Annotated in this window: 48 protein-coding genes and 1 pseudogene (1 of these 49 cut by a window edge); 30 read left to right on the top strand and 19 right to left on the bottom strand. The window is 68.2% G+C overall.

Translation table 11 applies throughout. From position 1 onward, the window contains the following. Positions 1–166: 166 nt before the first annotated feature. The 8 genes from KHC24_RS17835 (at position 167) to KHC24_RS17870 (ending at position 8,854) form a co-directional block, all read left to right on the top strand. Positions 167–787: a helix-turn-helix domain-containing protein gene (locus KHC24_RS17835; protein ID WP_213364665.1), complete on the top strand. Its 621-nt coding sequence runs from the start codon at positions 167–169 to the stop codon at positions 785–787. Between the two features lie 134 nt (positions 788–921). After that, positions 922–1,779, top strand: coding sequence for an ABC transporter permease (locus KHC24_RS17840; RefSeq protein WP_246547109.1), 858 nt, complete (start codon positions 922–924; stop codon positions 1,777–1,779). Continuing rightward, complete coding sequence (locus tag KHC24_RS17845) at positions 1,776–2,582, top strand: ABC transporter permease (RefSeq protein WP_213364666.1); 807 nt, start codon at positions 1,776–1,778, stop codon at positions 2,580–2,582. Before KHC24_RS17840 ends, KHC24_RS17845 begins: the two co-directional genes overlap by 4 nt. Then, complete coding sequence (locus KHC24_RS17850) at positions 2,579–3,676, top strand: ABC transporter ATP-binding protein (protein WP_213364667.1); 1,098 nt, start codon at positions 2,579–2,581, stop codon at positions 3,674–3,676. Before KHC24_RS17845 ends, KHC24_RS17850 begins: the two co-directional genes overlap by 4 nt. 39 nt (positions 3,677–3,715) lie before the next feature. Beyond that, positions 3,716–4,780, top strand: coding sequence for a polyamine ABC transporter substrate-binding protein (locus KHC24_RS17855; protein ID WP_213364668.1), 1,065 nt, complete (start codon positions 3,716–3,718; stop codon positions 4,778–4,780). Positions 4,781–4,873: 93 nt separating this feature from the next. Further along, complete coding sequence (locus KHC24_RS17860) at positions 4,874–6,331, top strand: FAD-binding oxidoreductase (protein ID WP_213364669.1); 1,458 nt, start codon at positions 4,874–4,876, stop codon at positions 6,329–6,331. A 23-nt stretch (positions 6,332–6,354) separates the two neighbouring features. Beyond that, a complete protein-coding gene (locus KHC24_RS17865; protein WP_213364670.1) occupies positions 6,355–7,539 on the top strand; it encodes an alpha-hydroxy acid oxidase in 1,185 nt (394 codons plus the stop codon). A gap of 4 nt (positions 7,540–7,543) precedes the next feature. Beyond that, the gene (locus KHC24_RS17870) at positions 7,544–8,854 is read left to right on the top strand and encodes an NAD(P)/FAD-dependent oxidoreductase (RefSeq protein WP_213364671.1); all 1,311 of its coding nucleotides are present in this window, start codon (positions 7,544–7,546) and stop codon (positions 8,852–8,854) included. A gap of 14 nt (positions 8,855–8,868) precedes the next feature. On the opposite strand, the gene KHC24_RS17875 is transcribed toward KHC24_RS17870, so the two are convergent. Continuing rightward, positions 8,869–9,420, bottom strand: a complete 552-nt coding sequence (locus KHC24_RS17875) for a cupin domain-containing protein (protein WP_213364672.1) — start codon at positions 9,418–9,420, stop codon at positions 8,869–8,871. 183 nt (positions 9,421–9,603) lie between these two features. On the opposite strand from KHC24_RS17875, the gene aptA reads away from it, so the two are divergent. Then, positions 9,604–10,884, top strand: a complete 1,281-nt coding sequence (aptA, locus tag KHC24_RS17880) for an omega-aminotransferase AptA (RefSeq protein ID WP_246547246.1) — start codon at positions 9,604–9,606, stop codon at positions 10,882–10,884. A gap of 24 nt (positions 10,885–10,908) precedes the next feature. Here the strand turns inward: aptA and KHC24_RS17885 are convergent, their stop codons facing one another. The 3 genes from KHC24_RS17885 to KHC24_RS17895 all read right to left on the bottom strand — a co-directional run bounded on the left by KHC24_RS17885 (position 10,909) and on the right by KHC24_RS17895 (position 16,254). Further along, entirely contained in the window at positions 10,909–14,013 is a 3,105-nt protein-coding gene (locus KHC24_RS17885) for a multidrug efflux RND transporter permease subunit (protein WP_213364674.1), read from the bottom strand. After that, positions 14,010–15,212: an efflux RND transporter periplasmic adaptor subunit gene (locus KHC24_RS17890; protein ID WP_213364675.1), complete on the bottom strand. Its 1,203-nt coding sequence runs from the start codon at positions 15,210–15,212 to the stop codon at positions 14,010–14,012. The genes KHC24_RS17885 and KHC24_RS17890 overlap by 4 nt, the downstream gene beginning before the upstream one ends. 223 nt (positions 15,213–15,435) lie before the next feature. Further along, positions 15,436–16,254, bottom strand: coding sequence for a MetQ/NlpA family ABC transporter substrate-binding protein (locus KHC24_RS17895; protein WP_213364676.1), 819 nt, complete (start codon positions 16,252–16,254; stop codon positions 15,436–15,438). A gap of 442 nt (positions 16,255–16,696) precedes the next feature. Between KHC24_RS17895 and KHC24_RS17900 the strand changes: the two genes are divergently transcribed. The 7 genes and pseudogenes from KHC24_RS17900 to KHC24_RS17930 all read left to right on the top strand — a co-directional run. Further along, positions 16,697–16,897 (top strand): hypothetical protein, encoded by a 201-nt coding sequence (locus KHC24_RS17900; RefSeq protein ID WP_213364677.1) that lies wholly within the window; start codon positions 16,697–16,699, stop codon positions 16,895–16,897. A 23-nt stretch (positions 16,898–16,920) separates the two neighbouring features. Continuing rightward, positions 16,921–18,105 (top strand): methionine ABC transporter ATP-binding protein, encoded by a 1,185-nt coding sequence (locus tag KHC24_RS17905; RefSeq protein WP_213364678.1) that lies wholly within the window; start codon positions 16,921–16,923, stop codon positions 18,103–18,105. Then, positions 18,095–18,775 carry a methionine ABC transporter permease gene (locus tag KHC24_RS17910; RefSeq protein WP_246547111.1) on the top strand — a complete coding sequence of 227 codons (681 nt, stop codon included), beginning with the start codon at positions 18,095–18,097 and terminating at the stop codon, positions 18,773–18,775. Before KHC24_RS17905 ends, KHC24_RS17910 begins: the two co-directional genes overlap by 11 nt. 27 nt (positions 18,776–18,802) lie before the next feature. Beyond that, positions 18,803–19,597: a MetQ/NlpA family ABC transporter substrate-binding protein gene (locus tag KHC24_RS17915; protein WP_213364679.1), complete on the top strand. Its 795-nt coding sequence runs from the start codon at positions 18,803–18,805 to the stop codon at positions 19,595–19,597. A 182-nt stretch (positions 19,598–19,779) separates the two neighbouring features. Continuing rightward, the gene (locus KHC24_RS17920; RefSeq protein WP_213365177.1) at positions 19,780–20,907 is read left to right on the top strand and encodes a metallophosphoesterase family protein; all 1,128 of its coding nucleotides are present in this window, start codon (positions 19,780–19,782) and stop codon (positions 20,905–20,907) included. Then, positions 20,904–23,528: an AAA family ATPase gene (locus KHC24_RS17925; RefSeq protein WP_213364680.1), complete on the top strand. Its 2,625-nt coding sequence runs from the start codon at positions 20,904–20,906 to the stop codon at positions 23,526–23,528. The genes KHC24_RS17920 and KHC24_RS17925 overlap by 4 nt, the downstream gene beginning before the upstream one ends. Before the next feature lie 88 nt (positions 23,529–23,616). Continuing rightward, a pseudogene (locus KHC24_RS17930) lies at positions 23,617–23,934 on the top strand (TerC family protein); the annotation flags it as partial. Between the two features lie 321 nt (positions 23,935–24,255). Here KHC24_RS17930 and KHC24_RS17935 read toward each other — a convergent pair. From KHC24_RS17935 to KHC24_RS17980, 10 genes are all read right to left on the bottom strand, one after another. Further along, entirely contained in the window at positions 24,256–25,344 is a 1,089-nt protein-coding gene (locus KHC24_RS17935; protein WP_213364681.1) for an MBL fold metallo-hydrolase, read from the bottom strand. Then, positions 25,344–27,041, bottom strand: coding sequence for an ABC transporter permease (locus KHC24_RS17940; RefSeq protein ID WP_213364682.1), 1,698 nt, complete (start codon positions 27,039–27,041; stop codon positions 25,344–25,346). Before KHC24_RS17940 ends, KHC24_RS17935 begins: the two co-directional genes overlap by 1 nt. 10 nt (positions 27,042–27,051) lie before the next feature. Beyond that, positions 27,052–27,999, bottom strand: a complete 948-nt coding sequence (locus KHC24_RS17945; RefSeq protein WP_213364683.1) for an ABC transporter substrate-binding protein — start codon at positions 27,997–27,999, stop codon at positions 27,052–27,054. Between the two features lie 15 nt (positions 28,000–28,014). Further along, the gene (locus KHC24_RS17950) at positions 28,015–29,115 is read right to left on the bottom strand and encodes an ABC transporter ATP-binding protein (protein WP_213364684.1); all 1,101 of its coding nucleotides are present in this window, start codon (positions 29,113–29,115) and stop codon (positions 28,015–28,017) included. Positions 29,116–29,257: 142 nt separating this feature from the next. Next, positions 29,258–30,013, bottom strand: coding sequence for an amino acid ABC transporter ATP-binding protein (locus KHC24_RS17955; RefSeq protein ID WP_213364685.1), 756 nt, complete (start codon positions 30,011–30,013; stop codon positions 29,258–29,260). Next, positions 30,013–30,693, bottom strand: a complete 681-nt coding sequence (locus tag KHC24_RS17960) for an amino acid ABC transporter permease (protein WP_213364686.1) — start codon at positions 30,691–30,693, stop codon at positions 30,013–30,015. Before KHC24_RS17960 ends, KHC24_RS17955 begins: the two co-directional genes overlap by 1 nt. A gap of 72 nt (positions 30,694–30,765) precedes the next feature. Further along, positions 30,766–31,545 carry an amino acid ABC transporter substrate-binding protein gene (locus KHC24_RS17965; protein WP_213364687.1) on the bottom strand — a complete coding sequence of 260 codons (780 nt, stop codon included), beginning with the start codon at positions 31,543–31,545 and terminating at the stop codon, positions 30,766–30,768. 185 nt (positions 31,546–31,730) lie between these two features. Further along, positions 31,731–34,409 carry a bifunctional diguanylate cyclase/phosphodiesterase gene (locus KHC24_RS17970; RefSeq protein ID WP_213364688.1) on the bottom strand — a complete coding sequence of 893 codons (2,679 nt, stop codon included), beginning with the start codon at positions 34,407–34,409 and terminating at the stop codon, positions 31,731–31,733. A gap of 28 nt (positions 34,410–34,437) precedes the next feature. Further along, positions 34,438–35,508, bottom strand: coding sequence for a TRAP transporter substrate-binding protein (locus KHC24_RS17975; protein WP_213364689.1), 1,071 nt, complete (start codon positions 35,506–35,508; stop codon positions 34,438–34,440). A 242-nt stretch (positions 35,509–35,750) separates the two neighbouring features. Continuing rightward, positions 35,751–36,971, bottom strand: coding sequence for a threonine ammonia-lyase (locus KHC24_RS17980; protein ID WP_213364690.1), 1,221 nt, complete (start codon positions 36,969–36,971; stop codon positions 35,751–35,753). Between the two features lie 186 nt (positions 36,972–37,157). On the opposite strand from KHC24_RS17980, the gene KHC24_RS17985 reads away from it, so the two are divergent. The 8 genes from KHC24_RS17985 (at position 37,158) to gabD (ending at position 46,077) form a co-directional block, all read left to right on the top strand. After that, positions 37,158–38,069: a LysR family transcriptional regulator gene (locus KHC24_RS17985; protein WP_213364691.1), complete on the top strand. Its 912-nt coding sequence runs from the start codon at positions 37,158–37,160 to the stop codon at positions 38,067–38,069. Positions 38,070–38,180: 111 nt separating this feature from the next. After that, a complete protein-coding gene (locus tag KHC24_RS17990) occupies positions 38,181–38,591 on the top strand; it encodes a DoxX family protein (RefSeq protein WP_213364692.1) in 411 nt (136 codons plus the stop codon). 87 nt (positions 38,592–38,678) lie between these two features. Continuing rightward, positions 38,679–39,659: a glutathione S-transferase family protein gene (locus KHC24_RS17995; protein WP_213364693.1), complete on the top strand. Its 981-nt coding sequence runs from the start codon at positions 38,679–38,681 to the stop codon at positions 39,657–39,659. Between the two features lie 153 nt (positions 39,660–39,812). Continuing rightward, a complete protein-coding gene (locus KHC24_RS18000) occupies positions 39,813–41,552 on the top strand; it encodes a SulP family inorganic anion transporter (RefSeq protein WP_213364694.1) in 1,740 nt (579 codons plus the stop codon). Between the two features lie 188 nt (positions 41,553–41,740). Continuing rightward, complete coding sequence (ppk2, locus tag KHC24_RS18005) at positions 41,741–42,550, top strand: polyphosphate kinase 2 (protein WP_213364695.1); 810 nt, start codon at positions 41,741–41,743, stop codon at positions 42,548–42,550. A gap of 283 nt (positions 42,551–42,833) precedes the next feature. Continuing rightward, the gene (locus KHC24_RS18010; RefSeq protein WP_213364696.1) at positions 42,834–44,081 is read left to right on the top strand and encodes a cupin domain-containing protein; all 1,248 of its coding nucleotides are present in this window, start codon (positions 42,834–42,836) and stop codon (positions 44,079–44,081) included. Between the two features lie 36 nt (positions 44,082–44,117). Continuing rightward, entirely contained in the window at positions 44,118–44,510 is a 393-nt protein-coding gene (gene crcB, locus KHC24_RS18015) for a fluoride efflux transporter CrcB (protein WP_213364697.1), read from the top strand. A 118-nt stretch (positions 44,511–44,628) separates the two neighbouring features. Further along, the gene (gene gabD, locus KHC24_RS18020; RefSeq protein ID WP_271180607.1) at positions 44,629–46,077 is read left to right on the top strand and encodes an NADP-dependent succinate-semialdehyde dehydrogenase; all 1,449 of its coding nucleotides are present in this window, start codon (positions 44,629–44,631) and stop codon (positions 46,075–46,077) included. Between the two features lie 92 nt (positions 46,078–46,169). Here gabD and KHC24_RS18025 read toward each other — a convergent pair whose 3' ends face one another. Both KHC24_RS18025 and KHC24_RS18030 read right to left on the bottom strand, forming a co-directional pair. Continuing rightward, the gene (locus KHC24_RS18025; RefSeq protein WP_213364699.1) at positions 46,170–46,952 is read right to left on the bottom strand and encodes an NAD(P)-binding domain-containing protein; all 783 of its coding nucleotides are present in this window, start codon (positions 46,950–46,952) and stop codon (positions 46,170–46,172) included. Between the two features lie 65 nt (positions 46,953–47,017). Further along, entirely contained in the window at positions 47,018–47,473 is a 456-nt protein-coding gene (locus KHC24_RS18030) for an Lrp/AsnC family transcriptional regulator (RefSeq protein WP_213364700.1), read from the bottom strand. A gap of 127 nt (positions 47,474–47,600) precedes the next feature. On the opposite strand from KHC24_RS18030, the gene alr reads away from it, so the two are divergent. From alr to KHC24_RS18045, 3 genes are all read left to right on the top strand, one after another. Next, positions 47,601–48,719: an alanine racemase gene (gene alr, locus KHC24_RS18035; RefSeq protein WP_213364701.1), complete on the top strand. Its 1,119-nt coding sequence runs from the start codon at positions 47,601–47,603 to the stop codon at positions 48,717–48,719. Further along, positions 48,716–50,011, top strand: coding sequence for a D-amino acid dehydrogenase (locus KHC24_RS18040; RefSeq protein WP_271180628.1), 1,296 nt, complete (start codon positions 48,716–48,718; stop codon positions 50,009–50,011). The genes alr and KHC24_RS18040 overlap by 4 nt, the downstream gene beginning before the upstream one ends. A 232-nt stretch (positions 50,012–50,243) precedes the next feature. Continuing rightward, on the top strand, positions 50,244–51,524 hold the full coding sequence (locus KHC24_RS18045) for a Bcr/CflA family efflux MFS transporter (RefSeq protein ID WP_213364703.1): 1,281 nt from the start codon (positions 50,244–50,246) through the stop codon (positions 51,522–51,524). An 83-nt stretch (positions 51,525–51,607) separates the two neighbouring features. Here KHC24_RS18045 and KHC24_RS18050 read toward each other — a convergent pair whose 3' ends face one another. Both KHC24_RS18050 and KHC24_RS18055 read right to left on the bottom strand, forming a co-directional pair. Then, on the bottom strand, positions 51,608–52,000 hold the full coding sequence (locus KHC24_RS18050) for an acyl-CoA thioesterase (protein ID WP_213364704.1): 393 nt from the start codon (positions 51,998–52,000) through the stop codon (positions 51,608–51,610). Between the two features lie 319 nt (positions 52,001–52,319). After that, entirely contained in the window at positions 52,320–52,520 is a 201-nt protein-coding gene (locus KHC24_RS18055) for a DUF2735 domain-containing protein (RefSeq protein ID WP_213364705.1), read from the bottom strand. Positions 52,521–53,015: 495 nt separating this feature from the next. Between KHC24_RS18055 and KHC24_RS18060 the strand changes: the two genes are divergently transcribed. Then, positions 53,016–54,050, top strand: coding sequence for a glutamine synthetase beta-grasp domain-containing protein (locus KHC24_RS18060; RefSeq protein WP_213365178.1), 1,035 nt, complete (start codon positions 53,016–53,018; stop codon positions 54,048–54,050). A 151-nt stretch (positions 54,051–54,201) separates the two neighbouring features. Here the strand turns inward: KHC24_RS18060 and KHC24_RS18065 are convergent, their stop codons facing one another. Then, a complete protein-coding gene (locus tag KHC24_RS18065; RefSeq protein WP_246547118.1) occupies positions 54,202–54,843 on the bottom strand; it encodes a nitroreductase family protein in 642 nt (213 codons plus the stop codon). A gap of 282 nt (positions 54,844–55,125) precedes the next feature. Between KHC24_RS18065 and KHC24_RS18070 the strand changes: the two genes are divergently transcribed. After that, positions 55,126–55,446: a GNAT family N-acetyltransferase gene (locus tag KHC24_RS18070; protein ID WP_213364706.1), complete on the top strand. Its 321-nt coding sequence runs from the start codon at positions 55,126–55,128 to the stop codon at positions 55,444–55,446. Positions 55,447–55,606: 160 nt separating this feature from the next. Then, a protein-coding gene (locus KHC24_RS18075) for a DNA translocase FtsK (RefSeq protein ID WP_246547120.1) crosses the window boundary here: on the top strand, positions 55,607–57,671 show its 5' portion. The gene runs 845 nt beyond the window's last position; the window shows 2,065 of its 2,910 coding nt (coding positions 1–2,065); it begins with the start codon at positions 55,607–55,609; its stop codon lies beyond the right edge, outside the window.

The raw sequence follows: 57,671 nt of genomic DNA on the forward strand, positions 1-57,671 counted from the left end.
AAAAGACGGCGCTCATGATAGGCAGCGCTTTCATTCTCCTCTACATCTTTTTTGGTTTTCTGAAAAATGAATTGGCTTATTCGCCATATCGGGCTATCGCTATAGACTGTGAGAGCCTGCCTCTTGGGCGGGACCATCGGTCGGATGAAACGGATTTTTCCCCTCCATGTCGCCCATGAAGATCGCTGACGACGCCACACGCATGCCGGCCGGCATGAGCAATCCTGACGACGAAACCCAGAAGCTCGGCCAGCGAATCCGCGATCTGCGGCTCAAGGCGGGGATGACATTGTCGGATCTCGCCAAGGGCACCGGCGTGTCGATCGGCACGCTGTCGCAGCTGGAGCGCGGTCTGGTTTCGCCGACCGTACGCACCGTCTATACCGTCGCCAATGCGCTCGGCGTCATGCCGGCCTGGCTGATCGACCCGTCGCAGAGCCCGATCCAGACCTCGGAAAGCCGTTATATCGTAAGGGCCGGCCAACGCTCGCGCCTGCTCGACATCGATGGCATCCGCAAGGACATCGCGTCGCCATCGGCGAGCGAGCGGCTGCGCGGCTTCTTCATGGTGATCCAGCCCGGCTGCAATTCCGGCTCCCAGCCCTATTCGCACAAAGGCGAGGAGATCGGTTTCCTGCTGTCGGGCTCGCTCGAGTTGCAGATCGACGGCGAGACCTTCAGCCTCAACGAGGGCGATTGCTTCGCCTTCTCCAGCGACAAGCCGCATCATTTCGCGAATCTCGGCTCGCGCGCGGCTTCGGTATTCTGGGTGAACGCCGATATTTAGCGCGTTTAGTTTTCAGAATTTTGAAATTGCACATTGCAGTTCTGAAAATCGGCTGTCATAGTCCGGCCATGCCCTGCGGGGCGACGGCGCGCGGTCCTCAGGAGGCCGCCCGGCAACCGAAGGACGTGCCGCCCTTGGCCCAATCATCCTCCGCATCGGATCTCAGCCCGTGGACGGCCGTGCTGCTGCTGGCCCCGCTGACGGCCGTGATGCTGCTGATCCTCATCTACCCGCTCGGGCTCACCCTCTGGACCAGCCTGTATAACGGGCGTTTCTCGTTCGACGCCTATGCCGAGCTCGCCTCCAGCACGCTGTTCCTGCGGGTGCTGCGCAACACCTTCGAGATCGCCGTCGGCGGCACGCTGGTGAGCCTTCTCTTCGGCTACCCGGTCGCCCTGCACCTCGCCGCCCAGCCGCCGCGCAAGCGCACCGCCTATCTCATCATGGTCATGCTGCCGTTCTGGACCAGCATTCTGGTGAAAAGCTTCGCGCTGGTGGCGGTGTTCGGCAATCAGGGCCTGATCAACCAGTTTCTCGGCTTCGTCAGCGGCGGCACGGTCAACCTGCCGATGATGTTCAACCGCGTCGGCGTGATCCTCGGCATGATCAACTTCCTCCTGCCCTTCATGATCCTGTCCATCCTCGGCAGCCTGCTGTCGCTGGACCGCCGGCTCATCCTCGCCGCCGAGACCATGGGCGCGGGCCCGCTGCGCATCTTCTGGAAGATCACCCTGCCGCTCAGCATGCCGGGCGTGCTTGCCGGCGTGCTGATCAACATCACGCTGTCGATCGGCATGTACATCACCCCGGCCCTGCTCGGCGGACGGCAGGACATGATGGTCGCCAACCTCGTCGACTTCTACACCCGCCAGACGCTGGACTGGACCGCCGCCTCGGCCACCGCCATGGTGCTGCTGATCCTGTCGGGGTTGCTCGTCGCCATGCTCGGCAAGGTGCGCGGCGCGGCCGGCCTTGCGGGAGCCGGCGCATGAACGAGCTGTTCGGTTCGAGCCGCCTCGCCCGCGGCCTCGTCTCATCGTCCGCCTGGCTTTGCTACATCTTCCTGGTGGTGCCGAGCCTGATCGTCATCCCGATCTCCTTCGGCAATCCCGGGCAGATCGAGTTTCCACCCCGGCAGTTCACGCTGGAGCTGTACCGCCAGTTCTTCACCGACCCCGCCTGGTGGGGCTCGACGGTGCAGAGCCTGATCGTCGCCTGCCTGACCACGCTCGCCACCCTGGTGCTCGCCGTGCCGGCCGCCTATGCGCTCGCCCGCTCGCGCCTGCCGGGACGCGGCGGCCTCCAGGGCCTGTTCATGATGCCGATGCTGGTGCCGGTCATCGTGCTCGGCCTCGGCCTCTATCTGCAATACTCGAACTGGGGCCTGCTCGACACCACCGCCGGCCTGGTGCTCGCCCATGTCATGCTGACGACGCCCTACATCATGGTGTCGGTGATGTCGGGCCTGCAGCATTCCGACGTCGCGCTGGAAACGGTCGCCTCGATCATGGGCGCCTCGCGGCTGCGCATCTTCTTCCGCGTGGTGCTGCCGCAGCTGAAGGCGTCGATCGCGGTCGGGGCACTGTTCGCCTTCCTGATGTCGCTCGACGAGGTGGTCGTCGCCTACTTCCTCACCGGCACCGACAGCATGACGCTGCCGGTCAAGATGTACTCCTCCATCCGCTGGGAACTGACGCCGGTGCTCGCGGCGGTTTCCACGCTGCTCACCGTTCTCTCGCTGCTGATCGCCCTCGGGATCATCGCGATGCAGGGCAAGACCGAGGCCTCCTCATGACCGCCACTCCCGTCCCCGCGATGGTCGAACTCCAGGGCGTCGCCAAGCGTTATGGCGAGGTCAACGCCCTGCACCGGGTCGACCTCTCCATCGCCAAGGGCGAGTTCGTCACCCTGCTCGGGCCTTCCGGCTCGGGCAAGACGACGCTGCTCAACCTGATCGCCGGCATGATCACCCCGTCCTCGGGGCGCATCGTCATCGACGGCCGCGACGCCACCACCCTGCCGACCAACCGGCGCGGCCTCGGCATGGTGTTCCAGAACTACGCGCTGATGCCGCATATGACGGTGTTCGAGAACATCGCCTTCCCGCTGGAAGTGCGGCGGCTGTCCAAGGCGGAGATCAAGCGCAAGGTCGGCGAGGCGCTGGAGCTGATCCAGCTCGGCCATGTGGCGAACCGCAAGCCGCGCGAGCTCTCCGGCGGCCAGCAGCAGCGCATCTCGCTGGCGCGCTGCATCGTCTACAACCCGACGCTGATCCTGATGGACGAGCCGCTGGGCGCGCTCGACAAGAAGCTGCGCGAGCAGATGCAGCTGGAGATCAAGCGGCTGCATGCCGAGCTCGGCATCACCATGCTCTACGTCACCCACGATCAGGACGAGGCGCTGACCATGTCCGATCGCATCGTGCTGATGAATGGCGGGCGCATCGAGCAGCAGGGCGCACCGGACACGCTGTATTTCCGCCCCGAGACGGTGTTCAGCGCCGAGTTCATCGGCTCGTCCAACCTGATCCCCGGCACGGTCGAGATCGACGCCGACGGCGCCTATGCGCTGAAAACCGCGCTCGGCCGCTTCGCCGCGCCGGCACCGGACATGGCGCTCGCGGCCGGCGCCCCGGCCGTGCTGCTGGTCCGGCCGGAGAACATGGCGCTCGCCGCGGCGCCGACAGCCGCCAGCGTCGCCGGCCATATCGAGGATTCCATCCTGCTCGGCGGCGTGGTGCGCCATTTCGTGCGCTGCGCCAACGGCTCGACCCTGGTCATCCAGGAGTTGAACCAGCCCGGCCGCTCCGGCGCCCATCGGGGCGACGCGGTGCGCGCCGCCTGGCAGCCGCAGCACGGCCGTCTTCTTCCGCCGGCCCCGGCCGGTTGATCGACGAACGAACACACGAAAAGAAGAGGGGAAGTGCTTATGACCAAGATGATGCTCACCACATCGCGGCGCGGCGTCCTGCGCGGCGGTGCCGGCCTTCTCGGACTCATCGCGGCTCCGGCGGTGTTCACCGGCCGGGCGGCGGCCGCCGACGCCACGCTCACCGTCACTTCCTGGGGCGGCGATTACAACAAGTCGGTGCGCGAGGTGTTCGCCGATCCCTTCGCCGCCGAGACCGGCATCAAGGTGACACTGGTCGACAATGGCGACATGGCCAAGGTGAAGGCACAGGTGCAGGGTGGCAACGTCCAGTGGGACGTGATCGACGCCCCCGCAGCCTTCGCCACCTCCGGCGCCCGCGACAAGCTCTGGGAAGAGCTGGACATGTCGATCATCAAGCCGGGCCCGCTGGTCTCCCAGCCGGCGGCGGACTACATGCCGATGTATCTCTATTCGGGCGGCCTGCTGTGGGACGAGAAGCGCACCCCGGACGGCAAGCACCCGGTCGACTTCGCCGGCTTCTATGATTTCGAGAAGTTTCCCGGCCGGCGCGTGATGCGCTCGCTCGCCTCCGAGACGCTGGAAGTGGCGCTGGTCGCCGACGGCGTGGCGCCGAAGGACCTCTACCCGCTCGACATCGACCGCGCCTTCGCCGCGCTCGACCGCATGAAGCCGCACGTCTCCAAATGGGCGGCGACGACGCCGGACCAGGTCAACGCGGTGGTGCAGAACGAGGGCGACTTCTCCTACAGCTACTTCAACCGGGTGAAGTCGGCGCAGAAGGCCGGCGCGCCGCTGGCCTTCTCCTTCCAGCAGACCGTCAACTCGCTCGACTATTTCGCCGTTCCCAAGGGCACGAAGAACAAGGAAGCGGCGATGCGCTTCATCGACTTCTGCCTGCGGCCCGACCGGCAGGTCGCCTGGGCGGTGCGCGGCTATTACATGCCGAACAGCGTCGCCGCCATAGACGAGGTGAAGAAGTCGCCCTCCGGCGATTTCCTGCCCGACCTCACCAACGGCAAGAACGTCATCGTGAACTCCCAGTGGTGGGGCGAGAACTACACGGCGGTGCAGAAGCGCTACGCCGAGTGGATGCTCATCTGATCCGCCTGCTCATCCGCCCCGTCCCGGTCCGCCGGGGCAGGGCTTGCCTCATGCCGTGCCGTCCCTCCTCGCCGTCCATCTGGTACGAATGCCATGTCTAGCGACGCCCGCTCCAACGACGCCTCCACCTTCCTCGTCGCGCTGAAGGCGATCGTCGGGGAGCGCTATGTCCTCACCGATGCCGTCGATACCGCGCTGTTCCTCACCGACCATCGCGGCCGTTACCACGGCAAGGCATTGGCGGTGGTACGGCCGGCCTCGACCGACGAGGTGGCGAAGCTGGTGAAGGCCTGTGCCGAGGCCGGCATCGCCATCGTGCCGCAGGGAGGCAATACCGGCCTGTGCGGCGGCGCCACCCCGCTGGAACCGCGTCCCACCGTGGTGCTGCGGCTCGACCGGATGAACCGCATCCGCGCCGTCTCGCCGGCGGAGGAGACCATCACGGTGGAGGCCGGCTGCATCCTCGCCGACATCCAGGGTGCGGCGGCGAAGGAAGGCTTGCTGTTCCCGCTCAGCCTCGGCGCCGAGGGCAGCTGCCAGATCGGCGGCAACATCTCCACCAATGCCGGCGGCATCGCCGTGCTGCGCTATGGCAACATGCGCCAGCTGGTGCTCGGGCTCGAAGTGGTGCTGGCCGACGGCACCGTGCTCGACGGGCTGCGCCGCCTGCGCAAGGACAATGCCGGCTACGACCTAAAGCAGCTGTTCATCGGCGCGGAAGGCACGCTCGGCGTCGTCACCGCCGCGACGCTGAAGCTGTTCCCGGCCATCCGCTCGCGCGCCATCACCATGATGCAGCTCGACAGCGTCGAGGACGCGCTGACCCTTTTCGCCCGCGCCCGCGCGGTGTTCGGCGAGCGCATCTCCAGCTTCGAGATCATCGGCTCGTCCTATATGGATTTCGTGCTGCGCTACGTGCCGGGCACGGTGATGCCCTTCGCGCAGAAATCGCCCTGGTATTTGCTGATCGAGGCCGGCGACTCGCAGCTCGACGCCCCGCTCGCCGCGGCGATGGAGGGCTTCCTCGCCGACGCCTTCGAGGCCGGGCTGATCAGCGACGCCACCATCGCATCGAGCCTGGCGCAGGAAGAGGCGATCTGGAAGCTGCGCCATGGCGTCACCGGCGAGTTCAAGCTGGCCGGCAAGACCATGTCGCACGACACCTCGGTGCCGGTGGCCGAGCAGCCGGCCTTCGTGACCCGCGTCGAGGAAGGCGTGCTCAAAGCCTATCCCGATGCGAATGTGATGATGGTCGGCCATATCGGCGACGGCAACATCCACGTCGTGGTGCTGTTCCCGCATGAACGCTTCGCCGGCTCGGAAGATTTCGAAGCCGCCTCCGACGCCATCGACGTCATCATCGACGACGTGGCGATGGAGCTCGGCGGCTCGATCACCGCCGAGCACGGCGTGGGCACCACCTATCGCAAGCGTCTCGCCCGCACCAAGAACCCGGCCGAGCTGGTGGTGATGCGGCAGATCAAGGCGATGCTCGACCCGGAGAACCGGATGAATCCCGGCAAGCTTTTCCTCCCCGACACCGCCGCCTGACGCGGCCGGGCGAGGATCTCGGCATGCTGTCCACCGCCCTCAATGTCGAGGATGTCCGCAAGCTGGCGCGGCGGCGCCTGCCGCGCGGCATCTTCGACTATATCGACCGCGGCGCCGAGGACGAGGTCGGCCTCGGCCGGCTGCGGCGCGGCTTCGACGAACTCGTCTTCCACCCGCGCGTGCTGGTCGACGTCTCCCGCCGCGACCTGTCGACCCGGCTGTTCGATCGCGTCCAGCCGCTCCCGCTCGTCATCGCCCCGACGGCGGCGGCCGGCCTCGTCTGGCACCAGGGCGAGATCGAGCTCGCCCGCGCCGCCGCCAAGGCCGGCATTCCCTTCACCATCGCCACCGGCTCGATGACCGAGATGGAGCGCATCGCCACCGAAGCCCGCGGCGAATTGTGGTTCCAGCTTTATATGTGGCACACGCGGGAGCTCTCCTACGCGCTGATCGACCGCGCCTGGGCCAACGGCATCGAGACGCTGGTGCTCACCGTCGACACCGTTGCCAACCCGATCCGCGAATACAACACCCGCAACGGCTATGAGGTGCCGATCCGCGCCAGCCTGCGGGGCGGCCTCGATATGCTCATGCATCCGCGCTGGGTGGTCGGCGTGCTGCTGCGCTACCTCCTCGACGAGGGCATCCCGACCTACCGGCATTATCCCGAGAGCTTCCGCTCCAGCATCACCCGCAGGGCGACCTGGGAGCAGGTACGCCTCACCGACGCCATGGGCTGGGACGACCTGAAGGAGCTGCGCCGCCGTTGGCGCGGCCGGCTGATTCTAAAGGGCGTACTGCGGGCCGACGACGCTTTGCGCGCGGTGGAGGCTGGCGTCGACGGCCTCGTGGTCTCCAGCCACGGCGCGCGCAACCTCGATGCCGCCGTGCCTCCGGTCCGCGCCCTGCCCGCCATCGTCGAGGCGGTACGCGGGCGCGCCGCAGTGCTCGCCGACAGCGGCGTGCGGCGCGGTGCCGATGTGCTCAAGCTCCTGGCGCTGGGCGCCGACGCCGTGCTCATCGGCCGCGCCCCGCTCTATGGCACCGCCGCCGGCGGCGAGGCCGGCGCCAGCCATGTGCTGCAGCTGCTGCGGCAGGAAATGGAGGCGGTGATGGGATTTCTCGGTTGCGCCAGCCTCAAGGAACTCGATACCTCCTTCGTCTCGCACGAGGACGACCGGCCGGATCACCCCCTCGCGGGACATTGACATCATGAGCACCCCCACCTCCCCGAAGCTTCTGCCCCCGAAGCCCCTGCCCCCGAACGTCTACCAGCTCGACGCCCCGCCGGCGCCGGATACCCCGCCGCTCGACGGCTCGCGCCGCGCTTCGGTGGCGATCATCGGCGGCGGCATCGTCGGGCTGACCACCGCCCTGCATCTCGCCGAGGCCGGCACCGACGTGGTGGTGCTGGAGGCCAACCAGCCGGGCTGGGGGGCCTCAGGCAATAATGGCGGCCAGCTCAATCCCGGCCTCAAATTCGATCCCGACGTCATCGAGGAGACCTGGGGTCCCGAACTCGGCCGGCGCATGGTGAGTTTCGCCTGGGACACACCGACCCGCGCCCTCGAACTGATCGCCCGGCTCGGCATCGCCTGCGACGCCCATCATGGCGGCACACTGCGCGCTGCCCGCAGCGCTCGGGCGCGCGAGGCGGTGGAGACGACCGCCCGCCAGTGCATAGCGCGCGGCATGCCGGTCGACTGGCTCGACCGCGCGGAGACCGCCGCCGCCGTCGGCTCTCCGGCCTATCACGGCGCCATGCTGGACCGGCGCGGCGGCAACCTCAATCCGCTCGCCTATTCGCGCGGCCTCGCCCGCGCCGCGCTCGCTGCCGGTGCCCGCGTCCATGGCGGCACCCCCGCCACCGCGCTGCGCCGCACCGCTGCCGGCTGGTCGGTCGAAACCCCGGCCGGCACCATCGAAGCCGAGAAGATCCTCATCGCCACCAACGGCTTCACCGGCGATTTGTGGAAGGGCCTGCGCCAGACCATCGTGCCGGTCTACAGCGCCATCGCCGCCACCGAGCCCCTGAGCGCGGCCCAGCGGGCCGGCATCACGCCCGGCCGTCCCTCGGTCTACGAAAGCGGCCGCATCACCGTCTATTACCGCATCGACGCGCAGGGCCGCCTGCTGATGGGTGGGCGCGGCCCGATGCAGCCCATCGCGACGCCCGATCCCATCGCCTATCTCACCGACTACGCGGTCGAACTCTGGCCGCAGTTGCAGGGCGTGCGCTGGACCCATGGCTGGAACAGCCAGCTCGCCATGACCAAGGACCACTGGCCGCACATCCACGAGCCGTCGCCAGACGCGCTGATCTATCTCGGCTGCAACGGCCGCGGCGTCGCGCTCGGCACCGCGCTCGCCGCGCAGTTGGCCGGCCGGCTGCTGCACGGCGCGAGCTTCCAGCTCGATCTGCCGATCGTGCAGCCGAAGCCGATCGCCTTCCACGCCTTCTGGCCGCTCGGCGTGCGTGCCGCCGTGCTGCACGGCCGCCTCATGGACCGCCTCGGCCTCTAGCCCCTGGCGAGCCCTCAGAAGGTCGGCGGCGTGCAGGCGCTGACGACCTCGCACGGCACCGGCCCGACGCAGCGGAAGCGATGCGGCCGCCGGCTCTCGAAATAATAGGCGTCGCCCGGCCCGAGCAGCCGCCGCTCGCCATCCACCGTCACCTCCAGCCGACCCGAGAGGATGATGCCGCCCTCCTCGCCATCATGCACCAGCGGGATGATTCCGGTATCAGCACCGGGCTGGTAGCACTCCTTGAGAATCTGCAGCGCCCGCCCGAAGGCGCTCTCGCCCACCTGGCGATAGGAGACCGCGCCCTTGCCGATCTCGGTCAGCTCGTCCTCGCGGTAGAACGCCTTCTTCGGCAGCGTCGGCGCCAGCCCGAAAAAGTCCGCCATGCTGATCGGGATGCCGTCGAGGATGCGCTTCAGCGCGCCCACCGACGGGTTGCTGGTGTTGGATTCGATCAGCGAGATCGTCGAATTGGTCACGCCGGCGCGGCGGGCGAGCTCCCGCTGCGACAGCTTGTGCAGCTGGCGGACATAGCGGAGCCGCCCCCCGAGATCCTCCTCGACCATCCGCCTGTTTCACCCGTTGCAAATATCGAAAACTATCAGCCTTCATGCCTTATATAACAGCGTGTTAATCCACACCAGAAAAGGACTTGTCCCGCGCTGCCCATCGTGGCCAAGGTCGGCCTCCGCAAGAGGAGACCCGCCGTGAACGCCCGCGCCAATACCCCTTCCCTCGAAGCCTTCTGGATGCCGTTCACCGCCAACCGGCAGTTCAAGGCGGCGCCGCGCCTGCTGGCGGCGGCCCAGGGCATGTACTACACGAGCGACGACGGTCGCCGCGTGCTCGACGGCACCGCCGGCCTGTGGTGCGTCAATGCCGGCCATGGCCGCCGGCAGATCACCGAGGCGGTCGAGCGCCAGCTCTCCACCCTCGACTTCGCGCCCACCTTCCAGATGGGCCATCCCATCGCCTTCGATTTCGCCGAGCGCCTCGCCGCCATCGCGCCGGGCGGGCTCGACCGTGTCTTCTTCACCAATTCCGGTTCGGAATCGGTCGATACCGCGCTGAAGATCGCCATCGCCTATCAGCGTGCCATCGGCCAGGGCACCCGCACCCGCGTCATCGGCCGCGAGCGCGGCTATCACGGCGTCGGCTTCGGCGGTATCACCGTCGGCGGCCTGGTCAATAATCGCCGCGTCTTCCCGCTGCTGCCCGGCGCCGACCATCTGCGCCACACCCATGATCCGGCGCGCAACGCCTTCACCAAGGGTGGCCTGCCGGCGCACGGGGCCGAACTCGCCGACGACCTCGAGCGCCTCGTCGCGCTGCACGGCGCCGAGACCATCGCCGCGGTGATCGTCGAGCCGATGGCCGGCTCCACCGGCGTGCTGCTGCCGCCCCAGGGCTATCTGCAGCGGCTGCGCGAAATCGCCACCCGCCACGGCATCCTGTTGATCTTCGACGAGGTCATCACCGGCTTCGGCCGCCTCGGCGCCCCCTTCGCCACCGATTATTTCGGCGTGACGCCGGATCTCGTGACCACCGCCAAGGGCATCACCAACGGCACCATCCCGATGGGCGCCGTCTTCGCCAGCCGCAAGGTGCATGATGGGCTGATGACCGGCCCGGAGGCCGCCATCGAGCTGTTCCACGGCTACACCTATTCCGGCCATCCGGTCGCCTGCGCCGCCGGCCTCGCCACGCTGGACATCTATGCCGAGGAAGGCCTGCTCACCCGCGCAGCGGAGCTCGCCCCGCATTGGGAGGCGGCGATGCATTCCCTGCGTGACCTGCCCAATGTCGTCGACATCCGCACCATCGGCCTCGTCGCCGGCATCGAGCTCTCCTCGCGCGAGGGCGCGCCCGGCGCCCGCGCCTATGACGTCTTCGTCGATTGCTTCAACAAGGGCCTGCTGGTCCGCGTCACCGGCGACATCATCGCGCTGTCGCCGCCGCTGATCGCCGAGACGCAGCACATCGACGACCTCGCCGCGATGCTGGGCGATGCGCTCAAGCGCGCCGCCTGATCCTGACCTCCGGCCCGCATCCGCTCATTCGGCGGGTGCGGGCTGCGCCGTCGCCGGCGGCGCGGTGGTAAAGCACCGCTGCAAGCGGGCCAGATAAATATAGACCACCGGCGTCGTGTAGAGCGTCAGCACCTGGCTGAGCGCCAGCCCGCCGACCATGGCGTAGCCCAGCGGCTGGCGCAGCTCCGAGCCGGTGCCATGGCCGAGCATCAGCGGCACGCCGGCCAGCAGCGCCGCCAGAGTCGTCATCAGGATCGGCCGGAACCGCAGCCGGCACGCCTCGGCAATGGCCTCCTCCGGCGCCATCCCCCGCTCGCGCTCGGCGGCGATGGCGAAGTCGACCAGCATGATGCCGTTCTTCTTCACGATGCCGATCAGCAGGATGATGCCGATGATGCCGATCACCGACAGGTCGAAGCCGCCGGCCCATAACGCCAGCAGCGCGCCGATGCCGGCCGAAGGTAGCGTCGAGAGAATAGTCAGCGGGTGGATGTAGCTCTCATAGAGCACGCCGAGGATCACATAGACCGCGAACAGGGCCGCCGCGATCAGCGCCGGTTCGCTGGCCAGCGCGCTCTGGAACACCTGCGCGCTACCCTGGAAGCTGCCGGTAATCGTCGCGGGCGCGCCGAGCTCGGCAGAGGCGGTGTTGATCGCCTGCACCGCCTCGCCGAGCGACACCCCCGGCTTGAGGTTGAAGGAGAGCGTCACCGCCGGGAACTGCGCCTGGTGCGATACGGACAACGACCCCACCGCCTTGGCGTCTATGCTCACGAAGGTGGAGAGCGGGATCGCCTGCCCGGTGGTCGGCGACTTCACATAGATCTGGTCCAGCGTGCCGATATGCCTTTGCAGTTCCGGCGTCGCCTCGATGATCACCGAGTAGGAATCCAGCTGGGTGAAGTATTGCGTCGCCTGCCGCTGGCCGAAGGCGTCGTTCAGCGTCGCATCGATCAGCGCCGGCTGGATGCCGAAGCGGGCGGCGCGGTCGCGGTCGATGCTGATCTTGAGCTGTGGCGCATTGCCCTGCTGGTCGCTGGTGACGTCGGTGAGTTCAGGCAGCTGGCGCAGCTTGGCGAGCAGCTTCGGCGCCCAGCCATTCAGCTCGTCGAGATCGACGTCGGTGAGGGTGTATTGATACTGCGCGCGCGAAATGCGCCCACCCACCGTGATGTCCTGCGAGGGTTGCAGGAACACATTGGCCCCCGACACCTGCGTCAGCTTCGGCCGCAGCCGGTCGATCACCTGGCGGGCATTGGCGTCGCGCTCCTCGCGCGGCTTCAGCGCGATGAAGAAACGGCCGGTATTGGTGGTGTTGGCGCCGCCGGCGCCGAGCAGCGAGCCGAAGGCCGCCACCGCCGGGTCCTTGGCGATCACCGCCCCGAGCGCGATCTGGAGCCGCTTCATCTCGTCGGGCGAGACGTCCTGCGCCGCCTCCGACAGGCCGGTGATGACGCCGATGTCCTGCGTCGGGAAAAAGCCCTTCGGCACCACGACGAACAGCCAGCCGGTCAGCGCGATGGTGGCGAAGAACACCATCAGCGTCGCGAAGCGGAAGCGCAGCGCGATGGCCAGCGTGCGCTCGTAGAAGGCAAGAATGCCGTCGAAGCCGGCCTCGATCAGCCGGTAGAGCCGCCCATGCTCGTGCGAAGGGGCCTTCAGGAACCGCGAGCACAGCATCGGGGTCAGCGTCAGCGACACCAGCGCCGAGACCGCGATGGCGGCGGTGACGGTCAGCGCGAATTCGCGGAACAGCCGGCCGACGATGCCGCCCATCAGCAGCAGCGGGATGAACACCGCCACCAGCGAGATGCTGATCGACAGCACGGTGAAGCCGATCTCGCGCGCGCCCTTCATCGCCGCGATGAAGGCGGGCTCGCCCTCCTCCATGTGGCGGACGATGTTCTCCACCACCACGATGGCGTCGTCGACCACGAAGCCGACCGCGATGGTGAGTGCCATGAGCGACAGATTGTCGAGGCTGAAGTCGAGTACGTACATCACCGCCGCCGAGCCGGCCAGCGAGATCGGCACCACCACCGCCGGGATCAGCGTGGCGCGGATGTTGCGCAGGAACAGCAGGATCACCATCACCACCAGCGCGATGGTGATGCCGAGGGTGAACTGCACGTCCTCCACCGAGGCGCGGATGGTGGTGGTGCGGTCGACGATGGTGTCGATGCTGATGCCGGCGGGAATGATGCCGTCGAGCTTCGGCAGCGTCGCCTTGATGGCGTCGACGGTCTCGATGACATTGGCGCCCGGCTGCTTGAAGATCAGCAGCACCACCGCCCGCTTGTCGGTGCTCCAGGCCGCGACATTGACGTTCTCCGGCCCCTCCACCGCATGGCCGACATCGCGCACCCTTATCGGCGCGCCGTTGCGATAGGCGAGGATGACGTCGTCATAATCGGCCGGCTTCACGATCTGGTCGTTGGCGGCGATGGTGAAGCTGCGCACCGCGTTGTTGATGGTGCCCTTCGCCGCCAGCGCGGTGGAATCGGCGAGCGTTCCGCGCACATCCTCGAAAGTCAGGCCGTTGGCGGCGAGCCGGGCGGGATCGAGCTGCACCCGCACCGCCGGCTTCTGCTCGCCGCCGATGATCACCTGCGCCACGCCCTGCACCTGTGACAGCCGCTGGGCCAGCACATTGTCGGCGAAATCGTCCACCGCCGTCATCGGCATCGTGTCCGAGCGGGCGGCAAGGATCATGATCGGCGAGTCCGCGGGATTGACCTTGCGGTAGCTCGGCGGCGAGGAGAGGTCGTCCGGCAGCTGGCGCTGCGCCGCGGTGATCGCCGCCTGCACGTCCTGCGCCGCCGCATCGATGTTGCGGGAGAGGTCGAACTGCAACGTGATCGAGGTCGAGCCCAGCGTCGAGGTCGAGGTCATCTGGTCGAGGCCGGCGATCTGGCCGAAGCGCCGCTCCAGCGGCGCGGCAACCGCCGAGGCCATGGTATCGGGGCTGGCGCCGGGCAGGCTGGCCGAGACCTGCACCGTGGGAAAATCCACCTGCGGCAGCGGCGCCACCGGCAACAGCGGATAGGCGACGACGCCCAGCACCGCGAGTGCCGCCATCATCAGCGAGGTGGCGATCGGGCGTTGGATGAAGGGGGCGGAGAGGTTCACGGCGTCGCCGCCTTTCCGCTGTCGCTCTCGGCGAGGTGCTCGGCCGGCGCGCCTTTGCCCTCGACCACGGCAACCTTGGCATTGGGCCGCAGCCGGTACTGGCCATCCACGATCACGCGGTCGCCGTCGGCGAGCCCGCTCGTCACCACGCTAACCCCACCGGCCACCCGACCGGTCTCGATCGGCTTCACCGTGGCGGCATCGTCGGCGCCGAGAACCCAGGCGAACAGCCCGTCCGGCCCGCGCTGCACCGCCGCCACCGGCACGGTAAGCGCGTTCTTCACCGTGTCGACCGAAAGCTCGACATGGACGAAGGCGCCCGGCCACAACCGCTCATCCTCATTGGGGAACACCGCCTTGAGCTTCAGCATTGCGGTGCCTGCATCGATCTGGTTGTCGACCACCGACAGCGTTCCGGTGCCGAGCACGGTGCCGTCGTCGCGCGTCGCCACCGCCGCGACCGGCCCGCGCGCCGCCGCCTGCTGCACGGCGTCGAGGTCCTTTTCCGGCAGCGAGAAGATCACCGAGATCGGCTTGAGCGTCGTCAGCACCGCGATCGGCGTGGTGTCGCTCGAATGCACGATATTGCCGGCGTCGAGCTGGCGGATGCCCATCCGCCCGTCGACCGGGGCGATGAGCGTGGTGTAGGCGAGATTGGTCTGCGCGGTCTCGATCGCCGCGTCGTCGGCAACGATGGAGGCCTTCAGCCCGTCCACCGTCGCCTGCTGCTGGTCGAGCGACTGCCGGCTGGCATAGTCCTTCTGCACCAGCTGCGAATAGCGGGTCAGATCGGCCTCGGCGCCCTTCAACTGCGCCTGGTCCTTGACCTTGGCGGCCTGCGCCTGGTCGAGGCTGGCCTGCGCCAGCCGGGGGTCCAGCCGGGCCAGCACGTCGCCTGCCTTGACGTTCTGGCCCTCGGTGAAGTTCACCGATTGCAGCGTGCCATCGACCCGCGCATGGACGTTGACCGTCTGCGAGGCCTGCACGCTGCCGAGCCCGTTCAGCACCACCGGCACGTCCCGCCGCTGCACCGGCGCCACATGGACGTGCACGAGCGGCGATTTCGCAGCCGCCACCGGCTGGGCCGCCTGCGCCCGGCTCTCGCGCCAGACATAGGCACCGCAGCCAAGCGCCAGAAGGCCGATCAGCAAGGGGACGGCAAGACGCCCTCTTCGTGGCGGCCGTGTTGCAGTCTCCATTCACTCAACTCCGCTGGCGATCCCGGCCTGTGCGCCATTGTGCCCTGCAACGCAGCGGATCTTGCATTAAATCTTGTTTATCTACAGCACCTTACGTCAATTCATCCCGTTACGGCATGTGCGACATTGGGGTGACGGTCCTTCGTGGCCCACGCTGGAGCGGAGCTTCGAAGACCGGAGGGGCCGGGCCTTGCGGCTCGGCCCTCTCTGGAGGATCGAAGGTTCACCATGCCGGCAGGATCGCGCCCTTGAAGCGGGTGCCGAGGAAGTCCTTCACTTCCTGCGACTGATAGGCCTTCACCAGCTTCACCACCGCGGGCTTGCCCTCGTCGCCGGCACGCACGGCGATGAAATTGCCGTAGGGGTTGTCGGTCCGGCTCTCCTGCACCAGGGCGTCCTTGCGCGGGTCGAGCTTGGCGCCGAGCGCGTAGTTGGTATTGATCACCGCCCCGTCGAGATCGGCGAGCTGCTTGGGCAGCAGCGCCGCGTCCAGCTCGCGCAGCTTCACCTTCTTCGGATTGCCGGTGACGTCGAGCACGGTCGGCTGCAGGCCCTTGCCCGGCACCAGCGTGAGGAGGCCGTTGGCGGCCAGTAGGTTCAGCGCCCGCCCGCCATTGGACGGATCGTTGGGAATGCCGATCTGCGCGCCTTCGGGCAGGTCCTTGAAGTCCTTGAGCTTCACCGAATAGAAGCCGATCGGCTCGACGATGGTGAAGCCGGCCGCGACGATCTTGTAGCCGCGCGCCGCGATCTGCGCGTCGAGATAGGGTTTGTGCTGGAAGGCATTGGCGTCGAGGTCGCCGCGCGAGAGCGCCTCGTTGGGCAGCGTGTAATCGGAGAAGGTGACGACGTCGATCTCCAGCCCCTCCTTCGCCGCGACCTTCTTCGCCACCTCGGCGATTTCCTCCTCGTCGCCGCCAATGACGCCGAGCTTGATCTTGTCGGCGGCAGCCTTGACGTCGGCTTGGGCGGGCAGAATGGCGAAGGCGGCCAGCGTGGCGCCGAGGCCAAGGCCGAGCCCGCGGCGGGTAAGGGCAGTCATGGTGTTCACTCCTGAGGTGCGGAAGGCGCGCAGGGCACCGGTTGCCTCAGCTAGGCGGGGCGGCGCGAAATAGTCTATTCAATTAATGGAATACAAGGTATGCATATTTGTTATGCGGATTGCGCACGCATTGTGCAGACGTCGTCACGCCACTGGCACAACGAGTAATCTATTAGTTTAGTTGACTTCTCCCGTAGGCATGATAAATAGCGTGCTGTTCGATGGCGTAGCCGTCGGATCGCGGCATTTGACACCCGGCAGATTGCACCGCGTCACCAATGCTAAAGCGCCACGGAGCGACTTCGTGGTTGGGCAACGAGCTTAAGGAGCTGAGCCATGACCATGTGTTGTCGACGTCCCAAACGGGCCTGAGGCCCCTTCTCCGCCCTTTGCCGAGACTGAAGGATGCCCGTGCGGGCGTCCGACCATTGGGATATCTGCGATGAGCTCCGTCATCCTTTCGGGCGCCGCCGAGGCGCCATTGAACCTTTCCGAACCCAGCCTGGACGAGATCCTCGCCGACCCGCTGGTCGGCCTGATCCTGCGTCGCGACGGGCTCACCCCCGGCGTGGTGCGGGTGAAGCTCGACCGCGAGCGCCAGCGCCTCGCCCGCTCCGGCCACGCCCTTCCCCGCGCCGCCTGAGCCCGTCTCGCACGACAAACACGATGATTCAGAACGCCTCCGCCCCGCCCTTCCCGCCGGCGCTGTTCCGCGACCTCGCCGCCCGCCTGCCCTCGGGGGCTGGTAGGGCCTCGCGGGCGCACGAACCCGCCGGGCCTGGCGGCCGAGGCGGGGCGGCGGATGGTGCTGCCATCGTGCTGCGCGACGTCGCCAAGACCTTTCCCGCCCGCGGCTCGGATGCGGCGGTGGAGGCGCTGGCCGACATCGCGCTCGATATCCCGCGCAGCGAGATCTACGGCATCATCGGCCGCTCCGGCGCCGGCAAGTCGACGCTGATCCGCACCATCAACGGGCTGGAGCGCCCGACCCGCGGCGAGGTGATCGTCGACGGCGTCACCATCAACCGGCTCGACGAGGCGGCGCTGCGCAACGAGCGGCGGAAGATCGGCATGATCTTCCAGCACTTCAACCTGCTCTCCTCACGCTCCGCCTTCGACAATGTGGCGCTGCCGCTGGAACTGGCCGGCCTCTCCCGCGTGGCGATACGCGCCAAGGTGGAGCGGTTGCTCGATCTCGTCGGCCTCGCCGACAAGCGCGACCGCTACCCGGTCGAACTGTCCGGCGGGCAGAAGCAGCGCGTCGGCATCGCCCGCGCCCTCGCCACCGATCCCAAGGTGCTGCTGTCCGACGAGGCGACCAGCGCCCTCGATCCCGAGACCACGCGCTCCATCCTCGCTTTGCTGGCGCGGGTGAATGCCGAACTCGGCGTCACCATCGTGCTGATCACCCATGAGATGGCGGTGATCAAGGAAATCTGCCACCGCGTCGGCGTCATCGAGGCCGGGCGCATCATCGAGGAAGGCCCGGTCGGCGAGGTGTTCGCGCATCCGCGTACCGCCACCGCCCGCTCCTTCATCGGCAGCCTGCCCGGCCGCGAGATTCCCGCCGCGCTGGCCGGCCATCTGCGCGCGGATCCCACCGGCGCCCGCCAGAGCGTGCTGCGCCTTACCCTCACCGGCGCGGCGGCCGGCCAGCCGGTGGTCACCCGCCTGGCCCGCCAGCTCGGCATCGACGTGGTGCTGCTCGGCGGCCAGATCGACAGCATCGGGACGCTGCCCTTCGCGCTGCTCTATGTCGGCGTGCCGACGCAGGCCTGGGCGAGCGGCGCGGTCGGCGCGGCGCTGGAGGCGGCCGGCGCCAGCACGGAGGTGATCGGCCATGTTCTCTGACCTGATTTCACCGGCCATCCTCAGCCTCATCGTCGATTCGACGCTCGAGACCCTCTACATGGTCGCCATCGCGGCGCTGATCGGCACGCTGGCCGGCCTGCCGCTCGGCATCTTCCTGGCCACCAGCGCCAGGGGCGAGCTGTTCGAGGCGGTCACGGTCAACCGTGTACTCGGGCTCATCGTCAACGCCACCCGCTCGACGCCGTTCATCATCCTCGTCGTCGCCATCATCCCGTTCACCCGCCTCGTCGCCGGCACCTCGATCGGCACCACCGCCGCCATCGTGCCGCTCTCCCTTGCCGCGACGCCCTTCATCGCCCGCATCGTCGAGGCGGCGGTGCGCGAGGTCGACCAGGGCCTCGTCGAGGCTTCGCTGGCCATGGGCGCGACGCCGCTGCAGATCGTACGCAAGGTGCTGATCCCCGAGGCGCTGCCCGGCCTGGTGCTCGGCATCACCCTCTCGGTGGTCAGCCTGCTCTCCAACTCCGCCATGGTCGGTGCGGTGGGCGGCGGCGGGCTGGGCGACCTCGGCATACGCTATGGCTACCAGCGCTTCATGCCCGAGGTGATGCTGATGGTGGTGGTCGTGCTCATCATCCTCGTGCAGACCGTGCAATCGCTCGGCGAGACGCTGGCGAAGAAGGTCAACCGCCGGCTGCGGCGCCACTGAATCCTGTCCGATCCCGGAGAACTCATTATGTTCACGCGCTCCATCCTCGCGGCGTTCGCCCTCCTCGCCACCGCCGGCATCGCCGGAATCACTCCTGTCCGCGCCGAAACCATCCGCGTCGCCGCCACCCCCGGCCCGCACGCGCAGATCCTCGAGGCGGTGAAGCCGGTCGCCGCTGCCAAGGGGCTCGACATCAAGATCATCGAATTCTCCGATTATGTGGTGCCGAACCAGGCGCTCGATGCTGGCGAGATCGAGGCCAACTCGTTCCAGAACCGGCCCTATCTCGACAACCAGAAGGCCGACCGCGGCTACAGGATCGAGCCGGCGGCGCTCACGGTGAACTTCCCGCTCGGCATCTATTCCAAGAAATGGAAGAGCTGGGCCGAGGTGCCGGACGGCGCCACCGTCGCCATCCAGAACGACCCGACCAATGGCGGCCGCTCGCTGCTGCTCCTGCAGGACAAGGGTGTGATCAAGCTGAAGGACGGCGTCGGCTTCAAACCTACCGTGGTCGACATCGTCGAGAACCCGAAGAAGCTGCGCATCGTCGAACTGGAAGCCGCGCAAACCCCGCGCTCGCTGGAGGACGTCGACGCAGCCGCCATCAACACCAACTACGCGGTGTCGGCCGGCCTCGACCCGGTGAAGGGCCCGATCCTCAGGGAGGAAGCCAAGGGCCCCTATGTGAACCTCATCGCCGTGCGCAGCGTCGACAAGGACAAGCCCTGGGTGAAGATACTGGTCGATTCCTACCATTCGCCGGAGGTGAAGGCCTTCATCGACCAGAAGTTCAAGGGCTCGGTGCTGACGTCCTGGTGAAGCCGGGCAACCTCCGCGTCGGCAGCGCCGCCGCCACTGGCGCCGCCGCGTCCGGGCGGGCATGGTTGAACCATGCAGCTTGAGAAGATTCGTCCGCGGACCGGACTGCCACTGCCGACGCCGCCCCTCGCCGCAGCGGGCGGCTTTTCGGCCGGCGGCGCCGGTTGTCCGGCCGCCGCATGATGTTCCGCTTCCTCCATTCCAGCGATCTGCATCTCGGCAAGCGCTTCGGCAACATCGCCGACGAGAACCTGCGCGGCCGCCTGCGCGACGCCCGCCACACCGTGCTCGGCCGGCTTGCCGCCCGCGCCCGCGAGCATGGCGCCGGCACCGTCCTGCTCGCCGGCGACAGCTTCGACACCGAGACCCCCACCCCCGATATTCGTCGGCAGGCGCTGGCCGAGATGCGCCATCACGCCCCGTTGCAATGGGTGCTGCTGCCCGGCAACCACGATTCCCTGCAGGCGACGCAGCTGTGGAGCGCCATCCGCGCCGAGGCGCCGCCCAATGTCGTCATCGCCGCCGAGCCCGCCCCCATCGAGCTGGCGCCCGGCGTCGTGCTGCTGCCCGCCCCCTGTACCACCCGCCGTCCCGGCCGCGACCTCACCGAATGGATGGACGCCGCGCCGACACCAGAAGGCACGCTGCGCCTCGGCCTCGCCCATGGCGCCGTCCGCGACTTCTCGGAGGAAGGCGTCGGCCTCGACGTGCTGGCTCCTGATCGCGCCGCCCGCGCCGGCCTCGCCTATCTGGCGCTCGGCGACTGGCACGGCGCGGTGGAGGTCGACGCCCGCACCCGCTACAGCGGCACCCCCGAGCCCGACCGCTTCAAGCACGATCGCCCCGGCGAAGCGCTCATCGTCAGCTTTTCCGCCCCCGCCGCGCCGCCGGAGGTCATTCCGGTCGAAACCGCCAGCTTTTCCTGGCGCAGCCTGCCGCTGCATTTGCTCTCCGGCGACGACGGCGCGGGCATGCTTGCCAATCTGCTGCCGCCCGGCGCCGCCCGCCGCCAGACGCTGGCGCGGATCCTCGCCTCGGGTCGCGCCAGCCTGTCCGCGCGCACCGCGCTGGCCGCCGCCATCGCCCATGCCGCGCCGGAATTCGCCCGGCTGGAACTCGACGATTCCGCCCTCACCACCGATGTCGAGGCCGGCGACCTCGACCTCATCGACCGCGCCGGCGCCCTGCGCGACGCCGCCGAGACGCTGCGCGCCGAAAGCCTCGACGAGGCGCGCTCCGCTGCCGAGCGCGCTATCGCCCGCGCCGCGCTCGCACGACTGTTCTCGCTCAGCCAGCAGGCCGGCATATGAAGATCGCGGCGCTGCGGCTCTTCAACGTCAAACGCTTCGCCCGGCAGGGCGTCGCCATCGAGGGCATTGGCGACGGCGTCAACGTGCTGTGCGCCGCCAATGAGTTCGGCAAGTCGACCAGCTTCGAGGCCTTGCACGCGCTGTTCTTCCAGCCGCACACCGGCACGCCGAAGGATGTACGCCGCCTCCAGCCCTATAGCGGCGGCCATCCGCTGGTCGAGGCCGATATCGCGGTGCCGGAAGGCCGGTTTCGCCTCACCAAGCAGTTCATCGGCGGCAAGCGCGCCAGCGTCGTCGATCTCGGAACCGGCCGCCTCGTCGCGCAGGCGGACGAGGCCGAGCGTTTCATCGCCGACCTGATCCGCGGCGGCACCGCTGGCCCCGCCGGCCTGCTCTGGGTACGGCAGGGCAATACCGGGCTGGAGAAGCGCAAGGAAGACGAGGACGAACGGCAGGTTCGCGAGAGCCTTCTTACCTCGGTGCAGGGAGAGGTCGAGGCGATCACCGGCGGCCGGCGCATGTCGGAGATCATGGCGGCCTGCGAGGAAGAGCTGGACCGGCTAGCCACCTCCCGGCTGCGGCCGAAGGCCGGCGGCCCCTATCTCAAGGCTGTGGAGGAACGCGATCGCCTCGCCGCCGAGGAGCAGCGCCTGGCCGCCGATGTCGCCACGCTGCGCGAAGCGCTCGACCGCCGCGCCGCTACGCTGAAGCGCCTCTCCGAACTCGGCGATGCCGAGGAAAAGACCGCCCGCCGTGCCGCCGTCGACAAGGCGGCAACCGCCTTGGAAACCGCCAAGGCCCATGCCGAAAAGCTGAAGGCCGCCGAGGCGGAAGCCGCCCTGGCGCGCAACCGTCGCGACGCGGCCGAGCGCGAGCTCACAGCCTTCCGCGAGGCGCTGGACCGCGCCGGACACCTGCACGCCGAACTCGCCGCCGCCGAGGCGCGCCGCTCGGAGGCGCAGGACCGCCGCCGCGACGCCGCTGCCGCCATCGACGCCGCCGCCGCTACCGTCCATGCCGCCGAGGGTCAGGAGCAGGAGGCCCGCGAATTGCTGGCCCGGCTCGACGCCGCCCTCATCGCGCGGCAGGCGGCAGCGGAGCTGGAAGCCCTGCGCAGCCGCCTGCAACAGGCGGAAACCGCCCGCACCGCGATGGAACAAAGCGAGGCGGCGTTTGCCTTGCTCGCCATCCCTGCCGAGGGCATCGAGCAACTGCAACGCAGCGAGATCGAGATCGCCCGGCTGCGCGCCGCCGAGGAGGCCGGCCTGCCCTCGCTGCGCATCGCCTATGAGGCCGGTGTCGCCCCGGTTCTCCTCGACGGCGCGCCACTGCCCGAGGCGGAGGAACGCGGCATTCGCGATGTCGTGCGGCTGACCCTGCCCGGCATAGGCGCCCTTACCGTCCGCTCCAACCGGCCCGCCGGTGCCGACAATGCCCGCCGAACCGCCGAGCGCAGCCGCGCCGAACTGCTGCAGGCCCTCGAGGTTTCCGACATCGCCGCCGCCCGTCGCCGGCAGGTCGAGGCTCAGGAGAAGGCCGCCGAGCGCGACCGCCTGCGCCTGGAACTGCGCCATCTCGCCCCGGAAGGCTTGCCGAAGCTGCGCGAGGAGGTGGCGCGCCGCGTTGCCGTGCTGCCCGAAGCGCTGGAGCTGAAAGCCGATCCCGATGCGGCCCGCGCAGCCCTTGCCGGCGCCGCCGAGCGCGTCAAGGCCGCCCGCACCGCTGCCCGCGAGGTGCATCCGTTGCAGGGCCGGGCCGGCGACGCCGTCGTGCAGGCGGAAACCGCCTATGCCATGCTCACCGGCGAACGCGCCCGCCTCGACGCGGTGCTCGGCCCGGAAGCCGAGCGCCCGGCGCGGGAGCAGGGCTTCGCGACCGCGCACGCCGGCCAGCAGGCTGCGTTCGAAGCCTCCGCCGCCCATGCGGAAAAACTCCGCGTCGCCGCTCCCGACCTCGCCTCGGCGGAGGCTGTCCTGCGCCGGGCCAAATCGGTCGAGCAGGCCGCCGCTGAGGAAGAAAGCCGGCTAAACGTCACCCTCGCCGATCTCAACGGCCAGATCCGCACCCGCTCCGATGACGCGGTGGAGGAAGCCTGGCAAGAGACGCGCGACGCCCTCCAGGCCGCCGAAGCCCGTGTCGTGACCTTCGAGACCGAGGTCGCGGTGCTCGACCGGCTGCGCGAGGCACTGCAGGCCTCCCGTTCGGCCGCGCGCGACCTCTATCTCCAGCCGGTGCTGGCCGAGCTGAAGCCGTTGCTCGGCCTGCTGTTCGACGACATCTCCATCACCTTCGACGAGAAGACGTTGCTGCCGCAGGTGGTGCGCCGCAATGGGCAGGACGAGGAGGTGGACCGGCTGTCGGGCGGCATGCGCGAGCAGCTCTCGGTGCTTACCCGCCTCGCCTTCGCCCGGCTGCTCGCCCGCGATGGCCGCCCGGCGCCGGTGATCCTCGACGATGCCCTGGTCTATTCCGACGACGACCGCATCGAGCGCATGTTCGACGCGCTGCACCGGCAGGCGCGCGAGCAGCAGATCATCGTGTTTTCCTGCCGCCAGCGCGCCTTCTCGAAGCTCGGCGGCAACGTGCTGCACATGCAGCCCTGGCAGCCGGAGCCGGCTTAGGGCGCGCGCCGCCGCAGATCGACGGCGCCCGGCCATCGGGGAAGAGCCGGGTTTGGTCCACGCATTCGTGAAGACCTCCGTCTTCCCGCTGGCGCTGTTCATGCGCCTCGCCCTGCTGGCCTCGGTGTCGTGGATCGTCACGCTCACCTATCCGCTGTTCACCATGCTCGGCAGCGAGATCTCCTGGCGCGACGTCATCCTCATCGTCGGCGGCCTGTTCCTCTTGTTCAAGGGCACCACCGAGTTGCACGAGCGGCCGGAGGGCGGCGACGATGCCGGGAATGCCAGCCCGGTCCATGCGGTGTTCTGGCAGGTGATCGTGCAGATCGTCGTGCTCGACGCGGTGTTTTCGCTCGACAGCGTCATCACCGCGGTCGGCATGGTGCGCGAGCTGTCGATCATGATGCCGCGTGTCGATACGGTGTGGCTGGATGCCGGGGAGAGATCGACGAGGTGCTGCGCCAGCCGCTCTACATCGCCGAGACGCTGCCGATCCTGCGCCTGCTCGAACAGTTCAAGACCTCGCCGGTGCTCATGGCGGTGGTGGTGGACGAGCACGGCACCTTCGAGGGGCATCGTCACCCCCACCGACATCCTGGTCGCCATCGACGGCGATCTGCCCGAGCTTGCCGGCGAGGAAACGTCCTATGCGGTACGGCAGGAGAATCCTGGCTGCTCGACGCCCGGTCGCCGGCGCCGAGGCGGTCGTCTAGGCACTACCGGCGACCTACCAGGAGAACTCCGGCGGTTCGGTGGCGAGGCGCAGGCCGGGGAACAATCCCCCCAGCGCACCGAGGCGCGCCTGCGGCAGGAAGGCCGGCAGCATCACCGTCGGCGCTACCGCCGCGACCAGCTCGCGAAGTCCGTCGCAGGTCGGGTGCACGTTCCAGCGCCGCATCGTCGCCTGCTCCGATGCGATGAGGCGCTCGGCGCCCGATCCCTCGGCGACATGGCCGGTGAAGACGATCTCCGCCTCCCCCGTCGAGGCGAAACGCCCGGTCAGCGCCGCGGAAAGGCCGCGCTCCGCCTGCGCCCCGGCAACGATCATTGCCCCGGCCGGCGCACTGTCCGCCGTCAGCAGCGCGGTCGTCTCCAGCACCTGCGCCGGCCAGCCGGCGAGATGCGGCACGGCAGTGGAGGGATGCCGCGCCATCGCCTCTGCGACCGCCCGCGTGCCGGCACACAGCGAAACCGCCACTCCGGCGCGCTGGAACGCCAGCGCCATCTCCAGCGCCCGCCCGGCTGGCGGCGCCGGCAGCAGCAGCGGCCGCCGGCGCGCCCGCGCCACCAGGTCGAGCATCTGCCGGTCGAGCGGCTCCTCGGCGTCGCCATAGCTGGCGTCGCACACCAGCGCCGCGGCTGGCGGCGGCGGCGCGGAGGGGAACAGCGCGCTCTCGGCGGAATAGTCGCCGGTATAGACCAGCCCTTCCGCCCCGCCGATCCGCATCCACACCGCGCCGGGCGCATGCCCGGCCGGGCCGGTCTCGACATCGATCCCGGCGATCCGCGTCGCGCCGCCGAAGGGCAGGTCGCGCGCCTGCCGCAGCCGGTCGTCGCCCGCCAGCGCCCGCACCGGTGCGGTGGCGTAGACCGGCGGGTCGCCGATCTCCGGCGCCAGATCGAGCGCGCCGACATGGTCGGCATGGCCGTGCGAGATCAGGATCGCATCGACGTTTGCCACGCCGCGCAGAGACGGCCGCCGCCCGGCATCCGGCCCCTCGCCAAGATCGAGCAGGAAGCGCCGGCCTCCGATGTCGAGGAGGAAACAGGCCGGCCCCTTCACCCCCCATCCCGACAGCGCGACGAGACGTTTCATCAGTGCAGTCCCGTGAAGCGCGCGCCGGCGAAGCGGCGCAGCGCCGCGATCAGCAGCATGGGGATCAACGTCGTCAGCACGATGGCGATGAAGCTCATCGTCATGCCGAGCCCCACCGAGCCCTGCTCGAACTGCCGCCAGATGAAGCCGGCAATGGTCATCATCCCCACCGGCGCCACCAGCAGCGATGCCACCAGTTCGCGCGAGGCCACCGCGAACACCAGCAGCATCGAGGTGATCAGGCTCGGCAGGATCAAGGGCAGCATGATGCGCCGGAACACCGTGAACGGCCCCGCCCCCGCCACCCGTGCGGCGGCCTCCAGATTGTCGCCAATCTGCTGGAAAGCCGCCGTGGCGTAGCGCACCGGCTGCGGCAGCAGGATGCAGCAATAGGCAAGCAGCAGGATGAAGGCGGTGTTGTAGGGAGTGAAGGGCAGCGCCGGCTGGTTCCAGGCGAGGATCATCCCCACCGCCACCACCACGCCCGGCAGCGCGCTCGGCAGCATCGCCAGCACGTCGAGCACCGGCCGGCCGCGCCCGCTGCCCTTCACCACCGCATAGGCGGTGAGCGCGCCGAGCGCGCCGGCGACCAGCGCCGTGCCGATGCCGAGGCTCAGCGAATTCATCAACGCCTGCAGCGCCCCGCCGGCATTGCCCAGCACCTCCTCGAAATTCTGCAGCCCCATATTGGCCGGCTTCAGCCCGCCGGAAATGGTCTTCGACAAGGCGGTGGCGAGGATGGCGGCAAGCGGCACCCCGGTCGCCAGCAGGGCGACCAGCGCGAAGGCGAGCCCCACCGGCAGCGCCCACGCGCCGAGCGGACGCTTGTCCTTCGCCTGCGGCTTGCCGCCGACGGTGTCGAAATTGCGCGACGAGAGAATGCGCCGCTGGATCAGGAACGCCACCAGCGACAGCGCCACCAGCAGCAGCGACAGGATCGCCGCGCCCGGCAGGTCGATCGGCCAGTCGGAGATGCGGTTCTCGATGCCGGTCACCAGCACCTCGAAGCCGAAGCGGGTGCCGAGCGCCGCCGGCGTGCCGTATTCCTCGATGGCGAGCGCGAATACCAGCAGCAGGCTCGCCGCCAGCCCCGGCGTCGCCAGCGGCAGGGTGATACGGAAGAAGGCTCGCCCCGGCCGCGCCCCGAACACCCGGCCGACATCGGCATAGCGCGTGCCCACCGCCTCGATGGTGCGTGACACCGCGAAATACACCACCGGGAACAGGTTGAGGCTCATGATCAGGATCATGCCCGGCACCGAGAACAGCAGCGGGCCGAGATTGAAGCCGGTCAGCTGCTGGAGATAGCCGCGCGGCTGCATGGTCATGATCCAGCCAAGCGTGGCGATATAGGGCGGGATCATGAACGGCACGAGGAAGGCGACGTCCCACGCCAGCGCGCACGGCACCTTGAACAGCGCCCGCACCACAGCCAGCGGCACGCCGATCAGTGTACAGCCGGCGACAACGCCCAGCCCGATGATCAGCGTGTTGCCGGCGAGCCGAAGCAGCGCCGGATCGCCCAGCGTCTTCGGCAAATGTTGCAAGGGCGCGGCGAGCGACCCGCGCCCGAGTTCGGGAAAGATCGCCTGCAGCACGATGAAGACGAAGGGCACCGCCACGATCACCGCGAGGCTCACCCCTGCCACCCAGCCGATCGGGCCGTGGCCGCCGGTCCTCGCCGCTGCCGCGCGCATGTCGAACGCCTTACTTGCCGACCACCTTGCCGAATTCGGCGAGCGTCGCGTCGCGCTTGCCATAGACGGCGGCGGCGTCGACCGGGAGGATCTTGAGGTCGGAGATCAGCGGCCGGTTGGCGGCGATGTCGGTGCGGGCCGGCATCAGATAGGTCGCCGCCACCGCCTTCTGTCCCTCGTCGGAGAGCACGTAGTCGATGAACTTCTTGGCCTCGTCCTGCTGCTTCGACCAGTTGAGGATCATCATCGGCCGCGGCGCGATCACCGTGCCGGAGGCCGGGAAGATCACGTCGATCGACTCGCCCTTGGCCTTGGCGGCCAGCGAGATGTAGTCGACGGCGCCGAACACCGCCGCCTTGGCGCCCTGCATGACGGGGTTCAGCGCCTCGGCATTGGCGCCGGCGACGATGGCGCCGTTGGCGGCGAGGCCCTTGAACAGCTCCCAGCCATCCTTGGCCTGCAACGCGGCGACCAGTTCGAAGGAGGCGCCGGACTGCGCCGGATCCGGGATGGTGACGAGATCCTCGAATGCGGGCTTGGTCAGGTCGGCCCATTCCGCCGGCTTGGGCGTGCCGGAGGCCGGGTTCCAGGCGATGCCGAGCGCCGAGATGCCCTGCGCCACCGCTGTGCCGTTCTTCAGGAAGTCCGGCACCTTGGCGGCATTCGGGCTGGTGTAGGTCGCCAGCCAGCCACGCTTGGCGAAGTCGGTGGCGGTGTCCCAGGAAGCGGAGATCAGCACGTCGACCACCGGATTGGCGGCCTCGGATTCGATGCGTGCCATGATCTTGCCGGTGGTGGCCTGGAACACGTTGACCTTCACGCCGGTCTTGTCGGCATAGCCCTTGGCGAGCTTGTCGATCAGGCCGCCGGGACCGGCGGAATAGACGGTGATGTCCGCCATCGCGGACGTCGCGAGCAGGGACGCACCCAAAGCAAGGGCGAGGGAAAAGGCGCGCATGGTTTCCTCCTGGAGTTAGGCCGCGACGGACGAGGCCGCAGGCAATGGGGTCGTGGGATCGGCGAACCAGCGCAAATCCTGCGGCGGGCAGAACAGCCCGACGACCTCGCCTGGGGCGACGCGGCGCGGGCTGGTGACCTGGATGTCGAGTTCGGTGCCGCAGATGCGCAGCGTCAGCACATGGCCGTCGCCCCGGAAGCGGGCGGCGACGACGTCGGCGCGGGGACGCCCCTCCACCGCCGGACCGATCAGCGTCGCCCGGCGCGGCAGCAGCAGCCGCGCCGCCTGCGCGTCCGGCCCGCCGGTCGCGACGAGCATGGCGGTGCCGTCGATCAGCCACCCCTCGGGCGCGCGGCGCACCGGCAGCACGCAGCCGAGATTGAGGAACTCGGCCACCTCTGGGCTGGCCGGCGCGGCGATCAGTGCCTCAGGCGCCGCGAGCTGGGCGATACGCCCGCCGCGCATCACCGCCACCTCGTCCGCGAGGGCGAAGGCCTCGGTCCGATCATGCGTCACATAAATGGCGGTGAGGCCGAGCTGGGCGACCAGGGCGCCGATCTCGCCCACCATCGCCTCCCGCAGTTCCGGATCGAGATTGGACAGCGGCTCGTCGAACAGCACCAGCGGCGGCTCGGCGACGATGGCGCGGGCGAGCGCCACCCGCTGCTGCTGGCCGCCCGACATGTCGGAGGGCCGGCGCTCCGCCATGGCGCCGAGGCCGACACGCTCCAGCGCCACCGCCACCCGCACCCGTCGCTCGGCCGCCGGCACGCCGCGCATCTCCAGCGGGAAGGCGACATTGGCCGCCACGCTCATATGCGGCCACAGCGCATAGTCCTGGAACACCATGCCGAGGCCGCGCGCCTCCGGCGGCACGAAGCGGCCGAGGGCGGCATCGGCGACCGGCGCGCCGAGGATTTCGATCCGCCCGGCGCTCGGCGCCAGCAGCCCGGCCAGCAGTTGCAGCAGGGTGGTCTTGCCGCAGCCGGAGGGACCGAGCAGCGCCAGCACCTTGCCCGGTGCCACGTCGAAGCCGACGTCGTCGAGGATCCGCGCACGGCCATAGCAAAGGCCAAGGCCACGGACCGAGACCGCTGGGCTGCTGTCTGAGGGCATGGAGGATCCGGATGCGAACGATCCGGGCACAGCTACGGGAGCCACATGACAGTCACGTGACACCCGCCCGGCGCCGTCGCGCGTCATGCCGGGCGGAGCCACCTCGTGTCATGCCGTAACGTCCGCAGCAGCCCGGCCGGCGTCAGACGGCGATGACCGGGTGCCCCAGCGTGGCGATGAAACGCGCGGTGCGCTCGTGCCGCGGGCAGGCGAAGAGCTGCGCCGCCGGCCCGCTTTCCACCACCTCGCCGGCGTCCAGCAGCATGGCGTCCTGCGCCACCCGCGCCGCGAGCCGCAGATCGTGGGTGGCGATCAGCATGGTGGTGCCCTCGCGGGCGAGTTGCGCCAGCACCTCCACTACCTCCAGCGACAATTCCGGATCGAGCGCCGAGGTCGGCTCGTCGCAGAGCAGCACGCTCGGCGAGGAGGCGAGCGCGCGGGCGATGGCGACGCGCTGCTGCTGGCCGCCGGAAAGCTGCGCCGGCCAAGCGTCCACCTTGTGCGCCAGCCCGACCTTTTCGAGCAGTTCCAGCGCGCGGGCCCGCGCCTTGTCCTCCGGCCATTTCAGCACCACGACAAGGCTCTCCATCACATTGCCGAGCGCGGTGCGGTGCGGGAACAGCTGGAAATTCTGGAACATCATGCCGGTCTGGCGACGGATCCGCCGCACGGCCTCGCGGTCGAGCGCGCGGCCGGTGAAGCGTACCGCCGCCTCGCCGATGACCAGTTCGCCGGCCTCGGGGATTTCGAGCAGGTTCACGCAGCGCAGCAGCGTCGACTTGCCGGAGCCGGAGGGGCCGATCAGCGCGGTGACGCTACCCTCGCGCACCGCCAGGCTGACGCGCTTCAGCACCTTCTGGCCGTCGAAGCTCTTTTCGATATCGGCAAGGCGGATCATCACGCTCCCTCCGGGGAGAGGCCGCTGGAGCGGGCGAGCCGGCGCTCCAGCCGGTCCTGCAGCACCGAGAGCACCGAACTCAGCGCCAGATAGATCAGCGCCGCCTCGATATAGATGATCAGCGGCTCATAGGTGGTGGCGACGATGCGCTGGGCCGCCTGGAACAGCTCGGGCACCGTCACCGCGGCGGCGAGCGAGGTATCCTTCACCAGCGAGATGAAGGTGTTGGAGAGCGGCGGCACCGCGGTGCGCGCCGCCTGTGGCAGTACCGTGCGTCGCAGCGCCTGCCACCAGCTCATGCCGATGGAATAGCTCGCTTCCCACTGTCCCTTGGGGATGGAGGCGATCACCGCCCGTACGATCTCCGAGCTGTAGGCGCCGACATTGAGGGTGAAACCGATCAATGCCGCCGGGAAGGCGTCGAGCAGGATGCCGACGCTCGGCAGGCCGTAGAAGATCACGAAGAGCTGCACCAGCAGCGGCGTGCCGCGAATGATCCACACATAGAAACGCGCCACCGCCACCAGCGGGCGCGGGCCATAGAGCCGGGCAAGCGCGGTGAGGAAGCCCAGCGACAATCCGAAGGCGAAGGAAAGCAGCGTCAGCGGCACGGTGAAGACGAGACCGGCCCACAGCAGCGGAGCGAGCGAATCCAGCATGAGTTGCAGCCAGTGCGGCACGGCGGTCCTTCCCCACATATGACAGGACCGGCCAAGCGGCCGGTCCTCCAAGCCTTGCGACGACGGCGGAGCCTACTTTGACACGTCGGCGCCGAAATAGGTGTCGGAGATGCGGGCATAGGCGCCGTCGGCCTTGATCGCGTCCAGCGCCTTGTTGATGGCCGCGACCAGCTCGGGATTGCCCTTGCGCACGATGACGCCGGAATAGTCGGCATCCTTCTGCTCGGCGACGATCTTCACCGGCGCGTCCGGCTTGTGCTTCTTGAAGTCGAGGAAGGACAGGCTGTCGTTCAGGGTGGCGTCGGCCCGCCCGTTCAGCACCAGCTGGATCGATTGGTCGAAGCCGTCGGTGCCGACGAGGCTGGCGCCATGGCTCTCGGCGAGCTTGCCGAAATTCGAGGTCAGCGACTGCGCCGCGCGCTTGCCCTTCAGGTCGTCGAAGCTCTTGATGGCGTCGTTGCCGTCGCGGACGATCAGCACCGCCTTGGAGGCGATATAGGGCTGGGAGAAATCGTATTTCGCCTTGCGCGCCTCGGTGATGCCGACCTGGTTGATCACCGCGTCGTAGCGGCCGGCATCGAGGCCGGCGATCAGCCCGTCCCATTTGCCCTCGAGAAACTCGGCCTTCACCCCGAGGCGCTTGGCGATTTCCTGCCCGATCTCGACATCGAAGCCGACCAGCTTGCCGGCGGCATCGTGATAGGTGAAGGGCGGATAGGTGCCCTCGGTGCCGATCTTGAGGGCGCCGGCCGCCTTGATGGCCGCCAGATCGTCCGTCCGGGCAGCCAAGGCCGTGAACGGCACCAGCGCGGCGATGGCAAGGGCGAGAAGGGTCTTCCGGGTGAAGCTCATGGGGATACTCCACGGCAGCGCGCTGCCGATATGCGGCGAGGCTGATCCTGCCTCAGCTGGGGTCGAGTTTCGGATTTTGCCAGTACGCGGGCGGTCCGGCCATCGCGGAAGCAGCATGGGTGACATGGCCACCGTTAGTTGTCTACTAGATTTATAGCCTTTACCCGTTCTCCGGTTTGCGAGCGTCAGGCCAGATGCTGCAAAGGCCGCGTCGCCGCGGCGAAGGCGTGGCGGATCGGCTGCGGATGCCCGAGATAATACCCCTGCCCCTCCGTGCAGCCCACCCGCCGGGCGACCTCCAATTGCTCGGCGGTCTCGATGCCCTCGGCGGTGGTGGTCATGTTGAGGCGCAGTGCGAGCGCGGCAAGGGCGTCGACGATCGCGGCACTGTCGGGCCGATGCGTCATCTCCTGCACGAAGGAGCGATCGATCTTGATCTTGTCGAGCGGAAACAGGCGCAGATGGCTCAGGCTGGAATAGCCAGTGCCGAAATCGTCGAGCACGATCCGCACGCCGAGCGCCCGCAGCCGCCGCAGCACATCGAGATTGCGCTGGTCGTCGGCGAAAAGCGAGGTCTCGGTGATCTCCAGCTCCAACCGGCCGGGATCGAGGCCGGTCTCGCGCAGCACCTCGCTCACCGTCTCGACGATATAGCCGAAGGCCAGCTGGACCGGCGAAATGTTGATCGCTGCCCTCAGATCGCCCGGCAGCAGCATGATGTCGGCACAGGCGCGGCGCAGCACCCAGGCGCCGATATCGACGATCAGCCCGGTCTCCTCGGCCAGCGGGATGAAGCGGGCCGGGCAGACGGCGCCGCGCTGCGGGTGCGTCCAGCGCAGCAGCGCCTCGAAGCCGCGCAGCTGCGAGGTCGCGAGTTCGTAGATCGGCTGGTACACGATCTCGAATTGCTGTGCCGCCAGCGCGTGGCGCAGGTCCGCCTCCATCTCCAGCCGGGCGCGCAGATGCTCGTCCATCTCCGGCGCGAAGATGCGGTAGGTGCCCCGCCCCTGCGCTTTCGCCTCGTACAGGGCGAGGTCGGCCTGCTTGAGCAGCGCGTCGGCGTCGATATCGGCTCCGTCGGCCAGGGCGATGCCGACGCTGACGCTGATCGCGATGGTATGGCCCATGATGCTGTAGGGCGCGCTCAGCGCCTCGATGATGCGCCCGCTCAGCAGCTCGGGCTCCTGCGAAGACATCGGGGCGAAGCTGATGACGGCGAATTCGTCGCCGCCCAGCCGGGCGATCCGTTCGGGATCGCCGACGCAGCCCCGCAACCGGTCGGCGGCGGCGCGCAGCAGCGCATCGCCGACCGGGTGCCCGAGCGTATCGTTGACGTCCTTGAAGCGGTCGAGGTCGAGATAGAGCAGGGCCAGGCGGATGCCCTGACCCTCCGTGATGCGCAGCGCAGCCTCGGCCCGCTCGCGAAACAGCACCCGGTTCGGCAGGCTGGTCAGGTCGTCGTGATGCGCGAGGAAGCGGATGCGGCTCTCGCGCTCGGTCAGCGCCGCATTCTGCCGCTGTGCCTCCTCGGCCGCCTCGTTGGCCCGCATATTGGCCTCGGCAAGCTCCGCCAGCGTGGTCTTGAGAGCGGTGACATCGGTCCGGATGCCGACAATGCCGCCATCGGCGGTGCGCCGCTCCCGCACCAGGATCCAGCGCCCATCCGCCAGCCGGCGCTCGATGGTCCCGGTGCCGCTGCGATGCCAATCGACCATCTCCGCCACGAAGGCTTCGACGTCGCCACCCACATCAGGAAACTGCCCGACCTCCGCGCCCTTGCGAATAACCTCCTCGTAGCACATGCCCGGCAACAGGAACGGCGCGATCAGCGGGTAGATGTCGCGATAGCGCTGGTTACAGGTGACGAGCCGATCCTCCTCGTCCCACATGACGAAGCCGTCCGACATCGCCTCGATGGCGTTCAGCAGCACAGTCGCGGCGCGCGTACGCTCGGCGTCGGCGCGCTCGCGCTGGCGCAGCGCAAACAGCAGTGCGCCGGCGAAGGCAACCAGCATCCCGCCCCCCAGCAGCGTCGCGACGACCAGGCGATCGCGGTCCCGCTGCCAGTCTTCCAGCATGGCCTGGCGGCTGGCGGTGAGCACCAGCCGCACGTCGTCATAGAGCGAGCTCCGGACCACCGCGAGGCGCCGCTCCTCCTCCCCGTCTCCGGCCACCAGAAACGCCCTGCCGTCCGGTGCATGGGTGCCGAGCGCGGCGGGATTCACCACGCCGGTGCGCAGTTCGTCATGCGGCAGGGCTGCGATGAGCTGGCCGTTCGGCCGCTCCAGCTGGATGCGCATCCGCGGGTCGATGCCGGTCTCGCCGAGCAGCCCCATCAGCGTGGGCAGCGGCACCTCGGCGACCGGGGTGATGTCTTTCCAGTCGGGAACCGTACGAGAGACGTAGAGCGACCATTCGCCGGTTATGCGGTTGCGGATCGGACCGATCAGGGCCGCCGGGCCGCTGCCGAACTCGCGGGCGCCGAAGGGTAGCGTGCGTCCCAGGCTCCGCACACGGGCCGCCGCCATGACCCGGCCCTCCGCATTGACCAGCAGCAGGTCATTATAGGCGAGGGTCTGGAAATTGACGCCGCGGAGCAGTTCGCCGGCGATCTCCGGCGTCTGCGGCGAGGCCTTGGCCGCCGCGAACAGGGTCGGCAGGCTGGCCAGCGCGCCATGAACCTGGAGAAGTTGGCGGTTCAAGGTGTTCTCGACCGCCTGCGCGACGCGCTCCAGCGAGACCTCCGCCGCCTTCAGCGCGCCGCGCTCGCCGCGGTCGAGCAGCACGGCCATGCCCACGGCCATCACCAGAAGGATGAAGGCCGTTCCCATGATGACGATCAGCTGAAGACGGTGCCGGATCATCGTTCACCATCGGCTGCAGCGGGCACTGTCACTTTGCCTTGGCTTCGATGGCGAGGGTCGGGGCGAAATAAGTGTTCCAGGCCTTCACGCAGCCTTCGCCGCATCGTTCGATCCAGCGCGGGAGCACGACCTCGCGCAGCAAGTGGTTACGGCGGGCCTCGTCGCCGTCCGAAGTCGGCACCAGGGTCATCGGCCGCTCCAGCGGGCCGGCGCAGACGATCTTGCCGGTGTTGCAGGCCAGCCCCCGCTCGGTGTCGGCTTCCGCCTGCTTCCAGATACGCTGTTCGAGATCGGCAACCCCGGTGCGGATGATCTGCTGCGCGTCCGGCGGCAATGCCTTCCACGCCGCCAGATTGGCGCCGAAGAAGGAGAGCCCCCAGCTGATCGCCATGGCATGCACGTGGGTGGTGACGTTCGGCAGCCCGATCTCATAGCCGCTGAGCGTCCCGGTGATGGCGCAGTCGACAACGCCATCGCGCAGCGCATTGGTCATTTCGGCGAAGGGTACCAGCACCGGCACCGCGCCGAGCGCGGTCATCAGCTCGAACTGGGCGACCGACGAGGTGCGCACCTTGCGGCCAGCGAGATCGTCGAGGCTGGTAAAAGGTTTGTCGCAATAGAGCACCTGCGCCGGGTAGGCATAGACCGCCAACAGCTCGATGTCGTAGCGGGTGCGCAGCACCATGCCCAGATGCTCGCGGAAGAGGCCCAGCGTCCGGCGCAGCGTCTTCATGTCGGGATTGAGCACCGGCAGGTCGACGGCGTTCAGCTCCGGATCGTCGCCCGAGGCGATGCTTAGCAACACGGTGCCGAAGGGAACCACGCCGAGGCGCATCAGCTGCATCATCTCCTGACCGCGCAGGCCGCCGGCGTCGAAGGACTTGATGGTCCCCGTGATACGCCCGCCGGAACGCTCGGCGATCTCCTTCTCCCAAAAGGGCTTCTCGAGCTTGGTGAATTGGGTGACGCCTGCGAGCCCGCCGACGATCTGCAGGCGGATGGGGCCATCGGCAGCGGCGGCCGCCCCCACGCCGATGCACAGAGCCCATGCGATGCAGAGTATCGGCAGTCTCCGCCACAGGCTGCCCGGCAGGCCCATCAACCCTCCACGTCGATCCGGCCGCGCCGCCATGTGCCTGCCTTCGTGCAATTCGCGCGCATATTGCAACAATATGCGCGATTATGAATGCACGGAATAGTCAAACGATTGGTTTGCACATGGTGGGACCGGACCATCGCGCGACCATTCTACGCGCCCCCCGGCTCATCCCGGCCCGATTTGCGGAGTGTCCCGTCCGCGACGAAATCGATCGCCGTCGTTTTTGCTCGGCTGGCAGCGCCTCAGAACTCGTCACGCCGCACACGGAACTGCTCGGCCGCCAGCTTCTCCAGCAGTCGCGGCAGGTCGGAGGGATCGCGCAGCTCGACATCGAGCGAGACCGAGCTCTCCTTTGCCCGGCTCGCCGCCGCCAGCCTCTCGTGGCGCAGCTCGTAGATGTTGCCGCCCTCGGCCGCCACCACCGCGGTGAGCCGGGCGAGCGCGCCCGGATGGTCCGGCAGTTCGGCGCGGATGCGCACCATGCGTCCGGCGCGGGTGAGATGGCGCTGGAGCACGGCGACCAGCACGCGGGTGTCGATATTGCCGCCGGAGAGGATCACTCCGACCTTGCGGTCGCGGAACAGTTCCGGTCGCGCCAGCATGGCGGCGATGCCGGCCGCGCCGGCCCCCTCGCACAACGTCTTCTCGATGCCGAGCAGCAACGCAATGGCCTCCTCGATGGAGTCCTCGCTCACCACCGCGATATCGTCGACACCGGCGCGCACGATGGCGCGGGTGATCTGTCCGGGATCGACGACGGCGATGCCCTCGGCCACCGACGACCCTGGCGCCGGCTCGCCGGCGAAGCGGCCGAGCGCCCGCGCCATGCCGGGAAATATCTCCGATTGCACGCCGACGATCCGCAATTCCGGTTTCAGCGCCCGTGCCACCACGGCCGCGCCGGCGATCAATCCGCCGCCGCCGATCGGCACCGCGAGGGTGTCGAGCGCCGGCTGCGCGCGCAGCATCTCCAGCGTCGCCGTGCCCTGGCCGGCGATGACGACGGGATCGTCGAAGGGATGGACGATGGTCCGCTCCTCCTCCCGCGCCAGCCGGAGCATCTCGGCAGCGGCCTCGGCGAAGCCGGCGCCGTGCAGCACCACGCGGGCGCCGTGCTCGCGCACCCGCTCCACCTTGAGGTTGGGGGTGGTGGTCGGCATCACAATGGTGGCGCTCACGCCGGTGCGGCGGGCGTGATAGGCGACGCCCTGGGCATGATTGCCGGCGGAAGCCGCGATCACGCCGCGCGCCTTCTCGATCTCCGACAGCGACAACAGCTTGTTGAGCGCGCCGCGTTCCTTGAAGGAAGCGGTGAACTGCAGGTTCTCGAATTTCAGCCAGACCTCGGCACCGAGTTTCTGCGACAGGGTCTCGGAGTGCACGAACGGCGTCGACGCCACCGCGCCGGCGATGCGGGCGGCCGCCACCTCGACATCGCCGAGGCTCACTTCAGGAAAAGTCACGGGCCTTACTTGCTCCCACTCACCGACGGCCCCCAACCTATCCCGCCACTACCGGCGGCGACAGGGGTGCGGAGAGAGGGTGCAAACAACCGGGGGACGGAGACCCGCGGGGTGCGCGAGAAATTCCAATCCGGCAGCGATCATGATGATATGCGCCGCCTCGCACCTCGCAGCGGAAGGACTCCGATGGAAAGGCTGGATTGCGACCGCATGCTGGTGGCGGTGCTCGACCTCGGTAGTTTCGCCGCCGCCGCCCGTCGTCTCGGCACCAGCAGCGGCCAGGCCTCCAAGCTGGTGTCGCGGCTCGAAGCCGACCTCGGGGTGCAGCTCATCAAGCGCACCACCCGGGCCTTGGCTCCCACCGAGGTCGGCGCCGCCTATTACCATCGCGTCAAGGCGCTGCTGGAGGAGTTCGACGCGCTTGATGCCGCGGTGCGCAACGCCTCCGGCACCCCGGCGGGCACGCTGCGGATTACCGCGCCGATGTCGTTCGGCTCGATCCAGCTCACCCCGGCGCTGCTCGATTTCGCCCGCGCCTATCCGGAGATCCGGCTCGATGTCGGCTTTACCGACCGGGTGGTGGACCTCGTCGAGGAGGGCTACGACGCCGCGGTGCGCATCGGCACCCCGGTCGATAGCAGCCTCGTCGCCCGCAAGCTCTGCGACGCGCGTGTGGTTCTGGTCGCCTCCCCCTCCTATCTCGCCGCGCGTGGGGAGCCGGCTCGCCCGCAGGACCTCGCCGGCCACGACTGCGTCGTCGACACCAATTTCCGCGACCCGCACAATTGGCGGTTCCGCAACCCGACGGGCGGCACCATCGATATAGCGATCACCGGCCGGCTGCGCTTCTCCAGCGGCGAGGCCTGCCTCGCCGCCGCCGCCGCCGGCCTCGGCATCGCCAACGTGCCGAGCTTCATTGCCGGCCCGCATATCCGCGCCGGCAATGTCCGGCAGTTGCTGGCGCCGTCGGAGGCCGCGGCGCACGGCCTGTTCGCCCTCTACCCGTCGGGCCGCCACCTCGCCCTGAAGGTGCGGTTGCTGGTCGATTTCCTGGTCGATCGCTTCCGCGGCGAACCGGCATGGGACGAAGGCTGGTAGCCACCATTATTTCCAATACGGAAGCAAATATCACCGATCTGCACGGATAATCATCCACCCAAGACAGGTGCAGACTGCGAGAGATTTGCTTTTCCCGAAAGGACCTCTGTCATGATTGATACGCGCACGGCACCTTACGCCGTCCTCGTGCTGCGCCTTGCGCTCGGCATCCTGTTCCTCGCCCATGCCGGGCTGAAGATCTTCGTGTTCACCCCGGCCGGCACCGCCGGCTTCTTCGGCTCGCTCGGCCTGCCCGGCTGGCTCGCCTATGTCACCATCGCGTGGGAGCTCGTCGGCGCCGTGGCGCTGATCCTCGGCCTGTGGCCGCGCCTTGCCGCCCTCGCCCTGATCCCGATCCTGCTCGGCGCCATCTTCACCGTGCACGGCCCGGCCGGCTTCTTCTTCACCAACCCGAATGGCGGCTGGGAATTCCTGGCGCTGTGGATCGTCGGCCTGCTGGCGGTGGCGCTCGGCGGCGACGGTGCGCTCGCGCTGAAGCCGACCACCTCCGCCGCCCGCTGACGCCGCCGCGCCCTATATGCCGTGAGGCCGCCGGCGCCCGCCGGCGGCCTCCTGCTTTGCTTTGAGCCCGCACAAAGGAGACGCCCGATGCTGGTCGATGGAAAATGGACGGCGGACTGGCATCCGGTGCAGGCCAAGGACGCCAAGGGCGGCTTCGTGCGCCAGGTCTCCGGCTTCCGCCATTGGGTGACGCCGGACGGCGCGCCCGGGCCCACCGGCGAGGGCGGCTTTGCCGCCGAGACCGGCCGCTACCATCTTTATGTCGCGCTGATCTGCCCCTGGGCCTCGCGCACGCTCATCGCCCGCAAGCTCAAGCGGCTGGAAGACGTCGTCTCGCTCTCGGTGGTCGAGCCGGCGCTCACCGACGAGGGCTGGCGTTTCGGCAATTATCCCGGCGCCACGCCGGACGCGGTGAACGGTGCCATTTATCTGCACGAGCTCTATACCCGCGCCGACCCGCATTATACCGGCCGCGCAACCGTGCCGGTGCTGTGGGACAGGCAGCGCGGCACCATCGTCAACAACGAGTCCGCCGACATACTGCGCATGTTCAATTCCGGCTTCGGCACTCTGGCGGATGATGGCATCGACCTGTACCCGGCGGATCTGCGCGAGGCCATCGACGCGCTCAACGCCCGCATCTATCCGCGCCTCAATAACGGCGTCTACCGCGCCGGCTTCGCCACCACCCAGTTCGCCTATGAGGAAGCCTTCGCCGACGTGTTCGGCATGCTGGCGGAACTGGAGCAACGCCTCGCCGCCGGCGGCCGCTTCCTTTCCGGCGACCGCTTCACCGAGGCCGACATCCGCCTGTTCGTGACGCTGGTGCGCTTCGATGCCGCCTATCACGGTCTGTTCAAGTGCAACCTGAAGCGCATCGCCGACTACCCGGCGCTGCAGGCCTACATGCTGCGCGTGCTCGATGTGCCCGGCATCCGCGACACGGTGAGCATCGATCACATCAAGCGCGGCTACTATTCGATCAAGTCGCTGAACCCGAACGGCATCGTGCCGGCCGGCCCCGACCTGCCCGGCCTTGCCCCGGTGCGGGTGCCGCCCGCCGCCTGACCGCGCGACGCCGGCCGCGATGCGGCGCCCCGCACGTGTCAGCGTAGTGACACATACGGACTTGCACCCCGGCGGCATTCGTTTCACGCTCCCCCGATGGCCACGCTGCATGCTGACCGGCATGCCGGGTCGATGCGTGCGCGTGAGGGTGTGATGCCGGCGAGGTTTCCCCTGCTGCAGGGCTTTGCGGGCTACAAGGTGCAATGGCTGGGGCGCGATGCCATGGCCGGCCTCGCCATTGCCGCCGTGGCCATTCCAAGCGCCATCGCCTATCCCGCCATTGCCGGCCTGCCGCCGGAAGTGGGCGTCTATGCCTCGATCTTCCCGCTGATCGGCTACGCGCTGCTCGGCCCCTCCCACCGCCTCGTCGTCGGGCCCGACGCCGCCACCATGACGGTGCTCGCCGCCGTCCTGGCCGGCCTCGTCGCGCAAAACCCGACGCTGGACCGGGTGGGCATCGCGGCGCTGCTGGCGCTGATCGTCGGTGGCATGTGCTTCCTTGCCAGCGCCCTGCGGCTGGGCGCGGTCGCCGCCTTCCTGTCGCGGCCGATACTCATCGGCTTCATCGGCGGCATCGCCATCTCCATCATGGTCGGCCAGATCAGCCGCCTCACCGGGCTGAAGGTCTCGTCAGACGGCCTCGTCGAACCGCTGGTCGACCTGGCGCATCAGTGGCACGACATCCACTGGCCGACATTGGCGCTCGGCCTCGGCCTGCTGGCGCTGACCCTGCTGCTGCAACGGCTGAAATCGCCGGTACCGGGTCCGCTGGTGGTGGTAGTGCTCGGCATCGCCGCCTCCGCCCTGTTCGATTTCGAAGGGCACGGAATCAAGGTGGTCGGCCCGCTGCCGCAGGCGCTGCCCTCGCTGGCGCTACCCTCCGCCTCCGGCCTGCCGCTGCAGAACCTGCTGCTGGGCGCGGGTGCGCTGTGGCTGGTGAGCTTCAGCTCAGGCCTCGTCGCCGCCCGCAGTTTCGGCGCCCGCGAGGGGTTTTCCGTCGATGCCAATCGCGAGCTCATCGGCCTCGGCGGCGCCAACATCGCCGCCGGGCTGTTCAGCGGCTTTCCGGTGACGGTCTCGGATTCGCGCACCGCCATCAATCTGTCGGTCGGCGGGCGCAGCCAGATGGCCGGTCTGGTCGCGGCACTGGCGCTGGCCATCGTGATGCTGTTCCTCAACGATGCCCTGCGGCTGCTGCCGGCGCCGGCGCTGGGCGCGATCCTGGTCGCCGCCTCGCTCGGCCTGCTCGATCCGGCCAGCCTCCGGGAATTGTGGCGGATCAGCCGCATGGAGTTCGGCTTCGCGCTGATCGGCATGTGGGGGGCGATCAGCCTCGGCGTGCTCAACGGCGTCATCGTCGCGGTGGCCGCCACGCTGCTCTATGTGCTGCTCAAGGAAATGCGCCCGCATGACGCGCTGCTCGGGCGGCTCCCCGGCCGCCCCGGTTTCTACAAGCTGCATCGCTTCAAGGAGGCCCGGCCGGTGCCGGGGCTCACCGTGTGCCTGATCCAGGGCAGCCTGCTGTTCTTCAATGTCGATTATGTTCGCGGCCGGCTGCAGGAGATGATGGACGCCCTGCCGCCCGATGCGCGCTGGTTCCTGCTCGATGCCAGCGCGGTGGTGCAGATCGACAGCACCGCGGCGGCGATGCTCGACGAGGTGCGCACGGTGCTCGCCGCGCGCGGCGTCGCCTTCGGCATCGCGGAACTGCATACGGATCCGATGAAGCTGCTGGAACGGGCCGGCGTCATCGACCGGATCGGCAGCGACATGATGTTCGACGATCTCGAGGAAGCGGGCGCCCTGTTCAGCCTCAGGGGATCCGCTGCGAGACCGGCCAAAGACGGCCCCGGCAAACCCGGGGCACACATCGACCCCCTACAGCACGGGTAGCCGGCCAATACCTTACGCAACGGCCTTATGCTACCTTGGCGAGGTGCCTGCCGTGAGAGCATGCCAAGAATGTTGGTCGATCGCAGGTGCCTCCGCACCGGTTGCGGCCGGCCTGCATCACCGGGAAACACGGTGCGGACTGAGCGCGCCGGGCCGGCCGCATTCGAACTTCCAGGGAGGAACGTGTCATGGATACCGTCATCGAAAGGCCAGCCGAAGCATCGGACAAGATGTCCCGCAAGACCTATGAGCGGGAGCTCAGCAATCTGCATGCCGAGCTGGTGAAAATGCAGGAATGGGCCAAGGCGACCGGTGCCAAGGTCTGCGTACTGTTCGAAGGCCGCGACGGCGCCGGCAAGGGCGGCGTCATCAAGGCGATGACCGAACGCGTCAGCCCGCGTGTGTTCCGCGTGGTCGCGCTGCCGCCGCCGAGCGACCGCGAGAAATCGCAAATGTACGCCCAGCGCTACCTGCCGCATTTGCCCGCAGGCGGCGAGGTCGTGATCTTCGACCGGAGCTGGTACAATCGCGCCGGCGTCGAACGCGTGATGGGCTTCTGCACCAACAAGCAGGCCCGCAAGTTCCTCGAGACCATAGGCGGCGTCGAGAAGGCGATCATCGATTCCGGCGTGATCCTCATCAAATACTGGCTGGAGGTCAGCCCGGAGGAACAGACCCGCCGCATCGAGCAGCGCATCAGCGACCCGCGCAAGATCTGGAAGCTGTCGCCGATGGACCTCAAATCCTACAATCGCTGGTACGATTATTCACGGGCGCGCGACGAGATGTTCGCCATGTCGGACACCGAATGGGCGCCGTGGTTCGTGATCCAGTCCGACGACAAGAAGCGCACCCGGCTCAACATCATCAGCCATCTGCTGTCGCAGGTGCCTTACGAGGCAGTGGAACGCGAACCGATCAAGCTGCCCAAGCGCCAGAAGCCGAAGGGCTACACCGAGGCCGCCTATGCCCGCCACCGGGTGCCGGAGGTCTTCTGAGGCCCGAGATCTTCTGAGGTCGGAAGTCTTCTGAGTCTCCCCGGAGCGACGAAGGCGCCGACGACCGGCGGTTCCGGCAACCGTCGGCCATGGCCGGCCACAGGGCGCCTTCCCGCGGCCGGCGGGATCATCGGCCAAGGGGGCGGATTAGCCGGATACCCAGTCGGTTGCCGATACGCCCGCACCGGTGCGGCAACCGATGTCATTCGTCATGAAAAGACCCCGGCGACCGGCGGGGCCATGCTGTCTTCAACCTCGGAGATCCATCCGCAAGGAGAAGACGATGGAAAACCTGTCCCGCCGCAGCCTGCTTGCCGCCGGAGCCGTCGGCGGTGCCGCGCTCGCCGCCGGCACCGCCCACGCCGCCAGCTTCGGCAACCCCGACCAGCCGCCGCAGGGCGCGATCAATTCGACCCCCGGCGCGCTGTCCAATCCTGGCCCGCGCAACCCGGCGCTGGAGGAGCAGCTGCCCTCTTTCCAGAACCAGCCGCCCACCGATGTCGGCAACATGCCGATGATGTGGTCGTCATTCAACATCATGCCGAAGCGCATTCAGGGCGGCGGCTGGGCGCGGCAGGCCACCGCCACCGAATTCCCGGCGGCAAAGGAAGTGTCGGGCGTCAACATGCGCCTCGGGCCGGGCGGCATCCGCGAGATGCACTGGCACCTCGCCGGCGAATGGGCGCTGATGACCAACGGCCTGTGCCGCATCACCGTGCTCGATCCGGAAGGCCGCGCCTATGTGCGCGACGTCGGCGTCGGCGATATCTGGTTCTTCCCGGCCGGCTACCCGCATTCGTTGCAGGGCCTCGGCCCGGACGGCTGCGAATTCGTCATCGTGTTCGATGATGCCTATCAGTCGGAATACAACACGCTGCTTTTGACCGACTGGTTCATCCACACCCCGCCCAAGGTGCTCGGCCAGAATTTCGGCGTGCCGGCGGAAACGTTCAAGAACATCCCGCTGCACGATCTGTGGATCTTCCAGGGCCAGGAGCCGCCGGCCCTCTCGGTCGATCAGGCTGCGGTCGCCTCCGGCGGTACCCCTCCGGATCCCTTCACCTTCTCGCTGACCGGCACCAGGCCGGTGATCGACGGCGCAGGCGGCACCATCCATCTTGCCGACAGCCGCAGCTTCAAGGTCTCCAAGACCGTCGCCGCGGCGATCGAGACCATCAAGCCCGGCGCGCTACGGCGCATGCACTGGCACCCCAACGCCGACGAATGGCAGTACTGGATCAAGGGCAAGGGCCGGATGACGGTGTTCAATGCCGGCCCGCGCGCGCAGACCATCGATTTCCAGGCCGGCGACCTCGGCGTGGTGCCCAAAAGCCAGGGCCACTACATCGAGAACACCGGCACCGAGGATGTTCAGGTCCTCGCGGTGTTCCGGGCGCCGGAGTATCAGGAGATCGACCTGTCGAACTGGCTCGCCCATGCTCCGCCGGAGCTGGTCGCCCAGCATCTCAACATCGATCCCTCCGTCATCGCCCGCTTCCCCAAGGGTCAACCCGGCATCCAGCCGGGCTGAGCCGCCGGCACGCGACAGAAAAGCCAGGAGCAGACAATGACGCCCCCATCTACCCTGCCCGCGCTTGCCGCCGTGTTTCTCGGCGGCGGGGCGGGATCGGTGATGCGCTATCTGGTGGGACGCTTCGGCACCACACTCACGGGGCCGAGCTTTCCCGCCGCAACACTCGCCATCAACGTGTCGGGCTCGCTGCTGATGGGCATTCTTGCCGGCTGGCTGATGGCCCACCCCCGAATCGGCCCGACGGTCGGTCTTCTGCTGACCACGGGGATGATGGGGGGCTACACCACCTATTCCACCTTCGCGCTCGACACCGCGATGCTGGTGAACCGGGGCTCGTCCAGCCTCGCCGCATTCTATGTCGCCGGCACCCTCGCCGGCGGGCTGGCCGGCGTGTTCGGCGGGCTCGGTCTCGCACGCCTCGCCTGATCGGCATCCACGGCTTTCTCTCTCCGCCGCCGGGCGCTACAAGGTCGGGCATCGACACCGACCTTGCAGCCTCCGCCACGCCGGTTCTCGGCGCGCGGCCGGCTTGTGGAGAAACACCGTGCTGAAACTCAGGGATGCCAGCCTTCTGCGTCATGAATGCCTCATCGGCGGACGCTGGATCGACGCCGAAGACGCTATCGAAGTCCGCAATCCCGCCACCGGCGCGCTGGTCGGCACGGTGCCGAATCTCGGCGCCACGGAAGCCCGTGCCGCTATCGCAGCGGCGAACGCCGCCTGGCCGGAGTGGCGCGCCCGCACCGCCAAGGAGCGTGCCGCCGTGCTGCGCCGCTGGTTCGAGCTGATCATGGCCAACCAGGACGACCTCGGCGCCATCATGACCGCCGAGCAGGGCAAGCCGCTGGCCGAGGCCAAGGGCGAGATCGCCTATGCCGGCTCGTTCATCGAGTGGTTCGCCGAGGAGGGCAAGCGCGTCTATGGCGACGTCATCCCCGCCCCGGCGAAGGGCCAGCGCATTGTCGTCACCAAGGAGCCGATCGGCGTTTGCGCCGCCATCACCCCGTGGAATTTCCCGGCGGCGATGATCACCCGCAAGGCCGGCCCGGCGCTCGCCGCCGGCTGCACCATGGTGGTGAAGCCGGCCTCGCAGACCCCGCTCACCGCGCTGGCCCTCGCCGTGCTCGCCGAGCGGGCGGGCGTGCCGGCCGGCGTGCTGTCGGTCATCACCGGTTCCGCCCGCGCCATCGGCGCCGAGTTCACCTCCAACCCGACGGTGCGCAAGCTCACCTTCACCGGCTCCACCGAGGTCGGCCGGGTGCTGATGCAGCAGACCGCCGCCACCATCAAGAAAGTGTCGATGGAGCTCGGCGGCAACGCCCCCTTCATCGTCTTCGAGGACGCCGATCTCGACGCCGCGGTGGAAGGTGCCATCCTCTCCAAGTACCGCAATGCCGGCCAGACCTGCGTCTGCGCCAACCGGCTCTATGTCCACGCCAAGGTCTATGACGCCTTTGCCGAGAAGCTGGTGAAGGCCGTTTCGGCGCTGAAGGTCGGCGACGGCACCTTTGAGGGCGTGCGCATCGGCCCGCTGATCGACGAGAAGGCGGTGGAGAAGGTGGAGGAGCACATCGCCGACGCGCTCGCCAAGGGTGCGCGGGTGATCCTCGGCGGCAAGCGCCACGCGCTCGGCCACACCTTCTTCGAGCCGACCGTGCTCGCCGACGTCAAGCAGGAGATGGCGGTGTCGCGTGAGGAAACCTTCGGCCCGCTCGCGCCGCTCTACCGCTTCGAGACCGAGGACGAGGTGGTCGCGCTGGCCAATGATACCGAATTCGGCCTCGCCAGCTATTTCTACGCCCGCGACCTCGGCCGGGTGTGGCGGGTCGCCGAGCGACTCGAATACGGCATCGTCGGCGTCAATACCGGCCTCATCTCCAACGAGGTGGCGCCGTTCGGCGGCGTCAAGCAGTCCGGCCTCGGCCGCGAAGGCTCGCATTACGGCATCGAGGACTATGTCGTGGTGAAGTACATCAACATGGCCGGCATCTGAGGGAGGGATCGCAAGCGCCTCGCGCCAAGAGCGCACCTTGCCCCCCCCTCTCCCATCGGGAAGAGGGGGTTGAGGAAAGGAGAGGTATCTCCTCAGTCCCTCGGCTTCGACGGTACGTGCCGCTCCACCGCGTCGAGGGCGGCGCTGATCTCATCGAACCAGCCATGCGCCGATAGATGACGGCGGGCGCATTCGTTCAGCCCGCCGGCCGTCTCGTGATGCGCCGGATCAATCGGCTCGCCTTTGCGCGCGGCGTCGAGGCCCAGCGCGCCGAGCCCGGCATAGAGCGAGCGCATGTAGAGCGCCGCCGTCGGCCCGGCGATCCCGCGCGATTCCAGCCAGCCGATCACCGTGTTCTGCATCGCGTAAAAGGACGACATCATCCCGCTGGCATGGGCGATGGCGGTGAGTTCGCTCTCCTGCCCGGCGACGATCAGGTCGCCGAGCCCGCCGAACAGTTCCTCCACCACCGGATGGGCGGGGTAGACGGCGATCGGGCCTTGCCGGAAGCGGATCGGCGGCAGCGGCACCACCCGCACCACCTCCCGCGCCGGCGCGACGAGGCGCTTCACCGCCTCGACCGACGCACCCGCCACGCAGTTCACCACCAACTGTTCCGGGCGAAAGGCGAGTTCCGCCGCTACTTCGGCAAGCTGCTTCGGCAGCACCGCGAGCACCACAACGTCGCTGCCCTCCACGACCTCCCGGTTGGAGGCGCATCGCCGCACATCCTCATGCGCGGCGGCGAGCCGTTGCGACACCACCTCCGAACGCGGCGAGAGCAGGATATGGCAGCGTCCCGCGTGGGACTGCATGAGGCCGGTGACCACGGCCTCGGTGAGCGTACCGGTGCCGACAAATCCAATGGTGAGCATGACGCGATCCACGTGGCGGAAAGAAACGCCGGTATAGGCCGTCACCACCGTGGCGCAACCCAGGCTCAGCGCCGGCGCGTCGCCATCACGTTGCGGATCGAGAAGCTCGAATGGATGCGCAGCACGCCGGGCAGCGTCGAGAGGATCTCGGTGTGCACCCGCTCGAATTCGGCGGCGTTCTCCACTTCCACCCGCAGCAGATAATCCGAGCCGCCGGTCATCAGGTAGCACTCGCGGATCTCGGGGTAGCGGCGCACCGCGGCCTCGAAGCGGGTGAGATAATCCTCGGTCTGTCGCTCCAGCGTGATGTTGACGATCACCGCCATGCCGGGGTCGCGCGCCGAATGGTCGACGATGGCGGTATAGCCGCGGATCACCCCGCTATGCTCCATCAGCTTGATGCGCCGAAGGCAGCTCGACGGCGACAGCCCGACCTCCTCGGCGATCTTCGCCGTGCTCATGCGGGCGTCGAGGCGCAACAGCCGTAGGATGTTGCGGTCGATGGGGTCGAGGGCGGCCATTGCGATTTCTTCGAATTATTGATCGTTTCATGCATAAAATACCAAATATCGAAATTTCCAAGCACGAAATGACCGGCAATTGCGTGATTGTCGCGCTACGCTTCTTTATTCTCCAGAGAGGTGGCGCATGTTCGCGGATATTGCAGAGCGGCCGGTCGTCGATGCCGCCTCGGGGGTGCTCACTATCGACCTTGCCGCGCTGGCAGCGAATTACCGTCTTCTCCAGGCCCGCCTCGCCCCGGCCCGCGCCGCCGGCGTGGTCAAGGCCGATGCCTATGGGCTCGGCGCCTCCCGCGTCGCTCCGGCGCTTTATGCCGCCGGTTGCCGCGACTTCTTCGTCGCCCATCTCGGCGAGGCGCTGACGCTGCGCCCGCTCTTGGCCAGCGATGCCCGCCTCTATGTGCTGAACGGCCTTCAGCCCGGCGCCGAGACCGCCTGTGCCGAGGCCGGCATCGTGCCGGTGCTCAATTCGCTCGAGCAGATCGACAATTGGACCGCGCAGGCCCGTGCGCGGCGCAGCACCTTGCCCGCCCTACTTCAGTTCGACAGCGGCATGTGCCGGCTCGGCCTGGAGCCGCAGGACGCCGAGGCCCTCGCCACCGAGCCGGCCCGGCTCAAGGGCATCGAGATCCTGCATGTGATGAGCCATCTTGCCTGCGCCGACGAACCGGACAATGCGCAGAACGCCGAGCAGCTCGCCGCCTTCGACCGCCTCGCCGCCCTGTTCCCGGCCGCGACGCCCTGCTTCGCCAATTCCGGCGGCAGCTTCCTCGGCGCCAGCTATGCCGGCGCCCTCGCCCGCCCCGGCCTCGCGCTCTATGGCGGCGCGCCGTTCGACGGCCTGCCCAACCCGATGGCGCCGGTGGTGCGCCTCGACGTCCCGGTGATCCAGACCCGCATTGTGCCGGCCGGTTCGCGCATCGGCTATGGCGGCCGCTTCGTCGCTCCAACCGAGATGCGCCTCGCCACCATCGGCGCCGGCTATGCCGACGGCCTGCCGCGCCACCTCTCCGACCGTGGCGCCGCCTGGTTCGGCGACACCCGGCTGCCGATTATCGGGCGCGTATCGATGGACAGCATCATTCTCGATATCGGCGCGCTGCCGGCCGGCTCCTTGCATCTCGGCAGCCTGGTCGAGGTGATCGGGCCGCACCAGACGCTGGAAGACGTCGCCGAGGCGGCCGGCACCATCGCCTATGAGATCCTGACCCGTCTCGGCGCCCGCTACCACCGCATCTACCGCTGACGGCCGGCAAACGGCCGCAAGAACAACAGGGACCTTCCATGAAGATCGTCGTTCTCGGCGCCGGCGTGATCGGCGTCACCACTGCGTGGTATCTCGCCAAGTCCGGCCATCAGGTCACGGTGCTCGACCGCCAGACCAGCCCGGCTCTGGAGACCAGCTTCGGCAATGCCGGCGAGGTCTCGCCGGGCTATTCCTCGCCCTGGGCGGCGCCCGGCATTCCGATGAAGGCGGTCAAATGGCTGTTCATGAAGCACGCGCCGCTGATCATCCGGCCAATGGCGGATGCCGCCACCTGGCGCTGGGTGATGGCGATGCTGCGCAACTGCACCGCCGAGCGCTATGCGGTGAACAAGGGCCGCATGGTGCGCATCGCCGAATATAGCCGCGACTGCCTCGCCGAGCTGCGTACCGAGACCGGCATCCATTATGACGAGCGCATGCAGGGCACCCTTCAGGTGTTCCGCGACCAGAAGCAGCTCGACGGCATCGGCAAGGACATCGAGGTGCTGAAGGCGGACGGTGTGCCCTTCAACGTGCTCGACCCGGCCGGCTGCGTCACCGCCGAGCCCGGTCTCGCCCCGGTGAAGCACAAGATCGTCGGCGGCCTGCAACTGCCCGGCGACGAGACCGGCGACTGCTTCAAATTCACCAACGCCCTGCACAAGCTCTGCGAAGATGCCGGCGTGGTCTTCCGCTTCGGCGTCGACATCCGCCGGCTGAAATATGAGCGCGACCGGATCGTCGCGGTGGAAACCAGCCTCGGAGACGTCGAGGCCGATGCCTATGTGCTGGCGCTCGGCAGCTACGCTCCGGCGCTGGTGAAGCCGCTCGGCCTCGACCTGCCGGTCTATCCGGTCAAGGGCTATTCCATCACCGTGCCGATCGTGGACGAGGCGCGCGCGCCGGTCTCAACGGTGATGGACGAGACATTCAAGGTCGCCATCACCCGCCTCGGCGACCGCATCCGCGTCGGCGGCATGGCGGAGATCGCCGGCTTCAATCTCGATTTGCCGCCGGCCCGCCGCGCCACGCTGGAACATTCGGTGGAAGACCTGTTCGGCGGCGCCGGCGACCAGAAGCGGGCGACGTTCTGGACCGGCCTGCGGCCGATGACACCGGACGGCACCCCGGTGATCGGTCCGACCCGCTACGGCAATCTCTACATCAATGGCGGCCACGGCACGCTGGGTTGGACCATGTCCTGCGGCTCCGGCAAGGTGATGGCTGATCTCGTCAACCGTGTGAAGCCGGCCATCGAGACCGCCGACCTGGCACTGTCGCGGTACCACTAGACCTCACCGTGGCAATCCCTCCAGACATGGTGGACGATGCATGGCAGGGTCCACCATGTCGGGGGTTGCGGGGGACGCGGAATTCCGCGATGCCGGGGCAAGAGGGGTGCTCACCATCCATGGCCCCTGCACGAGCTTCCATGACGATCCACTCCATGGCGCCGCATTCCACACCGGCCCACGCGGCTACTAGTTGCCTGGCCCCCTCGGGCGTCGACGCCGGACGTGCCCGATGAACGCGCCCGCCCTTGCGACGGTCGAGCTTCCCGAGCCCGATGAGACGCCCGCCCCCGTCGATGACGCCGCCGCGGATAGAGCGCCCGACGCGCCGCGTCCGCGGGTCAATCTGCTGCTGATGGCGATGACCACGGCCGTGGCCACCTTCAGCATGCATGTCTTCGTGCCGGCCCTGCCGGCGGCGGCGGCGGCATTGTCGGCGAGCCCATCGCAGATCCAGCTTACCGTCACGCTCTATCTGGTGGGCCTCGCCCTCGGCCAGATCGTGCACGGCCCGATCTCCGACCGCTTCGGCCGCCGCCCGGTCATCCTCAGTGGCATCAGCATCTATCTCGTCGGCACGGTCGGCGCCCTGCTGGCGCCGAGCCTTGGCACCCTGCTGGTGGCGCGGGTGCTGCAATCGGTGGGCAGTTGCGCCGGGCTGGTCATCGGTCGCGCCACAATCCGCGAAACCTCGTCCGGTCCGGGCGCGGTGGCGGCACTCGCCGTGCTCGCCTCGGCGATCACGCTCTCCTCGGCCGTGGCGCCGCTGGTCGGCAGCTATCTCTCGCTCCTGCTCGGCTGGCGCATGCTGTTCGCGGTGCTGCTGGTTGCGGCGGCGATCATCCTGCTGCTGCTCTATCTGCGGTTCCCGGAAACCAATTCCGAGCGCAGCGCACCGCTAAGCCTCTCCGGCATGGCGCTGGGCTATGGCCGGCTCCTGCGCCTGCCGGCCTTCATGGGCTATTCGCTGTGCGGCGCCGCCTGCACCGTCACCGCCTATGCCTTCTATGCCGCCCTGCCCTTCCTCGTCGGCGAGGAATTGCCGCATGCCAGCCTCGGCATCGGCTTCATCTATCTGGCGGTGGTCGCCGGCTCGATCCTCGGCGCCCTCACCGCCCGGCAGGCCGCTCGCCGGATGAGCCTCGACTCCATCGCGCTCATCGGCACGTCCGGCGCCACGCTGGCGGCAGTCGCCTTCCTCATCGGGCGTGCCATCGCGCCGGATACCGTGGCGACGCTGGTCGCGCCGCTGTTCCTGATGACCTATGCCGGCGGCTTCGCCAATCCGGGCGCGGCGACGCTGGCGATGAGCGCCAATCCCCACGCCGTCGGCACCGCCTCCAGCCTCTACGGCTTCATCCAGATGGCGGTCGGGGCACTGGTGACACTGTTCGTCGGCCTTGTCGGCCACGATTCGCTCTCGGTGGGCTGGATCGTATCGATATCGATGGGAAGCGGCCTCGCCGGCCTTCTCATCGCCCGTCGCTCCCGCCGCCAACACCTATCCGACTGACGCGGCCGATCGCTCGCGGGCGGCGAACGGTGAACGGCCAAAAGGCGGTTCTCTCGGCGGCTCCCGCCGCCTGGCGCGGAGGGTCAGATGGGATCGATCGGGCGCGGCCGCCGGTCCTTGTCGATCGCCACGAAGGTGAAGGTCGCCTCGGTGACCTTGATGATCTCCTCGCCCTCGCGCTTGCGGCGCCAGGCCTCGATGCGGATCTTCAGCGAGGTGCGACCGGTGGCGATGACGGTGCCGTAGAAGCTGACCTCGTCGCCGACCAGCACCGGGCTGAGAAACGCCATCGCCTCCACCGCCACCGTGGCGGCGCGGCCCTTGACCCGGCGGGTGGCGACGTTGCCGGCCGCGAGATCCATATGGGCCATCAGCCAGCCGCCGAAGATGTCGCCGGCGGGATTGGTATCGGCCGGCATGGCGATGGTGCGGATGACCGGGCTGTCGTTCGGCGGCTTCAGAATGTCGTCTGTCATGATCCGGCATCGTCCCGAGGAGCGCATCGAAGGCAAAAGCCACGGAACGGCGAAGCCGGAAATCTGGAAATTGTCTAATAGTATGAGACGACGCGACGACGCTGCGCGCCCGTCGCTTCTTTGATCGAGACGCGCGATGGAATGCCCGCCGTCAAATGACGGTTGATCGGGAGAGCGGGCAGAATACCGCCTAGAATTTAGTCACGAAGCCCGGTTCACGGGCACATAACAAAAGAGGGCCGAAACGCTGCGCGCCGGCCCTCTCAGATGTATCGACCATACCGAGCACGGACTGTTGCCGGACATCGATCCACGCGCGTCACGACCGCTTGCCGGTCGGCTGATCCTGCTTGATCGCCTCTTCGTGATACCAACCGGCGTCAAAAATCACCGGCATGGCGCGCAAGGCGGCGGCATTGACGTCGAAACGCTCGGATTCGCGACGACCCGCCAAGCCGGCCCGGCCACCCCGTGGGAACTCATAGATCTTGGCGGAACCGCCAATGGAACTCACATTCATCGTTTCTTCTCCTGTTTACACCGCGCCAGCCGGCAACGGCGGTCACTCCTATATAGCACGCATTGCCCGGATATCGATCATTTTGAGTAAAAAAATATCACTACTTGCATATAATTTAACCACCCACCGAAATGCTCCGACAGTCGGCAGGAAAGCGGCGCGGAATGCGGCCATCCGTCGGTCAACGCGCAAGTGGCCCGCCGGTTCATTGCGACGTTCAACCCGCCGCCCACGGCTGACGCGGCACCGCGACTCCAGGCGCCACAGACCTCGCCGCCGGCTTGCCGCGCCGCCGCCGACGCGGCGCCGCCCTCATGATCGGCGGGTCTTTTACCGATGCCACCAGGGCGGATCCGGGCATGGCGATACCGCCGGCACGCGTGTGCGCCAATTGGCACGAATAGTGCTTCGAATTTCACAGGCTGTTGGTGCCCGAACCCTCGACGGTCACTGGCTGCAACCTTGTTGGCGTCGCCAGCTTACGAGAGACCCGATATGACGAAATACAAACTCGAATACATCTGGCTGGACGGTTACACGCCGGTCCCCAATCTGCGTGGCAAGACGCAAATCAAGGAATTCGATCACTTCCCGTCGCTCGAGGAGCTCCCGCTATGGGGCTTCGATGGCTCGTCGACCATGCAGGCCGAAGGCCGCAGCTCGGATTGCGTGCTGAAGCCCGTCGCGCTTTATCCCGACCCGGCCCGCAAGAACGGCGTCCTGGTGATGTGCGAAGTGATGATGCCCGATGGCGTCACCCCGCACGCCACCAATGCGCGCGCCACCATTCTGGACGATGAAGGCGCCTGGTTCGGCTTCGAGCAGGAGTACTTCTTCTACAAGGACGGTCGTCCGCTGGGCTTCCCCGAGCACGGTTATCCGGCGCCGCAGGGCCCCTACTACACCGGCGTCGGCTACAAGAACGTCGGCGACGTCGCCCGCCAGATCGTCGAAGAGCACCTCGAGCTCTGCCTCGAGGCCGGCATCAACCACGAAGGCATCAACGCGGAAGTCGCGAAGGGCCAGTGGGAATTCCAGATCTTCGGCAAGGGCTCCAAGAAGGCCGCCGACGAAGTGTGGATGGCCCGCTACCTGCTGCAGCGCCTGACGGAGAAGTACGGCGTGGACATCGAGTTCCACTGCAAGCCGCTCGGCGACACCGACTGGAACGGCTCGGGCATGCACTGCAACTTCTCCACGAAGTTCATGCGCGAAGTCGGCGGCAAGGCCTATTTCGAAGCCATGATGGCGGCCTTCGAGAAGAACCTCGACGACCACATCTCCGTCTACGGTCCGGACAACCACCTGCGTCTGACCGGCAAGCACGAAACCGCTCCGTGGAACAAGTTCTCCTACGGCGTGGCTGACCGCGGCGCGTCGATCCGCGTTCCGCACTCCTTCATCAAGAACGACTACAAGGGCTATCTCGAGGATCGCCGCCCGAACTCCCAGGGCGACCCCTATGCGATCGCCTCCCAGGTTCTGAAGACGATCTCGGAAGTCTCCACCGCCGCCTCCGCCGCGGCGTGATCTTCGGCGGCGATGCGGCTGTGCCTGCGTCGCCGCTTCTCTTCGAAAGCCCGGTGCGCCCGAAAGGCGTGCCGGGCTTTCTATTGTCTGGCTACCGGGCAGCTCCAGGCAAGGCGAGAGCCTGACGAGCCTAAGGCTCGCCGACGCCGCCTCATGCCGCCGGCGGAGCCCAGAAGCTGGTCAACGCCTCCACGTCCGGCCGCGACCGTTCGGGCGGCATGCTTGCGGCCGTTCCGACATGCAGGATGCCGGCGATCCGCTCCCCTTCCCCGGCGCCGATCAAGGCGGCGGCATCAGGATTGGTCGCCGCCCATCCGGTCACCCACATCGCCCCGAATCCCGACGCCTGCGCCGCGTGCAGCAGGTTCATGCACACAGCGCCGGCAGAAAGCTCCTGCTCGAATAGCGGGATGGCGCAGGCACGATCGGGACGGCTGATCACCACCACCGCCATCGGAGCCGAGAGGAACAGCCGCTCCATGATGCCGGCGAATTTTTCCCGCTTCGGCGCGTCCATCTGCGGATTGGCGGCGCGATAGAGCGGCGCGAGGCCGCGGCCCAGTTCCGCCCGCGCCTCCCCGGCAATCACCACGAAGCGCCAGGGCTCGCGCAGGCCATGGTCGGGCACCCGCACGGCCAGAGTCAGTATCTGCCGCAATTGTTCATCAGATGGAGCCGGCGCGGCCAATGCCGCCGCCGGGACCGAGCGACGGCGCGCCATGGCATCGAGCAAATGCGGCGCCGATCGGAGGACAGCGCCTTCTAGGACGGGTTCGGACGTGATGTCGGACATGGCGATCCTTCAGCCTGGCACCGCGGGAACCCCGGCCGTCCGCGGAGATTGACGACAGGTCCGGCATAGCTCAGCCCCAGGGGGCGGTCAAAATCGCCGACCGAAATCTCACGGTCGAGCCTCGCCGGTAGAGATTCCGCAGCCGCCCGCGCAAGGATTTTACCCTTCCGGCGTGAAGCGGGGGCGCGACGGCGGGCGGTTTTGGTCGACAATATCCCATCCTTTGCCGCATGCTGGCACGGCAGATCCCCAGAACGGGGCACAGCCTCCAAGGAGCATGAAATGAGCATGAACGGCGAAATCCCGGTTCGCGACAACCGCGCCCAGGACCGATTCGAGATCGAGGTCGACGGGCATCTCGCCATCGCCCAATATGTGCTGGCCCCGGACCACATCATCTTCACACATACCGAGGTTCCGGCGGAACTCGGCGGGCGCGGCCTCGCCACCCGGCTGGTGGAAGCGGGTCTCGCCAGCGCGCGCGAGCGGCATTTGTCGGTCATTCCGCGCTGTGCGGTATTCGGCCGCTACATGATCAAGCACCCGGAGACGCACAATCTGATGGCGCCGGAAATCCGCGCCACGCTCGGCCTGCCGAGCTGAGCGCCTCACTGTGATAGCGTTGCGCCGGCGCATCACCCGTTGGGGAAAGCGCCGGCCTCAAACGCTTCATTAACGCTGATCTTCTATGCCTAAGGCCAGTTGAGAGGCGGGCCGCCAATGGCGGGCCGTCACGGTTCCAGCGGCACAGGTTTGGCGGCTCATGCGTTTCCCGGATCGTCCTTCCGATCGGAATGGTTCCCCGTCCACCGGCACGTCGGACGACGCCGCGCGCGCCCCGCGCCTGGTCTCCCGCGCCAATCACAAGCTGAACGCGCCGCCGCCACCCCAGGTGAAGAATCCGGCCGGCGGCCCCGGCTCCACCCTGCCGGCGCCCTCGCTCTATGCCAGTGCGCCGCTCGCCGAGCCGCCCGGCCGCCCGGCCGCCCGCTCGGTTTCCGCCGGCTATCCCGCCACCGGGATGCCGCGCGTGCCGGTGGTCGCCCGTGATCCCGCAGTACTGCGCGAGCCCGCTTATGCCGGCAATCCGATCCCGGCGGTGGCTCCCGGTCCGCGGGTGGTGATCCCGAGCTGGCTGCAGCCCTTCACCATGCCGCCCAACACCCGCTTCACCCGCACGCCGGACTATCTGCTGCGCCAGCCGCCGGCGCCGGAACCGGAACCCGTACTGCCGTCTCCGGTCGCGACCGTCCCGACTGCCGCGCCGGTCGATGCCGCCGCGTCCGCGGCGGCGCGTCCGCCGGCGCTGGTGGTGCCGCCGCGCAAGCCCCCGGCCTCGCCGATTCTCCAGCCGGCGACCCCCAACAGCGAATTCCCGGCAGCTCCCGTCGCCGCGGTGCCCGAACCTGTCGCCGCTGCGCTTGTTGATGCCGAGCCGGTCGCCGCCGAGCCCAGCCTGCCGAGCGTGCCGACCCCGGTCGTCAGCGCCACCTATACGCCCCAGGCCGGCCAGCCGAACTCCATCCAGCGCATCGCTGGCCTGATCCAGCTCGGCTGGGCCGAGCCGCCGGTGGTTCCGGCGCATCAGGACATGGCGATCGATGCGCCGATGTTCCCGCCGATCCATGACGACGGAATCGTCCAGACCGGCCAGCCCCTTGCCTCTCCGGAGGAGGAAATGCTGGTCGCCGACGAGACGGATAGCGACATCGACGCCATCGAGCAGATGCTCGCCGATAGCGACGAAGACGAGGACGAGGCGGACGCCGGCTGGGACGAGGAAGACGTCGCCGAGGACGAGGACGATCTCGATGATGGCCCGTTCCAGGAACTCGCCGCGGACGAGGCCGTCGCCCCCGCCCCCGCCGAAGCGGTGATCGTCGAAAGCGCGCCGGTCGAGGATCTGCTGGCCGCCGTGGCGGCAGAGCCCGATCTCGCCGCGGCCTTCGACGCGCCCTATGCACTGGGCGGCGCCGCCGTCACCTTCTCCTGGCCGGCCTTCGCCATCGCCGCCTCCGCCCCGGCGCCGGCCCCGGCTACGGAACGCCCGGCCCCGGTCGCGACCCAGCCGACCCCGATGCCCGAACGCCGGACCGCGCCGGCTGCACGCCCGGCTCCCCCGCCGGCGGCGCTGCCCGCGCGGGTCGGCTATGAGCTGCCGCCGCTCGAACTGCTCACCGAACCGCCGGAAGTCGAGCCCGATTACGAGCTCTCGGAGGAGTTCCTCGAGCGCAATTCGGTGAAGCTGCAGCAAGTGCTGCACGATTTCGGCGTGCGCGGCGAGATCATCGACGCCAATCCCGGCCCGGTGGTCACGCTCTACGAGCTGGAGCCGGCCCCCGGCATCAAGTCGAGCCGCGTCATCGGCCTGTCCGCCGACATCTCCCGGTCGATGAGCGCCATTTCCGCCCGCGTGGCGGTGGTGGAAGGCCGCAACGTCATCGGCATCGAGCTGCCCAACCAGCGCCGCGAGACGGTGTGGCTGCGCGAGATGCTCTCCAGCCACGAGTTCGAGGCCGCCAAGGCCAAGCTCGGCATCGGGCTCGGCAAGACCATCGGCGGCGAGCCGGTGATCGTCGATCTTGCCAAGATGCCGCATCTGCTGGTCGCCGGGACCACCGGCTCCGGCAAGTCGGTCGCCATCAACACCATGATCCTGAGCCTGCTCTACCGGCACCGGCCGGACCAGTGCCGGCTGATCATGATCGACCCGAAGATGCTGGAACTCTCCGTTTATGAGGGCATCCCGCATTTGCTCACCCCCGTCGTCACCGACCCCAAGAAGGCCATCGTCGCCCTCAAATGGGCGGTGCGCGAGATGGAGGAGC

The sequence above is a fragment of the Ancylobacter defluvii genome (assembly GCF_018390605.1).
In the GTDB taxonomy this organism is placed as follows: Bacteria; Pseudomonadota; Alphaproteobacteria; order Rhizobiales; family Xanthobacteraceae; genus Ancylobacter; species Ancylobacter defluvii.

Bases quoted from the DNA above. Each gene is read 5' to 3' on its own strand.
- KHC24_RS17915 (WP_213364679.1), top strand. From the start codon at position 18,803: ATGTTCACGCGCTCCATCCTCGCGGCGTTCGCCCTCCTCGCCACCGCC.
- KHC24_RS17920 (WP_213365177.1), top strand. From the start codon at position 19,780: ATGTTCCGCTTCCTCCATTCCAGCGATCTGCATCTCGGCAAGCGCTTC.
- KHC24_RS18050 (WP_213364704.1), bottom strand. From the start codon at position 52,000: ATGACAGACGACATTCTGAAGCCGCCGAACGACAGCCCGGTCATCCGC.
- KHC24_RS18070 (WP_213364706.1), top strand. From the start codon at position 55,126: ATGAGCATGAACGGCGAAATCCCGGTTCGCGACAACCGCGCCCAGGAC.
- ppk2 (WP_213364695.1), top strand. From the start codon at position 41,741: ATGGATACCGTCATCGAAAGGCCAGCCGAAGCATCGGACAAGATGTCC.
- KHC24_RS18010 (WP_213364696.1), top strand. From the start codon at position 42,834: ATGGAAAACCTGTCCCGCCGCAGCCTGCTTGCCGCCGGAGCCGTCGGC.
- KHC24_RS17870 (WP_213364671.1), top strand. From the start codon at position 7,544: ATGAGCACCCCCACCTCCCCGAAGCTTCTGCCCCCGAAGCCCCTGCCC.
- KHC24_RS17860 (WP_213364669.1), top strand. From the start codon at position 4,874: ATGTCTAGCGACGCCCGCTCCAACGACGCCTCCACCTTCCTCGTCGCG.
- KHC24_RS17855 (WP_213364668.1), top strand. From the start codon at position 3,716: ATGACCAAGATGATGCTCACCACATCGCGGCGCGGCGTCCTGCGCGGC.
- alr (WP_213364701.1), top strand. From the start codon at position 47,601: ATGTTCGCGGATATTGCAGAGCGGCCGGTCGTCGATGCCGCCTCGGGG.
- KHC24_RS17935 (WP_213364681.1), bottom strand. From the start codon at position 25,344: ATGAAACGTCTCGTCGCGCTGTCGGGATGGGGGGTGAAGGGGCCGGCC.
- KHC24_RS18060 (WP_213365178.1), top strand. From the start codon at position 53,016: ATGACGAAATACAAACTCGAATACATCTGGCTGGACGGTTACACGCCG.
- KHC24_RS17975 (WP_213364689.1), bottom strand. From the start codon at position 35,508: ATGGGCCTGCCGGGCAGCCTGTGGCGGAGACTGCCGATACTCTGCATC.
- KHC24_RS17990 (WP_213364692.1), top strand. From the start codon at position 38,181: ATGATTGATACGCGCACGGCACCTTACGCCGTCCTCGTGCTGCGCCTT.
- KHC24_RS17955 (WP_213364685.1), bottom strand. From the start codon at position 30,013: ATGATCCGCCTTGCCGATATCGAAAAGAGCTTCGACGGCCAGAAGGTG.
- KHC24_RS17835 (WP_213364665.1), top strand. From the start codon at position 167: ATGTCGCCCATGAAGATCGCTGACGACGCCACACGCATGCCGGCCGGC.
- KHC24_RS17845 (WP_213364666.1), top strand. From the start codon at position 1,776: ATGAACGAGCTGTTCGGTTCGAGCCGCCTCGCCCGCGGCCTCGTCTCA.
- KHC24_RS17970 (WP_213364688.1), bottom strand. From the start codon at position 34,409: ATGATCCGGCACCGTCTTCAGCTGATCGTCATCATGGGAACGGCCTTC.
- KHC24_RS17925 (WP_213364680.1), top strand. From the start codon at position 20,904: ATGAAGATCGCGGCGCTGCGGCTCTTCAACGTCAAACGCTTCGCCCGG.
- KHC24_RS17985 (WP_213364691.1), top strand. From the start codon at position 37,158: ATGGAAAGGCTGGATTGCGACCGCATGCTGGTGGCGGTGCTCGACCTC.
- crcB (WP_213364697.1), top strand. From the start codon at position 44,118: ATGACGCCCCCATCTACCCTGCCCGCGCTTGCCGCCGTGTTTCTCGGC.
- KHC24_RS17875 (WP_213364672.1), bottom strand. From the start codon at position 9,420: ATGGTCGAGGAGGATCTCGGGGGGCGGCTCCGCTATGTCCGCCAGCTG.
- KHC24_RS18065 (WP_246547118.1), bottom strand. From the start codon at position 54,843: ATGTCCGACATCACGTCCGAACCCGTCCTAGAAGGCGCTGTCCTCCGA.
- KHC24_RS17950 (WP_213364684.1), bottom strand. From the start codon at position 29,115: ATGCCCTCAGACAGCAGCCCAGCGGTCTCGGTCCGTGGCCTTGGCCTT.
- KHC24_RS17995 (WP_213364693.1), top strand. From the start codon at position 38,679: ATGCTGGTCGATGGAAAATGGACGGCGGACTGGCATCCGGTGCAGGCC.
- KHC24_RS17865 (WP_213364670.1), top strand. From the start codon at position 6,355: ATGCTGTCCACCGCCCTCAATGTCGAGGATGTCCGCAAGCTGGCGCGG.
- KHC24_RS18000 (WP_213364694.1), top strand. From the start codon at position 39,813: ATGCCGGCGAGGTTTCCCCTGCTGCAGGGCTTTGCGGGCTACAAGGTG.
- KHC24_RS17900 (WP_213364677.1), top strand. From the start codon at position 16,697: ATGAGCTCCGTCATCCTTTCGGGCGCCGCCGAGGCGCCATTGAACCTT.
- KHC24_RS17895 (WP_213364676.1), bottom strand. From the start codon at position 16,254: ATGACTGCCCTTACCCGCCGCGGGCTCGGCCTTGGCCTCGGCGCCACG.
- KHC24_RS18025 (WP_213364699.1), bottom strand. From the start codon at position 46,952: ATGCTCACCATTGGATTTGTCGGCACCGGTACGCTCACCGAGGCCGTG.
- KHC24_RS17890 (WP_213364675.1), bottom strand. From the start codon at position 15,212: ATGGAGACTGCAACACGGCCGCCACGAAGAGGGCGTCTTGCCGTCCCC.
- aptA (WP_246547246.1), top strand. From the start codon at position 9,604: ATGCCGTTCACCGCCAACCGGCAGTTCAAGGCGGCGCCGCGCCTGCTG.
- KHC24_RS18045 (WP_213364703.1), top strand. From the start codon at position 50,244: ATGAACGCGCCCGCCCTTGCGACGGTCGAGCTTCCCGAGCCCGATGAG.
- KHC24_RS17945 (WP_213364683.1), bottom strand. From the start codon at position 27,999: ATGCGCGCCTTTTCCCTCGCCCTTGCTTTGGGTGCGTCCCTGCTCGCG.
- KHC24_RS18030 (WP_213364700.1), bottom strand. From the start codon at position 47,473: ATGGCCGCCCTCGACCCCATCGACCGCAACATCCTACGGCTGTTGCGC.
- KHC24_RS17965 (WP_213364687.1), bottom strand. From the start codon at position 31,545: ATGAGCTTCACCCGGAAGACCCTTCTCGCCCTTGCCATCGCCGCGCTG.
- KHC24_RS17850 (WP_213364667.1), top strand. From the start codon at position 2,579: ATGACCGCCACTCCCGTCCCCGCGATGGTCGAACTCCAGGGCGTCGCC.
- KHC24_RS17940 (WP_213364682.1), bottom strand. From the start codon at position 27,041: ATGCGCGCGGCAGCGGCGAGGACCGGCGGCCACGGCCCGATCGGCTGG.
- KHC24_RS18055 (WP_213364705.1), bottom strand. From the start codon at position 52,520: ATGAATGTGAGTTCCATTGGCGGTTCCGCCAAGATCTATGAGTTCCCA.
- KHC24_RS17910 (WP_246547111.1), top strand. From the start codon at position 18,095: ATGTTCTCTGACCTGATTTCACCGGCCATCCTCAGCCTCATCGTCGAT.
- KHC24_RS17905 (WP_213364678.1), top strand. From the start codon at position 16,921: ATGATTCAGAACGCCTCCGCCCCGCCCTTCCCGCCGGCGCTGTTCCGC.